Source organism: Desulfuribacillus stibiiarsenatis, from assembly GCF_001742305.1.
Lineage (GTDB): Bacteria > Bacillota > Bacilli > Desulfuribacillales > Desulfuribacillaceae > Desulfuribacillus_A > Desulfuribacillus_A stibiiarsenatis.
Map to the genome: position 1 here is coordinate 57,672 of NZ_MJAT01000004.1, position 44,677 is coordinate 102,348.

Sequence of the window (44,677 nt, forward strand, 5' to 3'; positions counted from 1 at the left end):
TGCTTTGCATAATCTAGCACTGGTTTCATTTGTTTCTCGAAATTTGCCAAGGCTGGTGGTCGAACTAGGAACATTTTCGTCACACCTTGAAAGGCATTGGGAAACGTTTCCGGTCTTTCGAAATCAAATGCTACATATTCATATTGCTCTTCAAATTGTTTTTGCGCCTTCTCTACATTCCTCACACCAGCTACAAAAGGATAACTGGATTTGTGCAAATGAATCGCCACTTCGTTTCCGACATTTCCTGTCATTCCAGTAACTAAAATTTTGTCTGCCATAAAAGCACCCCGAATCTCTTAAGATTAAATACAATCATTTCGTTTCATTTCTAGTAAACAGGACTACTGTGTTAGTCCCCTTCCTTAGATAAATTGACAATCATTCTACCAAGATAGGCTTTAAGTGCAACTAACTCATCAGAATCAAATCCTGCTACGGCACGCTCCATTATGTCGTTCCCATGATGATTTAACTCGTGGATTAAGCTTTCGGATTTTTCCGTAAGCTCAATGATCTGTGAGCGGCGATCGTCAGGGTTCGGCTTGCGGACAACCCAGCCGTTTTTTTCGAGTCGGTCAATAATTCCAGAGATTGTAGGTCGGTCATAATAAAGTCTCAATGCAACAGCAGCAGGAGAAAGGGGATGCCCTTGTATACCTGATGCAGAATTTTGACTAGCATGAAGCAGTTCCATTTGAATACTCAAATCCTTGATGACAGACCACTGTGCTGCCGTAAGATCATAGTTCTTTAATGCTTCATTAAAATGCCACTTCATGATTTTGGCAGATTTACTTAGTAAGTAGCCTAGATTTTGTGAAAAGTCCTCCATGCAACGGTCCCCTTTCATATTAGGAATAAAATATTATTGTGAATCCAAGAAAAGTAATAAAGAAATGGTCGAAGAAAATTGTTGTTTAATTTTTCAATTGACATATGAGCTAAGTAAATATAATTAGCCTACATATAGTTAGTATACTAACTATATAAATATTGTCAATAGCTTTGATCTCCATATCCGCATAAATTTCCACCAATTCAGCAGTTCTAATTATTTTTGTATTTTGCACGAAAACATGGATAGATTTGAATAATAAAACTCGTCATAGTATGCTAGGAGGTATCAAATTGCAATAAAGAGAGGACCACATATGAGTAAGAATATTGTTTTAGCGGAGAAGCCTTCGGTAGGTAGAGATTTAGCGAGGGTACTGAATTGTAATAAAAAAGGGAACGGCTATCTCGAGGGAGATCAATATATTGTAACCTGGGCATTGGGACATTTAGTTACCTTAGCAGATCCGGAAGTATATGACGATAAATATAAATCGTGGCAACTGGAGCATTTGCCTTTAATGCCGCAACCATTAAAGCTTGTGGTTATCAAACAAAGTGGGAAACAGTTCAAAATCGTGAAAGAGCTTCTAACGAGGAAAGATGTAAAAGAAGTTATTATTGCTACCGATGCCGGACGCGAAGGTGAGCTTGTCGCTCGCTGGATTCTTGAAAAAGCGAATGTAAAAAAGCCACTTAAAAGGCTATGGATATCCTCAGTCACGGACAAAGCGATTAAAGAAGGCTTCCAAAAGCTAAGAAATGGTAAGGAGTTTGACAATTTATACGCTTCGGCTGTAGCTCGTTCTGAGGCGGATTGGATTGTTGGCATCAATGCAACGAGAGCGTTAACGTGTAAATATAATGCGCAGTTATCTTGTGGTAGGGTACAGACTCCGACGCTTGCAATCATTGCACAACGGGAAGAGGAAATACAGAAGTTCCAACCAAAATCCTATTATGGAATTGCAGTAACTGCAAGCAATGGTCTAAGTCTTACTTGGCAAGATCAGAAGACGAAGGAAACAAGAACCTTCGATAAAGAGGTATGCGATCGAATCATAGGACAGATGAAGGGACAGCCAGCAAAAGTACTTGGTATTCAAAAAGCACACAAGAAAGCTTATGCGCCTCAGTTATATGATTTAACCGAGTTGCAAAGGGATGCCAATCGAATCTTTGGCTTTTCTGCCAAAGAAACAGTATCTATCATGCAGGGTCTATATGAAAGCCATAAATGTTTAACCTACCCACGGACTGACTCACGCTACCTATCAACGGATATCGTAGATACTTTGAAGGATCGAGTGAAGGCATGTGCTATTGGTGAATATACGAAATTAACTGCCAAAATTTTACGCAACCCAATCAAAGGAAATAGCCATTTTGTGGATAACCAAAAGGTAACGGACCATCATGCCATTATACCAACGGAGCAATCTCCGATTCTTGGGAAGTTAAGTGATAAGGAACGAAAGATTTACGACCTAGTGGTGAAACGGTTCCTCGCTGTGCTTTTCCCGGCTTTCGAATATGAACAACGCACCATTACAGCCAAAATCGGGAGCGAAACCTTAATAGCCAAAGGAAAGACAGTCATCTCCCTTGGTTGGAAAGAAGTATATGATAACCATTTCCAAGAAGATGATGACTCCCGAAATGATGATGGGCATGATATGGACCAAACACTACCACCAGTCAACGAAGGTGAAGTATTATCTGTTGCTAAAATTGATCAGACAAAAGGGGCAACAAAGCCACCATCATATTTTAATGAAGGAACTTTATTGTCGGCAATGGAGAATCCAACACGGTATATGAATAGTAGCAACAAGGATTTGATTCAAACGATAGGCCATACTGGTGGGCTAGGTACTGTTGCGACAAGGGCAGATATTATTGAAAAGCTTCTCAATAGTTTTCTCATAGAGAAAAAAGGGAAGGAAGTACACGTTACGTCAAAGGGGAAACAGCTTTTAAACCTAGTGCCAAAAGATTTAAAATCTCCAGAATTGACAGCATCGTGGGAACAGAAGCTGAGTGCCATTGCAAAAGGAAACCTCGATAAGAATCATTTTATTAACGAAATGAAGAACTACGCGGCAACAGTGGTTAGAGAAATTAAAAGCGACGCAAAGGTCTTTAAACATGATAACGTTTCCAGAACAAAATGTCCTGATTGTGGGAAATATTTATTAGAAGTTAACGGCAAAAAGGGTAAAATGCTGGTCTGCGAAGATCGCGAATGTGGACACCGGAAGGGAATCGCACAAATTACCAACGCACGATGCCCAGAATGCAAGAAAAAGTTAGAGCTGCGTGGCGAAGGGGAAGGGCAAATTTTCGTCTGCAAATGTGGTCATCGAGAGAAAATGAGCGCTTTTGCAGAACGCAGAAAGCAAGGGAATACTAAGGTATCTAAACAAGAAACATCAAAGTATATTAGAGAATTAAACAAAGAAGCGGAGCCAGTGAACACGGCGCTCGCTGAGGCGCTAGCTAAACTTAACTTAAAATAAATAACTAACAAGTGTTTAGTGTAAAGTGAAATTTATTACTCTACTGAATTAGAAAAAGATTATAAGAGGCATACTAGTAGCTAAGGGGGTATAACACATGGAAAGTTGTCTAAGAAAAAAGGTAAAAATCAATGTAATGCTTATGCTGATTACTCTTATTATGCTAGGAATCATTGCCGGGTGCGGAACAGCAAAGGCGCCAGCGATACCGAATCAGCCGGAACCAGGTGGAACTGATATGGAGATTGTATTTGAGCGAGGGATTTTCCGACCGGAGGATAATCAATTACCAGAAGAAATTAAGAAATGGATTAGCATATCCCGTGAAGTGCAAGCTGTTCAGGAACGAGTCTTTGAAGGGAATCGATACGTACTCATAACAGATGGGATGCGCCCAACGGGTGGATTTTCTGTGGAAGTACAGGAGGCAATTGTTCAGGGCGAAAATCTTGAGGTGAGGATTAAGACAATAGAGCCAAAGGAAGGTCAAATGGTAACGGAGGCAATCACGCATCCCTATGATCTTGTAATAGTAGAGAACACAACATTGCCGCTTGAGTATGTGAGTGTAGACAATCCGAATCAATACTTCATGAGAGTAATGGATTCTCAAGGTAATTACGGTATTATCAATCAAGAAATTGTGGCATTTTCTTATTGGGTAAAAATATATACGCCAGAACCTAATCAAAAGGTTGAAGGTAGTATTAATTTATCGGGTCTTGCGAATGTATATGAGGGTACTGTGAATTATGAATTGTTAGATGGGAATGGAAATGCAATTTTAGAGGGTTTTACGACTGCTGCCATGGGAGATTGGATGCATTTTCAAGAAACTATCGAGATTCCTCAAGAGCATATTGGAAAACCTTTGCAATTAGAAGTGTTTACTATCAGTCCAAAAGATGGAGCAAAGGATCAAGTAATTGAGGTACCGATAAATAAATAACTTATGATAAGGGAAGACGATAAGAAAATTTCCTAGCTTAGTCTAGGGAATTTTTTTTTGTGCGACTATAACCAGATTGTATTGAATTACAATTTTTCAAAAGATATAATTATGTTTATTGTATTATTGCCAAATAGCAATGAGGCTATAGACCAAGTCCTTTATGCTGCTAATGAAAATGGAAGAAATTAAGCAATCTGTTCAAGTTGTTAAGGATATATATTATTTATATAGGAATTATGTAGATTATTAGAAATGGAGTTGCATAAATGGGACGTGAAAGACTGATAACAATGATGGAGATTGCAATCCTGGCCGGGATCTCGGTTATTCTAGGATATCTGAAATTCGGGGCATTATGGGCGTTTGGTGGTTCAATTTCACTTGTGATGGTACCAATTTTCGTTATCGCATATCGTAGGGGCTGGAAAGCTGGGATTATGACAGGTTTTTTAGTAGGGGTTTTACACCTAATCACTGGTGCTACGGTTGTGCATCCCGTACAATTAGTCTTAGATTATCCATTTGCATATACTGTACTTGGATTTGCAAGTGCATTTTCATTGCAAAAAGCAGATAAAGCAGGCGTTTCCCCTTTTTGGATGATTGCAGGAATATTACTCGCCGCAACTCTCCGCTTTATCAGCCATTTTATATCAGGAATAATCTGGTTCGGGGAATATGCTCCCGAGGGAATGCCGGTAGCATTATATTCGTTTCTATATAATATCTCCTATCTATTACCAGAGGTTCTGATTACTATGGTAGTTGTAGTTCTAGTCGCGAGATATTACCCTAGATTCTTTCAAGTAAGAAAGTAAGTTTAAACAGCATATAAATCAGCAAAATGAGTGTATCACCATAGAAAATCGCCAGCATATTGTGAGGGAATATCTTACGACTAAGGTTGGCGATTTTTATATATCAAATTAGTTATTGAGGAGGATTAGCATGTTTAACCAAAGGAATGATGTGATGAGGAAAATACCGAACGTAGAACAGCTACTATCGGCATTCCAGGATGGTGTCATCATCACAGATCGTTTCGGTCAAATTTTAATGATGAATGAAGTCGCCCAATTAATCACTGGTTGGACATTGTTAGAAGCAAAGGGTAAAGCACTTGCAACGATATTTCCTGTACACTTAACGGAAGGTTGTACGGCTTTAATGACGAAGTCTGGTGACGAAGTTTATGTAGAAATGTTTAATTCTAGCATTTCAATAATAGCAGCAAACGAAGATAAAGAGAACACTCTCCAAATGACTATCTTTCGCATTGTAAGCGCATGTAGCATGGCAAACGAATTACTTGTCGTATCGGAGCAGAATCTCCGGATGGTTTTCAATAGTGTATATGATGGGATTATTATTCACGATTTACAAGGGAAAATCATTGATGTGAATGATAGAATGTTAGAAATGTATAAATTAGAGAGATATGAGGCAATCCATGCTTCTGTGGAAGAACTTTCCAGTCCGGAAAATGATATAAATAAGCTTCCGTCTATTTGGCTATCTGTATTAAATGGTGAGAGCCAATTTTTCGAATGGAAAGCGAGAAGACCCCATGACGATGTAATGTTTGATGTAGAAGTCTCCCTGAGGAAAATCCAATTACATCATCAAGAAGTAATTCTAGCGACAGTCCGCGACATTTCCGAACGGAAACAAACAGAAGAAATAATCCGATACCTAAGCTTTAATGATAAATTAACAGGACTATTTAATCGGGCGTTTTTCGAAGAAGAACTAAAGAGGTTGGATGAGGAGCAATTCCTTCCCTTGAGTATTATTATGGCCGACGTAAATGGGTTAAAGCTTGTCAATGATGCCTTTGGTCATATGGCAGGAGACAAATTAATTAAAAATGTTGCACGGGCGTTGTCGCAATCGACCCGTACTCAAGATGTTGTGGCACGTTGGGGTGGAGATGAATTTGCCATTATATTACCGAATACAGATGAAGCTGGGGTTACATCAGTCTGTAACCGAGTAAAAAGCATCTGCGCAAAAACTACACCAGACCCCATCGTTATTAGTGTTGCCCTTGGAAGTGCAACGAAGATAGATGCAAAGCAAGAAAATATCGAACTAATTAAACAAGCGGAAAATACGATGTATGTGAATAAGCTTAAAGAGGGAAGGAATAATAGGAGAAAAATTATCCTATCGATTTTAGATGATAATACAAAATCTGCCTATGAGACACAAGCGCATATACAGCGCGTGGAACAGTTAACGACGGAATTAGGAAATGCATTAGAACTCGATCTAGGGAAGATCGAAGAATTAACGCTATTAGCTAGAATCCATGATATTGGCAAAGTTGCCGTACCGAATGAAATCCTACAAAAGAATGAGGGACTTTCTGAAGACGAATGGGACATTGTGAGAAAACATAGTGAGATTGGATACCGCATCATATCCACATATCCGGAATATGCCCAGGTTGCTGATGAAATATTGGCACACCATGAACGTTGGGATGGAACTGGTTACCCTAGACAGCTCAAGGGTGAGGAGATTCCTTTAGGAGCTAGAATCCTTTCATTGGTGGAAGCGTATGAAGTCATGGTTGCGGGTAGACCTTATCAAGAGGCTATGACCCATGAACAAGCGATGAAAGAAATAATCGACTGCTCGGGAACACAATTTGATCCACACATCGTAAAAAAATTTATTAAGGTAGTAGAGAATATTAAACTCTAAAATAAGGAGATTCATAAGGATTGACTTGGTAACTGATATGGAGTTGGGATAATGAGTCAGAACATTATTGAAGTTAAGCAACTGGTGAAAAGCTATGATGATTTTGCGGCCGTAAAGGGGATTAGCTTCGAAGTGGAGCGGGGCGAGATTTTTGGATTTCTTGGCCCTAATGGAGCAGGGAAAAGTACGACTATTAACATGCTATGTACAACTGTTAAACCTAGTGATGGTACTGCCCTTGTGAATGGATATGATATTGTTAAGGATCAATCGAAGGTCCGCGAAAGCATAGGAATCATTTTTCAAGAAAATAGCTTAGATATTAAAATGACGGCAAAAGAGAACCTCATGCTCCATTGCCGTCTTTATGCTGTTCCCAAAAAGGAACGAGAGCATCGGATTGACCTGTTGTTGAAAATAGTGGAATTAAATGACCGCAAAGATAAAATGGTAGAATTCTTTTCCGGTGGGATGAAAAGGCGGTTAGAAATTGCACGCGGGTTACTCCATTATCCGAAGGTATTATTCCTTGATGAACCAATGGTAGGACTAGACCCACAGACTAGAGCACGAATCTGGGAATATATTAAAATGTTAAAGGAAGAGCACGGAACAACAATCTTTCTAACAACCCATTATATGGATGAGGCAGAAGTATGTAGTCGAATTGCAATCATTGATCATGGCGAAGTCATAGCAATTGATACACCAGCAAATCTTAAGCAATCTGTTGGTGGAGATGTGGTGGAACTAGGGACAGAGAATAACCAGCATGCGATAATCGAACTTAAACAAAAATATTCAATTCAGGCAGTAGACAAGGATGGGCTTGTATCATTCCAGATTGATCAAGGCACACAACAAATTAGTTCACTAATTAAAGAGTTGGAGACGCCAATTGTTACACTGAATTTACGCCGACCTACATTGAACGATGTTTTCTTGAAGTTAACAGGAAGACAAATTCGTGAGGAAGAATTGACCGAGAAAGATATCATGCGAGAACGGATGCGTAGAGGAAGGCATTAATTATTTTAGATCAACTTGAATAATTTATGGAGGAAATCTCATTGGAAGCAATCTATGGCATATGGTATCGTGATGTAATTAAGTTTTTAAGAGACAAACCACGCTTGTTCGGGGCTTTAGCAATGTCATTTTTATTTTTAATCGTATTCGGTTCTGGACTAGGTGGGGCGATGCGCTCGATGATGGCCGTTGGTGGGTCCACTGTAACCTTTGACTATGCACAATATATGTTCCCTGGGATTCTGGCAGTAACAATATTAAACACATCAATATTCTCAGCCCTATCAGTTGTACAAGATAAAGAGTATGGGTATTTTAAAGAAATCCTGGTATCGCCGATTCCGAGGGTATTTATAGTGCTTGGCAAGGGGCTGGGGGGAACAACAGTTGCTGTAATGCAAAGTCTAGTGATGTTTATCTTTGCTCCCTTAATCGGATTAAAGGTTACACTGTTGATGGTACTACAAATCATACCTGTCATGTTTTTGTTAGCGCTTACTTTATCAGGTGTAGGATTATTTCTAGCAAGTACGATTCAATCTTCAACAGGATTTCAGGTTATAGTTCAACTATTGATTTTCCCAATGTTATTTATGTCAGGGGCCTTCTTTCCATTAACTGGATTGCCTAGATGGCTAGAACTAGCAGTTATTTTTAACCCTTTGACTTATGCGGTCGATGTGTTCAAGAAGATTATACTGCAGCTGGATCAAATGCCTCGGGAACTAGTGGAAGCAATGGGACTCGAGCTACAGGTATTCGGATATACCGTATCGATTTGGCAGGAGATTGCGATGATTGTGATTGTTGGTATTGTGTTTATTTCACTAGCGACTAGAAATTTCGTTCGTAACACATGAAACCTTTTCCGTATATGTTCGTCCTAATATAATAGATAGAAACAAAAAAGAACATAAGGAGTGGAAAGTATGAGGGTGAAGAATAAAATTGGGAAGCTATTAATAGGGACAGCATTAGTGTCTAGTATGTTATTTGGGTGTGAAGTCGAGCCGGATAAAGCAATTGTGGTAACAACCCCAGGTAGTGAAACTAATCAAGAACACCAAAAGCCAGTGGTCGGGATCGTTGCAGGGGAATTAGAAAGTGATGCGACGATTTCTATAGGACAAGATGGAATTGTTCGCGTTGTGTATGCATTGAAAAATCAGACGGAACAAGAAATGGAGCTTGTGTTTCCAAGTGGATTAAAAGCAGATTACATAGTATATGATGAAACTGGGAAACAAGTAAAGCAATTCTCGGAAGATAAGATGTTTACCATGGCCATTGAAACAATGATCTTAAAGCAAGGGGAAGATTTAGTTTATACTTTTGAGATTGAGGGTCTAGGTAAAGGAAAATATACAATTAAACTGTTTTTAAATGTTGCAGATACTCCTGCTGAAATTGTAAAAGAATTTACGATTGAATAGCTTTTACAATTTCACATATTTCTAAGACAATTGCACGAGAATTCCTGGATATTCTATATGTGTACCAATCACACACATAGTAAGAATATGAAAGGAGCTTGTAAATGAACAAAAAGAAGATACTTACAGCTACACTAGCATTATCACTTGCGTTACCAGTAGCAGCATTTGCTGCAGAGCCTGCTAGCATTCATGAGAAACTAAAGGAATTTGGAAAGAATCGTATTGGAGCGGTAGCGAAGATTGCAAGTGGAGAAATCGTGCCAGGTGAAATGAAGGGAAGAGGTTTCGGAAAAGTCCCGTTTGACGCAAGCCAGCTTACGGAAGAACAAAAAGCTGAGATGAAAGCAAAGATGGAAGAAAGAAGAGCAGATATGGAAGCAAAGCGTGCTGAAATTGAAGCGAAGATTGCAAGTGGAGAAATCGTACCAGGTGAAATGAAGGGAAGAGGTTTCGGAAAAGTCCCGTTTGACGCAAGCCAGCTAACAGAAGAACAAAAGGCTGAGATGAAAGTAAAGATGGAAGAAAGAAGAGCAAACATGGAAGCGAAGCGTGCAGAAATTGAAGCGAAGATTGCGAGCGGAGAGCTTGACCCTAAGGATTTGCCAATGGGTAAAGGCAAAGGTGGAAAAGGTCCATATCGTGATCAATTTGCACCTAAGAGAAACACGACAGAATCAAGCACAGAGGCAGTTCAAACCTCTGTTGCAGATACAATGTAAGCTTATAAATTGGTATAATATAGATGATAGATTAGGACGTGGTGGCTGCCCGTCCTTTTCTATTACGAGGATTTGGTTAGGATTTTAGAGAATATTGGAGTAGAGGTGAGCATATGAGCTATAGATTATATTTGGTAGAAGATGAACATAACTTGAATCAAGTGTTAACCACCTATCTACAAAAAGAGGGATGGGACGTCACTTCGTTCTATAACGGGGAAACTGCTCGTAAAGCAATTGGGAGCCAACCCCATTTGTGGATTCTAGACATTATGCTCCCGGACATAGATGGTTACCAGTTGATTCGAGAGATTAAAGCCAATTCGCCAAAAGTTCCAGTTATATTCATTTCTGCTAGAGACGCCGATATTGATCGCGTCATTGGCTTAGAGCTTGGCAGTGATGATTATTTGGCAAAGCCCTTTTTGCCCCGTGAGTTAGTAATTCGCAGCAGAAAGCTTTTAGAGAGGATTTATGCTGTCACTGAAGACGGTGTTAAGAATACAACATTAATATTGGGAGAATATGTTATAGATGAGAATCGAAGAATGGTCACATTGGGAAATGTGGTCATTGATTTAACCTCAAAGGAGTTTAATCTACTGTTATACCTAATGAAAAATCAAGGGCTAGCCCTATCCCGTAATCAAGTAATTTTCCATGTGTGGGGAGAGGATTATTTCGGTACTGATCGAGTTGTTGATGATCTTGTAAGAAGACTACGAAAGAAAATGCCGGAACTAAAGGTTGAGACCTTATATGGATACGGGTATCGTATGGTGAATCTATGAGTAAAAGATCACTTAAAAACCTCCCACTTTTTATGCAAATATGGCTTGTATTTGCCGCGATTACCTTAGGAATTACTGTGTTACTGGCTGTGCTTTTTCCGTGGACGCTAAGAGATTTCTTTACAAAAGAAATATATGCGACAATTGAAAGTGCACAACAGGGGCTGCTAAATAACAACCAACCAAGAGAATTTGATGAGAATAACTTTGGCGACCGCAGGCAACTACATCCTCCATCCGACCGGGGTATGCAAATGCAAAATATGCGAACAGTAAATCATGTCATTTTGTTTGATCAAGAAAGGTTTATTGGGCCAAGTAGATTACCGAGGGACTTCGTCAATACATTACGCGAACAAGCAACGGCACAGCAACAAGATAGCCAGAGATATTCTGCCTTTGTAGAGGAGAAAAAGGTGTTTTACGTCATCCAGAAAGCTCAAGTTTTAGAGCATCCTATAACGATTGTTTCTTTTCTGTGGGATACGTACCGAGATGATTTAGTAGCGACATTGTTCAATCGTTTATTGCTGATTATGGCGGTCGTTTTTTTGTTAAGCTGGATTCCGGCTTTTTTACTAGCTAGATATTTGTCAAAACCGCTCACAACACTTGGCAACCATGTAACGAGGCTAGCGAATCGAGAGTGGCATACGCCGATTCAATTAGATCGAAAAGATGAATTCGGGAACTTAGGGGAATCCATTGAACAATTACGCAATCAAATTATCAAGCAGGATGATGCGCAACAAACGCTCCTGCAGCACGCTTCCCACGAGCTAAAGACACCAGTGATGGTAATTCGTAGCTACGCCCAATCCATACAAGATGGAATATATCCAAAGGGGAACCTGTCCAGTACAGTGCAAGTGATTGAAGAAGAGGCAGAACGATTGGAAAAACAAATCCGCGATTTACTGTATATTACGAAACTTGACTACTTAGCCACAAGGGAGACCGACTATAAGAGCTTTAATCTTAAAGAATTAATACAAGAGGTCGCAGACCGTCTGCGTTGGCAGAGAACGGAGGTAGAGTGGGAACTTACATTGGATGATGCACATATTGTAGGGGACTTAGAGCAATGGCGCGTTGCCATTGAGAACCTACTGGACAATCAGGCGCGTTATGCGGAAAAGCAAATCAAGGTTACATTAAATAAATCAGCAAACGAACGATGTGTTGATGTGCGGATTTGGAACGATGGATTGCCTATCGAAGATGCAGTGATGAAAAGGTTATTTCATCAGTTTAGCAAAGGCTATAAAGGCGAATTCGGGTTAGGTCTTGCCATTACACAAAGGATTATCAACTTACACAACGCTTCGATACATGCAGAGAATGAGAAAGATGGCGTAGCGTTTTATATTTCGATTACTAGGGCTCAATAAGGGTCCTATTTTTCATCACCAGAATTTATAAATATTCTGATTATAAGTAACGGCAACTTGGCACATACCTGCGTATTTAAGGACTTGGTATATGCCAAGTTTTCTTTATACTATCAGAATTTATAAATTTAATGTTGATAGTATAAGTGCAACTAAGGCATTCTCTCGCCAAAAGGCTTGGCGAATGCCAAGTTTTCTTTATGTTGCGGGGGATGCTATATTGCATATATTGCTTCATCAAGACTTCATAATGTCATAATTTGTAGAAATTTATCGGAAAATTGTGGAATAAATATTTTGAAAATTGCAGGAATTTGTACTTAGGTGTCGAATTATAATTAAAACCAATAAATGGGTAATAACCCAACAAAATCCGAAAAAGGCAAACTACGTTGTTAAACATTATCCATTATTAAACAGGTATTTTTTTATTAGAATCATTAAAATATTATAGAAATAATTACACATCATTTAAGGAGGCTTTCAAAAAATGAATAAAAGGGTGAAAAAATTACTAGTATCTTTATTAATTTTGACAATGCTAGTGGGAACTTTCCTGCCAGTAGTTGAAGCTACTCCATTAAAACAACTTGATACACTAAACAGCAATGACATAAATGAAGAGACAGAAATTATAGCAAAAGAACAAGAAATGACAATATCCGAGCGATATGTCAATATATTACCGGAATCAGCTATCAACCGCTTGGAAATGGCAGAGAGGGTCTTACAAGAAAATGAAAGTCGAATAAAAGAGATAACAAAATCCCGTGAAGATGCGGAAAAGACTAGACAAGAAGTTCTTAAACAAGATCGAAAAAAAGCAGATAAATATCTTGAAGAAACATATGCCTTATTGGATAAAATGGAACTCTTGAATGAATCACGAAAGACTCGACATAAGCGTCAATTGGAAAGTTTTATGACGATGGGTGAAAATTTATTTATCGCGTCTTTTAGTGGGACAGGTACTGCAGAAGACCCTTATCTCATAACTACTCCAGAGGAATTTAATGCTATACGCGGGGGGATTGAAGGGTATCCTGACTGGGATCTAACCAAACATTATAAACTAATGAATGATATTGATCTATCAGCATATAGTAGCGGGGAAGGTTGGATTCCTGTTGGGAATTTTACCGATCCGATTACTGGAGATTTTGATGGATATGATTCGTTTACCGGGAGTTTGGATGGAAATGGATTTACTATAACTAATTTGAAAATTAATCGACCAGAGAATGGTGTGTTTATAGGTCTTTTTGGTTCAATCGGTCCGGAGGCTACGATAAAGAATGTTCATTTAGATGATGTACAGATAGAAGGTGATACATTTAGCGGTTCAATAGCAGGGTGGAACGAAGGGTCTGTTGTTAATTGCTCAGCTTCAGGTTTGATAAAAGGAAAGGTTTTTGTTGCAGGGTTAGTTGGTGTTAATATAAATGGTGAAATAATAGATTCAAGTGTATCGGCAGTTCTTCTTGGGGATTATGCTGTAGGTGGGTTAATAGGAGAAAGCATTAATGGAATTATTAGAAATTCCCATGCTATATCTGTAAAAATAGAAGGATTAGATAGAGCACCGTCACATGTAGGTGGATTAGTTGGTGTTAATAATAATGGTGAAATAATAGATTCAAGTGTATCGGCAGTTCTTCTTGGGGATTATGCTGTAGGTGGGTTAATAGGAGAAAGCAGTGATGGAATTATTAGGAATTCCCATGCTATATCTGTAAATATAGATGGATTAGATAGAGCACCGTCACATGTAGGTGGATTAGTTGGTAGAAATATAAGGGGAGTTATTAATGAATCGACAGCATCAGGTTTAATAAAAGGATATTATCTTGTGGGTGGGTTAGTTGGAGAAAATAATTATGGGACTATAAGTAATTCCCATGCTTTATCAGTAGAAGTAGTAGGAATTGATGTTGATAAAAATGTTTTTGACAATTCATTTAACGTAGGAGGTCTAATAGGGGGTAATGATTTTGGAACTATCAACGAATCTACAGCTTCAGGAACAGTAAAAGGAAACTATCTTGTTGGAGGATTAGTTGGGCGAAGTTATAATGGAACAATTACGAATTCCCACGCTTATATGATGCTAGTTGAAGGGATAGATGAATCATCATATTTGATAGGTGGTTTAGTTGGCGCTAACGTTGGGGAAATAAATGATTGCACAGTAGAGGCTGATATTATCAAAGGGAATTACCTTATAGGTGGTTTAGTTGGCTCTCAAGGCAATAAAGAGATAAATAATTCCCATGCTAAGGTATTACAAATAGAGGGTATTGGTGAATCATCATATTTGATAGGTGGTTTAGTTGGCGCTAACGATGGGGAAATAAATGATTGCACAGTAGAGTCTGAGATTATCAAAGGGAATTACCTTATAGGTGGTCTAACCGGATATAACATGGGAACTATCGGGAATTCTTTTGCAAATGCAACGAAAATAGAAGGTGTAGATGAAGAGTCCTTTGCTATTAGTGGTTTAGTTGGCTATAATTTCGGAGCTATTAGTTTATCATACGCTTTCACTGAGCAAATCATTATCAATGATGGCTCCTTTGAGACAATCGGACGAATTGCCGGTATTAATTATGGAATATTGACAACCAACTACGCAAATTCGCAAATGTCCTTAAGCACACAAGACGGAGATTATGTTCCGGGTCCTGACTTGTATGGGAAAGACGGGGCAGATATTGATATAGAAGAGTATAATAAAATGTTCCTCAGCTTTTCTTTTAATGAACAGCTAGTACCTGCTTGGCTGGATTTCATAGATAAAACAATTTATGTTCCGGTTGAAGCAGGAACGGATATTACCAATCTGATTGCGAATTTCACGCTATCTGATAATGCCATAGCAACCGTAGCTGGAGTTATACAGGAAAGCGGAATAACACCCAATGACTATACCCAACCGTTAGTATACACTATCACTGCAGAAGATGACACAAGTAGTATATGGACAGTCCGAGTAGAAACAGAGACAGAATATGTCCACAAATTTCTATCAACTTTAGGTCAAGCAATTCAATGCACTTTTTTCGGCGATCCAGTTAACATATCCACAGGTAACTTCATTGATAATGTAAGCGACATTGTTATTCCAACCAGAGGAATTCCGTTGGAGTTTAAGCGCTCCTATAACTCCCGAGATGATTATACGGGTTTCATTGGTAAAGGGTGGCAGCATAATTACGAGGCCGACTTGACAATCAATCAAGACAATTCAGTATCATTACGATACCCTGATGGTAGAATCGCCTTGTATGAGTATGCTAATGGTAGTTATATACGTCCGACAGGAGTTTTTGAGACACTACAAAGAAATCCAGATAATACGTTCACCCTTACATTTAAAGATCAGTCGAAATATCGTTTCGATGCCACAGGAAGGCTATCGCAAATTGCCGATAAGAATAATAATGTAAATGCTTTGTCATATAACGGCTCATTGTTAGCAAATTATCCGACCCTGCCGGGCGATCGCTAGAGTTTTCATATGATAATAACAACCGTCTGATTGAAATAACTGATCCTATAGGGAGAACCATCGGCTTCACATATGATCAAAATGGGAATCTGATAACAGCTACAGGAGTTAATGGTGGAATCACGACATATACCTATGACATTCATGGGTTAACATCTGTTGTCAATCCCGAAGGAAACCTAGTTATCGAAAATTTCTACGACACAGAAGCCCGTGTTATTGAGCAATTAGACGCACGGGGAAATAAAACGTTGTACTCCTATTATCCGGAAAGCAGGCAAACAGTTGTTACAGATGAGCGCGGCAATCAAGTAAGATTCTTTTATGATGAGTATTACCGTATCACTAGAACTGACTATCCGAATTACTATCATAGCTATACAGCATACGACCTTAATCATAATGTCATTAGCCAAACGGACAAGAATAAAAACACAACCTATTATACCTATGACAGCATGGGGAATATGCTTACCAAGACAGACCCTGGTCCACTTGGATATACAACAACAGTTGTTTATAATGTGTTAAACAATCCTGTGCATGTCACTGATCAGGCAGGGAACCCTACAACATACGCATATGATCAAAATGGGAACATGCTCAGCATGTCCAGACAAATTGGTTCTGGCACAGCTAATATGGCCTTTGTCTATAATCAGTTCGGACAAGTTGTAGAAACCACTGATCCAAACAGCAAGACAACATACTTTAACTATGATCAGTATGGATATCTGAGTTCAGTTACCAATTCATTAGGATATATAAATACCAGTACCTACGATACAGTGGGTAGAAAATTGACGGAAACCGATTCGCGTGGTAACGTGCCTGATGCTGACCCAGCAGCATACACATGGTCTTATACCTATGATTCCGTTGGTAACGTATTAACAGTTACTGATCCCATTGGTAATGTCATAAGCAACACATATGATTTGAATAACAATCTGATTAGTACAATCGATGCCAGAGGAAATACCACAATCTATACCTATGATGAAAATAACAATCGTATATCGGTAACTGATTCCCTCAACAATACAACAAGTTATACCTATGATGCTGCAGGGAATCGAGATTCCGTGACAAACGCTAACGGACATACATCGACATTTGAGTACGACAACCTAAATCGACTGGTTACAAACACTGACCCTATGGGCGAGTCAGAAATATATACCCTAGATGGGAACGGAAACATAATCGCACGTACTGATCGGAACGGGAATGTAACCAATTTTCAATTTGATGCTTTGAACCGCATAGTGCAAATTATTGACGCCAACGAAGGAAGCACAGCATTTATATATGATCCACTTGGCAACAAAATCAGTGAAACAGATACTAAGGGTAACATCACGAACTATACGTATAATCAGGCATCACAAATTACCAGCGTTACTGATCCACTTGGCAATACAACAGCCTATAGCTATGATCTTGCTGGGAATCTGCTCACTACAACAAATGCCATGGGAGCGATTATTACCTACGACTATGATGATGTCAATCAGCCGATTACAATTATAGATCCTTTAGGAAGTATCAGCGCCATTGAATATGACAGTGTAGGCAATACAGTCAATCGAATTGATGGTAACGGTGTGAGTACTCTCTATGAATATAATGCTCTCAACCAAATAATTTCCGTAACCAATGCACTAGGGCATATCACCAACTATACCTATGATGAAAATAGCAATTTAACGGCAACCACAGATGCCAATGGCAATAGCACAATATACAGCTATGATGCGTTAAACAGATTGATCAGCGAAACCGATCCCCTTGGACATATGATTGTAAGAGAATATGACCATATGGGCAATCAAAAGAAAGTAATCAAACCAGATGGAACAATAATAAATTATAACTACGATCAGAACAATCGATTAGCTTCAATAGCATACCCAGATAACAATCAAACAACATACACCTATGACAAAGTAGGGAATCGGACATCAATGGTAGATGCTAATGGCACCACAAGCTACACCTATGATGGATTAAACCATCTGTTATCCGCGACCAATACAGACACCATAGCCTACGAATACGACTTGAACAGTAACATCCAAAAGATCATCTATCCTGACGGCACCGAAGTAAGTTATACCTACAACGGATTAAACCAACCAATAACCGTTACAGAAAACATGGACACTACCCAAATCACCTATGATCAGACAGGCAATCGAATCAGTGAAATCCTACCAAACGGAACTAACATAACCTACAGCTATGATCTAGGTGGACGACTTACAGCCGTTGAGCACATATATAATAACGAAACCATAGCAGGAAGCATATACACCCTTGATAACATAGGAAATCGTCTTACAGTAACCGATCAGAATGTAGATACAACCAATTACACCTATGATGAACTATATCAATTAATCAAGGTAGAATATCCAGATGGGCAAATAGAAGAATACACCTACGACCCAGTCGGCAACAGAACCCACAAAAACAATACAACATACCAGTATAATCAAGCAAATCGTCTAATCCAAGTGGATGAAATCACATATCAGAATGATGCAAACGGAAACCTAATATCCATCGGAGAATCCGTCTACTATCAGTATGACTATGAAAATCGTCTCGTAACCTATACCGACACAAACAGCACTACCCAGTACAGCTATGATGGAGACGGCAACCGAACCAAACAAACCGTAACCGATGCCATATACACCAAAGAATATACATACATATACGATATCACAAAAGGAAACCCATCCCTGCTTGTAGAAACAGATAATACTGGAAGCCATAACAACTACACCTATGCAGGACGCGTACTCAGTCGTTACGGACCAGAAGGACAGATTTATTACCATCAAGACGGACTAGGAAGCATCGTACTGATTACAGACGAAACAAGCCAACCGTTAAACCAATACGAATATGACGCCTTTGGAAGCACAAGAACCGTCACTGAAAGCGTATACAATCCAGTCATGTTCACAGGAGAATTCTATGATGCAAACGGATTACTCTTCCTGCGAGCCAGATACTACGACCCAACAGTCGGAAGATTTCTCAGCAAAGACACCTACCTAGGAAGCCTGGAAGACCCATTAACCCAGAACCTGTACGCCTATGTAGGCAACAACCCAGTATTGTATATAGACCCATCAGGACATTTGAAAATCTGCTCAGGAGCACAAGCGACTAGTATGGGGATGGACTTCTTTCCAGTGATAGGGAATGTAAAAGCAGGAGTAGAAGCACTATCAGGTAAAGACTACATCACAGGAGAAGAACTGGCAGGCTGGGAAAGACTGTTAGCAGGGGCAGGAATCTTCCTTGGCGGCGGAGCAAAACAACTCAAGCATATAGACAAGCTTGGTGATTTGGCTGGGTTAGCTAAGGGGACGGGTAATGCTCCATACTCCCATGTACCTGATTCAAAAAGTGTAGGATCAGGGAAGAATTTTACACAAGCACAAAAACAAAAAATTATTGAGGAAAACATGAAGAAAAATGGTGGTACAATTAAATCAGACATGTCAGGTAAAGAATTAGTACCTGCACAAAAAAGTCAGAAGGGTGTTAAGCCATCACCAAATGAAGTGCAAATTGACCACATTAGCCCAAAAAGTAAAGGTGGCAGTAACAGCAATTCAAATGCACAAGTCCTCTCTAGAGAGGAAAATAGGAAGAAATCGAATAAGTGAGGTGGGATACCATGTTCGGTAAGAAAAAGGTTTTTGAAGATTTACCAAATACGATGGTATTAACAACAAAAGAAGTTATTGCGAATAAGAGAGGAATCTTATTTGTGTCACACGATGCTGACGACGGAATGTGGCAGTTTCATTGTGGTACTGACGTGGATATGGAAGATGCTATGATGGTTGCGCTTGAAGAAATAATTGATTTTGACCCTGCAATTACTGCTATTGCCGATTTACCTTTAGGGTGGGTCGCATGGCGAGAAGATATTACTAGCCCTTGGAAGAGAGAAGAAGCGAATTGAAAGAGCAAGCCTTGATTGGCTTCGTGCCTTTCAAGGTTTTCTTTTTGGTGGGGGCTACCCAGTGCCGAATGACCCCATCATTCAACCAATAACACATATAACACATGTAATACCCGTATAAAGATTTCATCATTTCCGTTGTACGCACAACGAAGATTGAATTTTATACCCTAAATAACGCTATTTCGATACACCTAGCAGGTCGATTATGGTCAGATACCTCCATGATGACCTGTTTTTTGTTATCTTCGTTTTCTTGCGGTTTTTTCAAATTATACGCAACTTTGCGAATAGATACCCCGATGGATATAGTGTCGAGAGCATCGCAACCAATTCGCAGGATAGTCCGACAACTATATTGTCAGGACTGAAATGAACATTTCACAACGGGAAGGTCATGTGTTAAAGGCTAGCCACCTGCCCTCTAATTAAGCCCGAAATTCGTAAATTGGGGAGGGGGCGGCACATGAAAGGGGTCACTGTATCCATTGGCCGCATTGTCATTGACTTTACAGACGTATATTGGGATTTCTTTAATGAGTTCCATAAACGAATCTGTCACTTCTACGGGGTCACTTCAGAGCTGCACGGCTTATTTTACTTCCTTGCTGTAACAATGGTGGCTGTTTCAACAAAAGGAAAGTCTTACAACCCTATATTCCGCACCCATTTCCTTCGCAAAATCAGCGAAGGCAAGACGAAATCGCAGGCTTTGGTCTGCATCATGCGGCGGCTGGTGAATATCGTGTACGGTATGATGAAGAACAAGACGGAATACAGGCCGTATTAGCTATCCAAAGGAAAACTCATATGATAAAATCGTAGAAAAATATGTAAAGAGTGTGGGGCATAAGCAATATAAAACTTTTTGAATCAAAGAAAGTGCGGTCATTATGGAATGATGATGAGCAGAAATGGTATTTTTCGATAATAGATGTTGTAGAAATTCTCACAGACACAGATAATCCAAGAAGATATTGGAGTGACCTGAAAAGAAAGCTGAAAAAAGAAGGTTTTATTCAGTTGTACGATTTTATCGTACAACTGAAAATGGAAGCTTCTGATGGCAAGAAATATCTCACAGATTGTGCAAATGCAGAAGTTTTACTGAGAATAATTCAAACGATTCCTTCTCAAAAAGCGGAGCCGTTCAAACGCTGGCTGGCTCAAGTCGGTTATGAAAGGCTTGAAGAAATTGAAAATCCAGAGCTTGCCACTCAGCGGATTAGAGAAACCTATAAAATGAAAGGGTACAGCGATGATTGGATTGAAAAACGTATGCGTGGCATCGCAGTCCGCGATGAGTTAACGGATGAAACGAAACATATTAGTGAGTTGCTTTGTTGACAAGGAATATTGTAATATACTATCTAAAGTCACTTGAAAGATTTAGAGACGAGAAGAAGGGATATTACATGAGAATTAATAAATATATGGTCTCCACTGGGTACTGCTCTCGAAGAGAAGCCGACCGTTTGGTAGAGGCAAGACGTATTACTATCAATGGGGAACCTTGCGAGCTAGGCAGTCAGGTCCAAGACGGCGATGTCGTGTGCGTAGACGGCAAACCAATTCAATCGACGGAAGAATTAGTGTATATAGCGCTCAATAAACCAGTAGGGATTACTTGTACTGCTGAATCTCGAATCAAAGGAAATATCATCGACTTTGTCAATCATCCGCAACGAATCTTCCCAATTGGCCGATTAGATAAGGATTCCCAGGGGTTAATATTACTTACTAACGATGGAGATATCGTGAACCGTATTCTACGTTCCGAGAATAACCATGAGAAGGAATACATTGTAACTGTGGACAAGCCAGTAACAGACGAATTTCTTAAAGGGATGGCAGGTGGTGTTGAAATCTTAGGGACAGTTACGAAAAAATGTAAGGTAACGCGTGTCGGAAATTATGTATTCCGTATTATTTTGACACAAGGGTTAAATCGTCAAATTCGACGAATGTGTAAAGCTTTCGGTTATCGCGTGTTTAAATTGGAGCGGATAAGAATTATGAATATTAAACTTGGGGATTTGCCTATTGGGCAGTGGCGTGATTTGACGTTACAGGAATTTAACAAGCTACAGTCGCTGCTGAAATAAAAAAACAATATAAAAAAATAAAATGAGAAACAAAAAAATAAATGAGAAACAAAAATAAAATACTAAAATATAAAGGCCTATATAGTGGATTACTTGTTTCGTAATCACTGTATAGGCCATTGCGTTAGTGGCTATTTTTCGAAATGATCGATAATAAATTGTGGCACTTCAGAATCTTTAAACATTTCAATGGAAGGGTAAGATTCTCCGTTATGGAATAGTGCAATCACGTAAGTACCCTCATAATGCCAAGTCGTATAACGCAGGCATTCCTCAAGCTGCTCCTTGTTCTCGATTCGTAAGGTGCCAGGATGATTATTCAGGAATTCAGCGGTATCGCCTTTGATCATCTGATAGACATCTTCCCCTGGACTCTTCTTTAGTACAATTGCATGGGAGTAGTCCTTTGCAGTTGGTCGAGCTTGCTCGAGATAGCCCTTTTCTTCTAACCACTGCTCGACTTCAAGCTGGGATTTTCTCCATGTAATATCCATGCGTTTGATGTTATCCCAAGTAAATTCGACATATGCCCAGCCTTCTTTTGGATCAAGACTTTGCGTGGAGGTTTCGTTTCTCATTTCCTGTTGGAAAATGCTAAATAGCTCGGCGATCTCTTGCGGGTCGTTAATTACTAAACGCTTAGCCATGCGGTTTGAGTTAAAAATAATGCTACTTACTCCCTCGCTATCATTGATTCTTAAGAGCGGGTAGTTATTCAACTTATATTCTTCCGTTGCTACGACGGGTTGTAGATATTGGACGTATGCATCAAAAGGAACCGTGTATTCGCGAACTAGTCTTTTCCCGTTTGTTAGCTCATACCCAATGGCAATTACACGTAGTTGTTTTCTACGGTCAAAGGTAACGTTTTGGTCAGCAATGACGCTTTGATGAATATTATGAATTAGTTCTATGGAATGAGGGTCCTCATAGAAAAACAGCTGTCTAGCAAAACGCTCGTTTAAGTCATCGTATATTGGTGTGGCTTTATCATGCTTATAAGGATCATTGCTTAATTGGTAGATGTTATCGGAAAAATAAACTTTGGTAATATCTTTCGTATCCGGTACTCGTCGTTCAAAACCAGTGATATCTTGTTGAAGCAGAACACCTACGACAACCATAACGAGGACAAACGCCACATATCCTTTCCACTTATTAAACACACGCCAGGTTTTTTCTAACAGCATTTCGGCCAAGAAGTAACCAAATACCGAACCTGCCACATATCCAAAAATAATCCATTCGAAAATATTCCCTTGCGTTTCACCGAAATACAATCCACCGAGGAGCATCGCACAAAAGGCAACACCATACTTAAAAACTGGGCGCAATGGACCAAATGCGATTGCTTGTGATGCGGCTTCGATATTACGTTTTTGATAGACAAACAATGAAACGAAATAAAAGGCTACGATGATTAAGCTGTATACAATGATTTCTTTTGTAGTTAACGGACTGTGCACAAGCTGGGTGGCACGAACTAAAGCGACTAAACGCTCTAAATTCTGTGACATATGGTAATTCACACTAAAGCCCAGTAAATAATATTTCACATTCATCATCGAAAGCAGTGTGATCCCTGCAGGGAAGAATAACAACACATACGTTAATGCTGCATGCAGGACGGACATACCTGTAAACATTGCAACAAAGATTCCCGCGAAAAAAATAAATAAATTCAATAGTATAGTAATGCCTACCCAATGCAAAATGTTTGCTAACGAAAGCAGTTCATATGCTTGGAAGAACCCGCGCGACATAAATAGGACAATAGCCGTAATGATGACAGGGATGACTAGAATTAAGATTCCATATAGCACATGCTGATTAAATAGAGATGCTCTCTTGATTGGCAAACTATGCATATAATCCGCTGGAAGCTTTGCTTGTATATAGCGGAATAGAAAGATAGCTAATATAACAGGGACAGTCCAAAATAGCATAATTTGGAATGGTTCAGAGATAGTAAATAGACTTTTCGATGTTATATAGTGATGTTGAAGCCAGTGCTTTGGGTCTCTACTATAAGCCATTAATAAATGTAGAGGGAGTGAAAATAACAAAGCGATGAGATAAGCAATGCCAACCCAGCCAACATTTCTGAACGTCTGCTTAAAGATTCCTCGGTTAAACGATAATGTTTTCGATAGCATAGCCTACATCCCTCATTTCATAAATAAAGATTTCCTCAAGCGTTAATGGTAAAAGGTCAAAGATAATCGGTTTATAATTCTCAATATGGGATACTAATAAGTCTTTCTTACCGCGAACGATATATAGGAATACACTTCCACGTTCTTCTTTATACAAAATGTCTAATGCTTCAAAGAATGCAGGAGGAGGTGTGTTCTTGAATGCCAATTGGACCTTATGCACATCAGATTTAAGATCATCCAGATCCTTCTCAATCATCAATGTCCCATCATGAAGAATTCCTACATGATCGCATAAATCTTCAACTTCGCGCAGGTTGTGAGACGATATGAGAATCGTCATGCCGCGTTCTGCTACATCTTGCACGAGCAGGTTCTTCACCTTTTGACGCATAACCGCGTCTAAACCATCTAGAGGTTCATCTAAAATAAGTACGTCAGGCATAGCAGAAAGAGTAAGCCAAAATGCAACCTGACGCTGCATACCTTTTGACATGCGCTCTATTTTTTTATTCAGATCAATTGGGAAGGCTTCCTTAAGTTTTTGAAAGCGTTCATCATTCCACGAAGTATAAATACTGCGATAGAAATCAGCCATTTGTTTAATCGTTGCATTTGGGAAGAAGTACAGTAGGTCTGCTAGAAAAATCGTGCGTTGCTTCTTTTCCACGTTTTCAAAAATTGGTTCTCCGCCAATCAGTACTTCTCCCGAGTCTTGTTTGTATATGCCTGCAATGATTTTAAGTAGTGTAGTTTTGCCAGCACCATTTGAACCGAGTAGTCCATAGATAGACCCTTTATCAATATGAAGGGAAACGTCTTTCACAGCTTCCATAGAATCAAACTTCTTTTTTATGCTGACAACCTCAATCATTCGAATCCCCTCCTTTGACACTTTGTTCCGCTATGGAAATACATGACAAGATTTCCTCTTTATCAATCCCTAAATACATCGCTTCGGAAATCAGCTTAATTAGATCGCTCTTCATTTTCTTCACCTTCTCTAGATTCATCGTGTTAGACTGCGGCGCAACGAAGCTACCTTTGCCAGGAACTGAATAAATAAAGCCTTGGTATTCAAGTTCGCGGTAAGCCTTTTGAATCGTATTCGGGTTAATCGTTAACTCCTGTGCTAAGACTCTAACGGATGGTAGCTGTGAATCGGGCTTCATAACTTCGCGAATAATAAGTTCTTTTAACTTATCGATTAGTTGCTCATAAATCGGTATGCGACTTCGTACATCTAACTGAAACATAAAATATCCCCCTTTCCAATTGAACTAATAAAAGTAATAGAGCAAATAGATCTATTAACGCTCAATGTGGTTTAGTTATTACTGCAACATTAACAGAACTAACTGTGTTATAACTCGTAATACAGTGATTATAATATGTGGAATTTGAAATTGCAACTGTCTTTTGCAAAAAAAATCTAGTATAATTAAAAAACTATCAAATTCTTATTATTCAGTAAATTTCCACTTCATTCTAAGTGGTGATTGCTCCATATGAAGATTCAAGCATTTATTCCATAATCCCAAAGAGGTGACGTACATGTTCATTTGCGATAAATTAAAAGAAAAAAAGCCACTTATATCCTTTGAGATATTCCCGCCAAAAAAAGAATTTCCGATTGATACGATTTACCAAACCATCGATGATTTAGTAAACATTAACCCTGATTTTATAAGTGTGACTTATGGAGCTGGGGGAAGTACGAAGGATAATACCGTAGATATTGCGTCCTATATTACAGAGAAGTACAACCTGTCAGCATTAGCTCATTTAACGTGCCTAACCTCTACCAAAGAAGATATTGAGAACACACTAGGGGCGCTAAAGGAAAAGGGAGTTAAGAATATCTTAGCGCTCCGGGGCGATTACCCTCAGAATGCGTCTCCAGAAGACTTCCAAAATCCGAAATACTATAAAAGCTCTATTGATTTAATTGAACATATTAAGCAGTATGGGGACTTTTGCGTAGGTGGTGCATGTTATCCAGAGAAGCACCCGGAAGCGAAAAGCGAAGAGGATGATCTATTATTCTTAAAACGTAAAGTGGAAGCGGGTGCCGACTTCTTAATCACGCAATTGTTCTTCGATAATGAAATCTTCTATCGTTTCATGGAGCAAACCCAGAAGTATAACATTAACGTACCGGTTCTAGCGGGTATTCTACCAGTCCTGAACAAGAACCAGGTAGAGAAAATTGTCTCTCTAACAGGATGCAAGATGCCAGAGAAGTTTTTGCGCATTCTAAGCAAATACGAGCATAGTCCTGAATCGTTAGCAGAAGCTGGACTAGCATATGCGAAGGAACAAATGATAGATTTATTGTCTTGGGGAATTGATGGGATCCATCTGTATACAATGAACAAGCCGGCACCTACGAAGGAAATTATCAGTGGGCTTACAACGATAAGAGGTTTCTTAAATACGAAAGCTTAATGTAAATAAATGATTAGATAGAGGTTCAAGGCTAAAAAGTGAAGTTGAAAAATATGATTGACATAGCCGAAAGTCATTATATAATTGTAATTACGAACAAACAACATGAAGTTGTTATTAAAAACCACGAAGGTTTATATAGACCCTGCCATTGGCAAGGTTTGTATCCTCGTGGTTTATTTGTGTCTAAAAGTAAAAACATTAAACAAGTGAATTTAAAGCTAGAAGTTAGAAGTTAGAAGTTGGCAGTTAGAAGTTAGAAGTCTGTCTAGTAATCTAGGAATAACACAAAAAGAGAGGGAATTAGAGTCTATGAAAAACAAAAAATGGGTCATTCTTTTATTAGTAGGTATCATGGTAGTATCAGTATTCATGACTGGATGTGGCAAGAAGAATGCTACAGGAACACAGCCTAAACAAGAAGTGAAGAAGGATGAGTTGATTCTTGCCATTGGTTCAGAGCCTGAGGATGGTTTTGACCCTACGAATGGATGGGGTAGATATGGTTCGCCATTATTTCAGAGTACACTATTAAAATACGATAAAGATTTAAAAATTACTAACGATTTAGCAACTGGATACGAAGTAAGTAGCGATGGTCTAGTTTGGACTGTGAACATCCGTAAAGATGTGAAATTCTCTGATGGTAAGCCACTAAGTGCGGATGATGTGGTATATACCTTTGAAACCACGCGAGACAGTGGTTCTGTAATTGACTTGAACAACTTAAAGAGTGTGAAAGCTGTTAACGAGTCTACTATTGTTTTCGAACTGAAAGAGTCACAATCAACGTTTATAAATCAATTATTAACAACAGGGATAGTACCGAAGCATGCCCACAATGACAACTATGCACAGCAACCAATCGGTTCGGGACCATTCAAGTTTGTTCAGTGGGATAAGGGGCAGCAGATAATAGTAGAAGTAAACCCTGAATATTACGGCGAGAAGCCAAAGTTTAAGAAGTTAACGTTTTTATTCTTAAGTGAAGATGCAGCATTCGCGTCTGCAAAGGCTGGTCAAGTAGATGTAAGTTATATTCAAGCAGGGTTTAGCAAGCAAGCAGTAACTGGAATGAAGCTTGAAACACTAGAAAGCGTCGATAACCGTGGTATTATGTTCCCATTTGTTGCTTCTGGACAGAAAACGGCGGAAGGGTTGCCAGTGGGGAATGACGTAACGGCTGATGCTGCGATTCGCAAAGCAATCAATATCGCAATAGACCGTAAAGCTTTAGTGAGTGGCGTACTGGAAGGGCAAGGGACACCTGCCTATACATCTGTGGATAAACTTCCGTGGTGGAATAAGGATGCAGTAATCAAAGATGCAGACATGGATGGAGCAAAGAAAATTCTAGCAGATGGTGGATGGGCGGATAGTAATAGTGATGGTATAGTAGAGAAGAATGGATTGAAAGCAGAATTCGTGCTAGTATATCCAGCTAGCGACCAAACACGTCAATCCTTAGCATTAGCAGTATCAGATATGATTAAGCCATTAGGCATTAATATTAAAGCAGAGGGTAAGAGCTGGGATGATATCGGGAAGATGATGCACTCCAATGCAGTATTATTTGGATGGGGTAGCCATAATCCTATTGAAATGTATAATCTATATAGTAGTACAACAAAGGGAGTTTCTTGGTACAATACTGGTTATTACGGGAACCCTGTAGTCGAAGATTACATGAACAAAGCGTTAAGAGCGACAACTGAGCAAGAAGCCAATGAGTACTGGAAGAAGGCGCAATGGGATGGGGAGACAGGGTTAAGTGCTAAGGGTGACGCTCCTTGGGCATGGTTAGTGAACATCAATCACCTATATCTTGTGAATGAAAAATTAAACATCGGTGCCCATAAAATTCAACCGCACGGTCATGGCTGGCCGATTACCGATAACATAGTAGAATGGAATTGGATTGATTAATCGATATGAATAAACAATGGCTTCAATTCATTGGCTATAAAAGCATAAGATTTGTAACGTTAATTGGTGCGATTTGTGTATTTTCGTTTCTCTTAGTAGCCGCTTCCCCGATAGACCCAATACAGGCCTATGTGGGGGCAGACATGATGACGGTAGGACCGGAACAACGCGCCAAAATTGCTGAATATTGGGGGCTGGACCAGCCTCCTCTTCAGCAATTTCTTCGTTGGGGATCTGCCGTGCTCCAAGGGGATTTTGGAACATCGATGATATATCGCCAACCAGTACTTGATGTGATTGGAGAGCGGTTTTTAGCTTCATTGGCACTTATGGGCACAGCTTGGGTGCTATCGGGTCTATTTGGCTTCGTATTAGGAGTAGTTGCTGGGATGAAGCAAGGCACTTGGGTTGATAAGGTGATCCGTTGGTATTGCTATACCCTTGCATCAACGCCAACTTTTTGGCTGGGCCTTCTATTTCTTATTGTATTTTCTGTATGGCTTGATTGGTTTCCAATAGGGCTAAGTGTACCTGCGGGTGTTTTGGTGGAAGATGTCACGTTTGTAGACCGAATTCGCCATTTAGTACTTCCAGCTCTTACACTAAGCGTACTTGGGGTGGCCAATGTAGCACTACATACACGTCAGAAACTCGTGGAAGTACTGACATCAGACTACGTGCTTTTTGCTAAGGCGCGAGGAGAAAAGGGATGGGTCTTATTCCGACGTCACGGGTTACGGAACATAGCGTTCCCAGCGATTTCTCTACAGTTTGCATCTTTTAGCGAACTATTTGGAGGTGCAGTACTAGCGGAGCAGGTATTCTCCTATCCTGGGCTTGGGAAGACGATTTCCGATGCCGGGCTTCGAGGGGATATCCCTCTCTTGTTAGGGATTGTCGTATTTAGTGCTGTGTTTGTTTTTGTTGGGAATTTAATAGCAGACATCATATATAGAATAGTCGATCCGCGGATCCGGGAAGGAGAGTCTATATGAGACTAAATCGTCGTCAAAAAACGATTCTTACTGTGATCTTAATGGGTACATTACTTTTATCCGTAATTATTAGTGGCTGGTTATTAAGTGAGGAAAGAATTGCTACTAACTTAGAAATCCGCAATTCTGCCCCGTCCCTAGAGCATTTATTCGGCACGGACTGGCTAGGAAGAGATATGCTTACGAGAACCGTCAAAGGGCTAACCTTAAGTATTGGTATCGGTTTATTAGCAGCGACAGCTAGTGCCATCATAGCCATCACCTTAGGAGTAATATCTGCTACGATGGGTAAGGTGGTTGATAGCTTTATTTCTTGGCTTATCGATTTGTTCCTAAGCGTACCACATCTGGTAACATTAATATTGATAGCTTTTGTACTAGGCGGGGGAATTAAAGGCGTAGTAATCGGGGTCGCACTTACCCACTGGCCTAGCTTGACGAGGGTCATTCGTGCAGAGGTCATGCAGCTTCGCGCTGCTGATTATATCCAAGTATCGCGTGTGCTAGGGAAATCTCGATGGTGGATTACGACAAAACATATTGTGCCTCATTTGATTCCACAGTTCTTTGTCGGTTTATTGTTGCTGTTTCCCCATGCGATTCTGCATGAAGCAGCGGTTACGTTTTTAGGATTTGGGTTGTCAGCTCAGCAACCGGCAATCGGAATTATTTTGTCGGAATCAATGCGATATTTATCGACGGGTATGTGGTGGCTTGCATTTTTTCCAGGTTTTGCATTACTTGTTATTGTGCGTGCCTTTGATAGTTTAGGGGAAAACATACGATTGTTGATTGATCCACATAGTGCCCATGAATAAAGAAAACTTAGTTCAGATGGAGTTTTACTCAAGAGTACCCAGTTTTCTGTAAGGTAAAACCTTACGAAAACGGATGTTACTCTACCAGAACTCTAGTTGCACTTATTTCGCCTGTGCCCCTTGTGGGTAAAGCTTGGCGGCACTTCTCTCCCGCTTTCACCTCAGGTACGTAATGGTTCTAACTATTTAAAAATAGAAGAACCATTCTGTAGAAGTGGGAGTATTAGTAAACGCCGCTGAGATAAAATGGGATATGTAACGATTCATATAAGGATATAGTGATGAATGCCAAATGTTCGGGAGGTGTAATATGCCGATATTAGAGGTAAAGGATTTATCCGTTTCATTTATACAGTATACAAGCGGCCTTCGACAACAGAATCTTCAAGTCATTAACAACCTAAATGTATCGGTAGAAAAAGGCGAGATACTTGCTATTATTGGCTCTAGTGGCTCTGGTAAGAGTTTGCTCGCACATGCAATTCTAGGTATTTTGCCTAACAACGCACAGGTTGGGGGACAAATCTTATATAAAGGCAAACGACTTACGCAGGAACGTCAACAAGACCTGAGGGGGAAAGAAATTGCATTCATTCCTCAGTCAGTGAATTTTCTAGATCCTTTGATGAAGGTTGGCAAGCAAGTACAAACGGCAGTAAATCATGGCGATGCTATTGCTGCGCAGCGAAAAGCATTCGAAAGACAAAATCTAGCACCCCATGTAGAGGCTATGTATCCATTTCAATTATCTGGTGGCATGGCTAGAAGAGTATTAGTTTCTACAGCCATAGTAAGTGGGGCAGAGGTGATTATTGCCGATGAACCAACTCCAGGGTTAGACGATAAGGTCATTCAAGAAGCTATGGGAAGCTTCCGAGAGCTTGCAAATCAGGGAAAAGCTGTGATTCTAATCTCGCACGATATTGAGATGGCTTTACAAATTGCGGATAAAATTGCTGTGTTCTATGCAGGAACTACGTTAGAGGTTGCACCTGTAGCAGATTTTACGAATGATGGAGAAGGATTGAGACATCCGTATAGTAAAGCGCTATGGAAAGCGTTGCCGCAAAACGGGTTCCAACCGATAGGAGGGTCTCAGCCAATGCCGAATCAATTACCTGAGGGATGCTTATTCCAACCAAGATGCAAATGCTTTTCTCATGAGTGTATCAGCAATCGTCCAGATACACGGGAACTACGGGGCGGCCTTGTGAGGTGTAATCATGCTTGTTGATGCGAAGCATATTGGATATCGATATCGTAAGGATCGCTGGGTATTAAAGGACGTTAGCATGCATGTTGAGGAAGGCGAAATCGTTGGACTCGTTGGACCTAGCGGATATGGAAAGACAACCTTAGGTCGGATTCTTGCGGGGTACTTGCAGCCACATGAAGGGCAGCTAACATTTCAGGGGAAGCCATACCAACAGTTTCAAGGGTACCATCCGATTCAAATTGTATTGCAGCATCCGGAGAAAGCCGTGAACCCACGGTGGAAGATGAAAGAAATTCTAACGGAGGGATGGTCTCCTAATCAGGAATTGCTAACATCTCTAGGGATTGAAGAAGAATGGTTATCTCGCTGGCCCAATGAGTTGTCCGGTGGAGAATTGCAAAGGTTCTGTGTAGCGAGGGCTTTAGGACCACAAACCAAGCTTTTAATTGCGGATGAGATGACAACAATGCTAGACGCTGTGACACAAGCTCAAATTTGGCATACGGTGTTAGATATTGTAAAACAACGCAAGATGGGCTTGATTGTTATCAGTCATGACAAACATCTAATCAATAGAATGAGTACTAGAGTTGTAGATTTACAAAAAATCAATCAGGCTTAATAGAGACTACATAGATAATGCCAGAGCTCCTTTCAGGGGCTTTTTTTGCTGTCAGAAAAGTATAAGTTAGCTGTAGATTGGAACACTTAGGCGTTTCACCCATATTATATAAAAGACTTGTGTTCAGATGGAGTTTTGAAATTATTATTATGGGAGGTCTATAAATGTTTGAGAAATATGTGTCTCTTGTTCAAATGTTTTTACCAAACGGGGGTCAATTAATTTATGCCAATCAACAGCCGGCTATACAATTAGCAGATGTTGATGGTGATGGATATGCAGAGGTAGTAGCAGGCTACCGATTACAAAACGAAATGTATATCATTGTATTGAAATGTACTTTTCCACAGTGGCGTGTGATTGCAAATGTAAAAGGAAAAGGCTATGCCATAAGCTATTTAGGTTCAGCGCCAATCTCAAACTGTAATGCTTGCAATATTATTATCGGCTGGCAAATGGGGACGAATTGGTCTGAGCTTGCAATCTATGAATGGAAGAATCATAGACTTCAGAACACACTTACAACACCGGTTATATTCAGTTGCCTAGATATTGTGAGAAAACAGGTTTCCTGCGGAGACGTAGACCGTATAGCATTATGGATGCATGATACTGGTGAGGCATATCTAGTCGATGTCTATCAATGGTCAGACGGTAAGCTTGTACTTGCGACGAACGGTGTACAGCATTACTACAAAGGTCTAGTAGACTATTATCAGAATCTAGTAAAAGAAATGCCAGATTCCCAAGTGTACTGGTATTATCTAGCGGAGAGCCAATATAGGGCAGGAATGGGAGGGCAGGCATTAGCATCTATTGAGCGAGTCTTGCAATTTGATAGCCCATATCCTTCAGAAGAAACTGCCAAAGATTTAAAGAGAAGAATCTTAAGCAAAGAACCTATAGATTGCGCACAAGAAGAAGCTATGGAAGAAATGTGTGAAGTGAACGACAGGGCGATACAGGGCTATGCTGTATCCGTAAAAACCACAGCCGGCCAGAAGTGGGGATATATCAATACTGAAGGGAACTACATCATAGAGCCTCGGTATGAATATGCCATGGACTTTCAATGCAATGGATTAGCCGTTGTACAAGTGGATAATTTGAACGGATTGATCGATGAAACAGGCAACTTCGTCGTGGAACCGAAATATAGCATGATTTCGGAGTTTGCAGAACAGCGCGCCGTTGTATCTGACCACCAAGGCTATAAAGTGATTGATGAGACGGGCAAGGTTTACACTTCTGAATCGTATGATTATATTGATAACTTCTCTGAGGATCGAGCAGTATTTACTGCGAAGAATGGCGATGGAGATTTCCGCAATGGGTACTTAAATCGGGAAGGTCAAGTTGTCATTCAACCGCAGTTTATGACAGCATACTCCTTTAAAAACGGAAAAACAGTCGTGCAAAAGAGCGAGAACGAGTTTGCATTAATTGGTCGTAATGGGGAGCTATATCAGACCTATCCATTTGCTTTCGTGGGTCCTATCGGAGACGGAATGATGGGATATAAAGCAACTATGGACGGGAAATATGGATATATCGATGAAAAGGGTACGATAATTATTGAGCCTAGATTTTCAGGTGCGTTACCTTTTGAGAATGGCCGTGCGATAGTAAATGCGTCCGATAATTACACGAACCGTTATGGACTGATTGATAAGACGGGTAAGTTTATAGTTCAGCCAGAATATAACGATATTATAGAGCTAGGAGAGGGCCGGTTGGCTTTAGGTAAGGCAATTGATGCAGAAGCGCCATACCAAGGCTCAGTGTATGCGATTGCGACAGTGGACGGTAAGCTACTGACAGAGTTTCAGTATTACAACGTATTAGATTATAAAATGGGTGTTGCCTCGGTCAATGACGGGCATAAGACGTTCTTCATTAAAACCGACGGAACCATAGCGGAGGATTTGCCAATCATTGATGGTTGTGGCTCCCTCGTCTTAATGGAATGCGGAAATCTAATCAAAGTAATCATGGATATGAGGGTGTACTTCATTAACCGTGCAGGGGAATTGGTATGGAAAGAGAACAATATAATTCCTTTAACACCACCATATCGAGTGATAGAGAAAAAGTATAAACCGAATAAGGATTATTTAGTATACTATCCACAAGTAGAAGGCGTACAAAAGCCGGCAGTGCAGAGCAAAATCAATAAAAGGCTGCAGGAGTTATCGCAAATTAAACCGATTAAACCAGATGTTAAGCTCGACTATAATTACACAGGGGACTTTGCAGTAGAATTTTTCAGAAAAGATTTACTAGTCTTAGAGCTAAACGGTTATGAATATCCGTTCGGTGCTGCCCATGGAATGCCAAATAAGACCTATGCGAACATAGATTTGAAAACTGGTGCCTTTTACCGATTAGGTGATTTATTCAAAGCAAATAGTGACTATGTAAAGGTCTTAAGTGATATTGTCGAGGAACAGATTAAGAACGATCCAGAGTATTCGTATGTGTTCCCAGGCACTTACAAAGGAATTTTCACGAATCATCCGTTCTATATAGATCTGAAAGCTCTTTACGTATATTTCGCACCATACGAAATTGCGCCATATGCAGCGGGATTCCCTACATTTAGAATACCATTCACGGAAATCGACACAATCATTAATAAAAAAGGTGACTTCTGGAGATCATTCCATTTTCCTAAAAAGCCAAATACCAATGAATCATAAAACAATATAAATTGCTTACAATAGAGAATGTTGATATAATTTATTAAAATGGATTCAGGAGGAACGTTATGAGTGAGAAATTTCGGTTAATTACACGCAGCGATTTTGACGGGCTTGTGTGCGCGGTACTACTTAAAGAGATGGATTTAATTGACGATATTAAGTTTGTGCATCCGAAGGATATGCAGGATGGCATCATTGAGGTTTCTAACCGCGACATTTCAACGAATCTTCCGTATGTGGAAGGTGTTTATTTAGCATTTGACCACCATTTAAGCGAGACGATACGTGTGGGTGGACAACGCAATAATCATATTATCGACGCGGACGCACCTTCGGCTGCTCGTGTAGTGTATAATTATTACGGTGGCAAAGTCCGTTTCCCGAACATTTCTGAAGAAATGATTTTGGCGGTTGATAAAGCAGATTCTGCGCAGTTCTCCATGGAGGACGTCATCCACCCACAAGGCTGGGAGCTTTTAAGCTTTCTAATGGATGCACGTACGGGGTTAGGTCGTTTCCGTGATTTCCGAATTTCGAACTATGAGCTCATGATGCAGTTAATTGATTATTGCAAAGATAAGCCAATCGAAGACATCTTACAGCTACCAGATGTCAAAGAGCGTGTAGATTTGTTTTTCCAATACGAAGAAATGTTTAAAGAGCAGCTTCGCAACAATTCAAAAGTTCATGGCAATGTCCTTGTCATTCACTTAAAGGACGAAGAGATTATCTACCCTGGTAACCGTTTCGTGCCGTATGCATTGTTCCCTGAGTGCAATATATCAATCCATGTACTATGGGGCTTAAAGAAGCAAAACACTGTATTCACTGTAGGTAAGTCGATTTTCGACAGATCTTCTCAAGTGAACATTGGAGAAATCATGCTACAGTACGGCGGTGGCGGACATAATAATGCGGGAACTTGCCAGATAGCCAATGAATCAGCGGATCAAATCTTAGCGGAAATTATTGAGAAAATTCAAGATAAATAAGAACGGTGATAACAGTCTCGCGATCGTGGGACTGTTTTTGCCATGTTGAGGAGGTGTACGATGTTAGAGTTAACGGAAGAAAGAGTCGTCCCTAAACTTATGAAGCCAACCAACGGAATGCTACTAGAGCATTTGGCAAGATATTATTTTGCTACTCCTTATATATATGGTAGAGTCCTTGATATCGCATGTGGAGCAGGCTACGGATGCCACATGATTGCGAAAGAACGGAAACGAGAAGTGACGGAGGTGATCGGAGTTGACATTGACCCTATCACAATCCGATATGCGAACCGAGAATATAATCATCCCAAGATCGAGTTTCGAGTAGGGGATTGTACCGATCCGAACCTTCCGGAACAACTGGGAATGTTTGAGACGATTATCAGTTTCGAAACAGTGGAGCATATTGAGGATGACCAACAATTTATTGAAAACGTATACCAGATGCTTTCCCCAGGAGGGAAGTTTATTATTTCAAGTCCTTTCGGACAAGGCAGAGGGAAACCAACGACGGAGCCTTTTCATGTGCATCAGCTTACACAGCAGGAATTTGAAGAGTTATTTACAGCTTTCTCATCCGTAGAGTTCTACTATCAGAGGGGTGTAACCTTTGAGAAAACGCAAAGAGAAGGTGTAAAGTATTATATTGGTATGGCAGTTTGCACAAAATAATAAAGAATAGCAGAGAACATTAGTAATTCATTAGTAACCCTACAGGGAAGAAATGAGCTAGCTATAATAAAATATATAAATGTAAGAAATGAGGATGAATCCACTGACAGATTTTAAAGCCTTAGGAATTCAAAGCGCAATATGTCATGCATTAAAGGCGCATGGCCTTGTAAAGCCTACACCTATTCAACAACGTGCAATTCCTGTAATTTTAGACGGGAAAGACGTAATCGCTCAAGCGCAAACAGGTACGGGCAAAACATTAGCTTTTGTACTACCAATATTAGAAAAGATTGATATTGAAAGCAGTCATGTACAAGCATTAATCGTCACACCAACTCGGGAGTTAGCGATTCAAATTACAACAGAGATTAAAAAGATGATTGAGAATTTAGAAGGTCTAAACGTTCTATCGGTGTATGGTGGACAAGATGTAGAGGCGCAATTGAAGAAGTTAAAGGGCGCTCAACACGTGGTAGTCGCAACACCTGGTAGATTGTTAGATCATGTGCGAAGAGGATCGATTCAACTACATACAGTTAAAATGCTGGTACTCGATGAAGCAGATCAAATGTTACATATGGGATTCCTACCAGAAGTCGAGGATATTATGCATGAGCTATCAGACGATCGGCAAACGATGCTTTTCTCTGCTACCATGCCGCAACAGATCCGCTCACTAGCGAAAAAATATATGATTAAACCAGAGGATATCCGTGTAAAAACAACACAAATCACGGTCAAAGATATTAAGCAATTAGTGATTGAAACTACCGACCGTGCGAAACAAGCAACCCTCCGACAGCTCATCGAACAATATAGACCGTACATGGCAATTATATTTTGTCGTACGAAACGTAGAGCTAGCACCCTAAACGAAGCATTGATTGGATTTGGTTACGCATCGGACGAGCTACATGGGGATTTATCGCAAGCAAAACGTGAGTCAGTCATGAAAAGCTTCCGTGACGCGAAACTGCAATTACTCGTGGCCACAGATGTGGCGGCTCGTGGCCTTGACGTAGAAGGAGTGACACACGTATTCAACTATGATATCCCTCATGATACAGAAAGCTATATTCATCGTATCGGGCGAACGGGAAGAGCTGGTGGCAAGGGGTTAGCCATCACGCTTGTCGCACCTAAAGATAAGATGTACTTGGACATTATCGAGAAGGGCATTGATATGCAAGTAGAGCGGCATAAGGTTCAGTTGCCAAAAGAACAAAGTATGCAGCAGCAACGAAGCCAACGACCTGATGGTGATAATCAGAGTGCCAACCGAAGTGCTAATCGAAGTGCTAATCAGGGAACCAATCGAATAAAACCACAACGAGCTAGTGGGAGAAATAAAACAGAAAGCCCTACGATGACGTATGATGAAAGACGAGCAAAGAATATCCAAAGGAATAAAGAGCGCAGAAAAGGTTCTCGTTGAATTTCCTTATTAGAGAAAATTAGTGAAACATTCTATCAATCTCCAACGTCTTAACTCTCAGAAATAATCAAAAAAGGATGATTGATTGTATGAGAAATATATTGAAAAATAAAACAATGGTATTGGTAATACTCGTTTTACCAGTGCTGTTACTCACTGCTTGTGGTGGAGTATTGAATACAAATACGAAAACGGATCCGTTTCAAGATGTCGATAATATGGGAGCAGTCTATGCCTTAGCACTTGATGCGTATATGGAGATTGATAAACATGTCAATGAAGGAATGCAGTATATAGCTTTAGATGTTGTATTGCCAGAAATCACTGAAGAGGAAGAGCAATACATTAAGAATCACCTAAAGAAATACAACGCTGAAATCAAAGAAATGACATTTGAGGAATTAGTCAACCAAGGATTGTTTAGCCAGGAGACGTATTCATTGGAAGGCGTTTATCTAACATTAGAAGAAGCAGAAGAAATCGGTGAGAATGAATGGTTGATACATGGCACGAAATTCCGCGGCGGCATGGAGATTAACCCGATGGAAGCCAAAATTAAATTTGAAAATGGCCAATGGAAGGTCATTTCATCAGAAATTAAGTTTATTTAGGCTAATATTAGTAGCAGCATTTAACATTATAGAGGTCGAATTTGCCCCTATTACTCGAAGAGTAATAGGGTATTATTTTTTGTATTGTAAGAAAATCAACGATAGGCAATACATGGGTACTCTTTCAATATAAAAGTAAGCTATAAAACTCTAACTTACACCCCTAAAACAGATGATATAAAGGGGTGTTAATAATTTGTATAAATAATTTGGAGGCGCATATTTTGAAAAAGTTTTTTGTGTTTTTATTAATCGGCTGCTCTAGCTTACTGCTTATAACTAGCTCAATAATGTATGAAAACAACAAAACTAATAATTCAAGAAAAATAATTGTCTCTCAAGATCAGCCAGTTTCTAATAATATTGATGATATAATTAGCTCTGTAGAATATGTTGTAATTGGTGAGTATACTAACTTTCAAGAAAGTTGGAATATGGCAAGAAGTAAGGATAGGAAAAAAGGTGCAGATGACGTAGTAGTAACAGGTAGACTATATGATTTTAAAGTTGATGAATATATAAAAGGTATTGATAAAAGTAGAATATTGGTAAATTTATTATATAGTTATTCAGATAAAATAATAGGGTTAGAAAATGAGATAGTGGATGACTATTATTATCAACCGATAATTGGGGAGAAAGTAGTATTATTTCTTAACAAAGATAAAGTATTTAATAATTTTTACCCCGCAATTCATCCTTATGAATATATCGTAGGAGATGACCATTTAAGAATCAAAACAAAAAACAAGGTAATAAGCGATACTTTTATCAATAAAGAGTTAAGTATATCTGTTCTTAAAGAAAAGACAAAAATTAAATAGATTGCTAGATTATTGGCAATAAAAGAAGTTTGGTATCCAGACATGCTGGTTACCAAACTCTTTTCATATATCCATAAATTTAAACTACCTTAGTCGTCCATTCTTCGCAATTCCATACATGGGTTACCACATCACGGTAAAATTCTGGTTCGTGGCAGATGAGGAGAATACTACCCTTGTATTCCTTCAATGCGCGCTTTAATTCTTCCTTCGCATCCACGTCTAAATGGTTGGTAGGCTCGTCTAGTAATAATAGGTTCGTCTCTTTATTGATAAGCTTGCACAAGCGCACTTTCGCTTGTTCTCCACCACTTAGTACGACAACTTTGCTTTCGATGTGCTTTGTAGTAAGTCCACATTTTGCTAAGGCAGCACGGATTTCACGTTGCTCCATTGCCGGGAACTCTTGCCACACTTCTTCGATGCATGTCTTATAATTCGCTTCACGGATTTCCTGCTCAAAATATCCAAGGTGTAGATAATCACCGAGCTGAACGTCTCCGGAATATGCTGGAATCAGACCGAGAATGCTTTTTAACAGAGTTGTCTTACCTAGACCATTGGCTCCTACTAATGCAATCTTTTGGCCGCGCTCCATATATAAGTTCAATGGTGATGAAAGTGGAGCATCGTATCCGATCACTAAATCCTTCGTTTCAAAGATCATCTTGCCGGTTGCTCGTGCAGGTAAGAACTTAAATTCTGGCTTTGGCTTTTCCTTCGCTAGCTCAATAACATCCATCTTATCAAGTTTCTTCTGTCTCGACATTGCCATGTTTCTAGTGGAAACGCGCGCCTTGTTACGAGCAACAAAATCTTTTAATTCGTCGATTTCTTGTTGTTGTTTTTTGTAAGCTGACTCTAGCTGCGATTTCTTCGATTCATAAATATTCATGAAGTTATCGTAGTCGCCGACATAACGATCTAAGCATTGATTCTCCATGTGGTAGATTAAGTTAATAACACTGTTTAAGAACGGAATGTCATGAGAAATCAAGATAAAAGCGTTCTCGTATTCTTGTAAATAGCGTCGTAACCAATCAATGTGAGATTCATCTAGATAGTTAGTAGGCTCGTCTAATAAAAGGATGTCTGGTTTTTCTAGCAGTAATTTTGCCAACAATACTTTTGTACGTTGACCACCACTTAGGTCTTGAACTTCACGATCGAGTCCGATGCTGCTTAAACCAAGGGCTCTCCCAATTTCCTCAACTTTAGAGTCAATAATATAGAAGTCGTTACTTGTAAGGATATCCTGAATATTACCCATATCCTCTAGCATCTTTTCTAGTTCCTCTGGTGTTGCGTCGCCCATCTTTTCGCAGATTAGGTTCATTTCTGTTTCTAAATCAAACAGGTATTGAAATGCCCCTCTAAGAGCATCGCGGATGGTCATACCTTGCTCAAGTTTTGTGTGTTGATCGAGGTATCCAACACGTACGCGTTTCGCCCATTCGATTGTTCCAGCATCAGGCTCAAACGTACCAGTAATAATATTCATAAATGTGGATTTTCCTTCGCCGTTTGCTCCAATTAAGCCAACGTGCTCACCTTTTAAAAGACGGAAGGAAACGTCATTAAAAATTGCTCGGTCTCCAAAACCGTGGCTGAGATTTTTTACCGTTAAGATACTCATAATCGAACCCTTTCTATTTTCAGTTTCATATTTTATAAAGCGTCAATGCTTGAACGATTTTTTTAGACATGCCCATACATTATATACGATATTGGCGGACTAATAAATGGTTTTATATTGGGTAGAATTGCAGATTAATAGATGCTTAATAATTGTATCCCAAAATCCTTTAAAGATTTACGTTTCTGCTTATAGTCAGGAATGATTGTTTGAACAAAGCTCCAAAAATCCTTAGAATGGTTCATATGCTTAAGGTGTGCTAGTTCATGGACTAGTACATAATCAAGTAGTGGTAAGGGCGCCGTCATTAAGCGCCAGTTTAAATAGATCACGCCATTACTTGTGCAAGAGCCCCAACGCTTTTTCTGTTCTTTAAAAGTAACGCTCTTTGGTTGTACATGCATTAAGGGGCAGTATAATTCTAGGCGGTCCTTCAATATTGTCTGACCTTGTAAGATATACCACTGCTTCAATAAGCATTTGATTGTTTCAGTCCGCTCGTACTTTGTCAGATCAGGAGGGATGGCAACATAGAAATGCTTGTCCTGAAATACGAGGGAAGGCTTTTTCTTTGATTGCGACAAAGGACGGACTGTCTGGGGGAGAATTGTTAACGGATAGTCTTCACCTAAGTAAGGAAATAGCTCGCCAGTGATATATTGTTTCGAATCGATTAATTGCGTTGCTTGCTGAATTGCAGATAGTTTTTTGGCGATCCAAGAGCTTTTCTTTTGCAAGACGCTATTCAGCGACTCCATGGTAATGCTCCTTGGCGCTGTGACGGTAACACCTTTCGTAGGATCAATGGAGATAGTGATATTTTTAATTATAGGCTTTTTGATTAAAATATACGGAATGGTCGTGTCTCTGTATTGGATGGTTGTAGTCATTAAGTTACTCCTTTGTAAACAGCCCGAAGCGTAAGATAAGCATCTGCATGACAAAAATATAAGGCATCAATAGTATAAGATATCATAAGTCGATAAACTATATTGAATCATAAGGTATATAGTAAGCTTACAATGAACAATAGAAAAAAACCATAATCGATTGGTGCGATTACGGTATTTTTACTATACATAAGTAAAGGTTTGCCCTATAGTTAGTGAAGAATTTCCAAATCTTACGGAATGCAGATCACTAAGCCTACAGGAATACGGTTCGGGTCGACGATATGAGGATTTAGATTAGCCATGATAGACTCGACGGTAACGTTATATCGAGTTGCGATTTTATATAAAGTATCGCCAGGCTGCACAATATAGTAACGGTCGGAAGGGCAGTGAACTGGAATTGGTTTTGGCATACATATCTTTTGACCAATTTGTAAAGCATCTGGATTTACATTTGGATTTGCTCGAACGATTGCATCGACAGATAAGCCATAACGGTTTGCTAGACGATAGAACGTATCACCTGCTTGAATTGTATAGCTTTGGTTTTCTGGACATGGATCAAGTGGCAGGCAAATAGTTTGCCCGATTTGTAAGTTATCTGGATCTATCTTAGGGTTGAAATGTAGGATGTTATCCATAGGAATATGGAAACGCTTAGATAATAGGAAAATCGTGTCCCCAGAGCGGATAACGTATGGCACTCCCATTTTACAATAGTCAGTCTTTTTATCTTTATGACTATGGTCGTCATATGTGTAATACATGCAAAATGCCTCCATTCAATATACTTCCGATAGGTTGCAATAGGTGTTTGCATATCTCGGAATACTACATGATATTAAATGGAATGCATTAATGTGAATTATTTTCAGGATAAATTTGATCTCAGCGGCGTTTACTAAGACTCCCACTCTATAGTGACGCCAAGCTTCACCACAAGGGGTACAGGCGAAATAAGTTATCTTAATAATTTTTTTACAGGGCTATAAATGTAACGCAGAATTCATCTTGAAAAATAGTCCTTGTAAGAGTCCTAGGCATCTAATAGAATAGGATAGATGAAATTTAAGGAGGTTAATCAATGGATAGCTCAGTCATTCTTTCAGCAATTTTATCGCCGTTCATCCTGTTTTTTATTCTGGGTTATCTAGTCATCGGGTTACGCTCTGATATCCGGTTCCCACCTGCTATGAGTCAGGGAATGATGATTTTCTTATTGCTTGCAATTGGCTTAGGAGGAGGAGTGAAGGTCGCCGATGCGATTGCGAATAATGCATCTCAGTTAACACTGCTGGTATCAAGTACGATATATGCAACCCTTGCAGGTGCGTTGATTGCGGTAGTCGCGTTCTTTGTCACGTATAAATTGATTCGTTTAGACGCAACCAATGCCGGTGCCATTGCCGTTCATAACGGCGCTGTTAGTACGGCGACGATGATTCTAGGACTTGCATTCTTGGCAGAAATGCCGTACACAGAGATTCCGTTTGCGGTGGTTCTGTATCCTTTCATGGATGTACCTGCGCTAGTTACGGGTATTACTTTAGGTACTGTTTTCGCTACGCGTGACGGTGTAACGACGAAAGGAAAAAGCGATAACACAATTGGCAAGATTGTACTAGAAAGCCTTGCTGGCAAGGGTGTTTTTCTAATTATTGCTGGTGTCATTATTGGAGTGATTTCAGGAGTATTCTCGCCGAAGTCTACAACGGAAGTTATGAATTTATTTGATGGTTTATTCAAAGGTGTGCTATGCCTATACTTAATGGAAATGGGTATGATTGCAGCCTCTCGACTAGGAGAGCTGTGGGAAATTCGCAAGCAAGTGGGGAAGGTTGTTGTGTATGCGGTTATTTTCCCATTTGTCATTGGTCCTGCGCTATTGTTGATTGGTTGGGCGATTGGTTTTGATCCATATTTAGCGGTCTTTGTTGCTATTATAGGTGCTTCTTCTTCATATGTGTCGGCTCCGGCTGCGTGTCGTGCTGCTCTACCAAAGGCTAACCCTTCGTTGTATGTTGGACAATCCCTTGGGATTATATTTCCGTTGAATGTAATTGTGAATATACCGTTTGTGTTATTGCCACTGAGTCGTTTATTATATCAATAGAAGACACCAATAAGTTAGGGGCGGGTTTTTGTGACAATATCATTTTTTCCTATGAAGAAAGTCGAAATTGTAGTTGAGAGAACGCAGTTGAAGAAGGTAACGAAGCTCATTGATAGCTGTGGTGCTGTAGGCTATACGATTTTCCCTAATGTCGATGGAAAAGGGACGAGAGGAATACGTGAAGAGTCAATCAACATGTTAGATGTGATGCAAAATGCTATGATTATAACGGTTGTTTCGGAAGAGAATGCAATGGAAATTGTCGAGGGATTACAAGATATCTTCGAAACATATTCAGGGATTGTATACGTAACGGACACTCAGGTAGTCCGAAAGAATCATTTTGAAAAGAAATAGAAAAAAGGACTCTGCCAATGAACATGCCCCTGTCAAGTAGACAGTAGAAAAAACAAAAGTATTATGGCGTCAATCATTAGTTATGGTTGACGTTTTTTCATGCTCTTCAATCCATTTATTCCACGGTCCTGTTGACATGGGGCCCTTGTACCCTCTGGACTCCCGTTTCTTGGGCGGAAGTGATACTAGATCATTATTGGCTTCCGCCGTCAGTATTTTACCAGAGGGTACTATCCCATATAAACAGGCTTTCGCGGCATAAATT

37 protein-coding genes and 1 pseudogene (1 of these 38 running past the window's edge) are annotated in these 44,677 nt (G+C 39.7%); 30 read left to right on the plus strand and 8 right to left on the minus strand.

The genetic code is table 11. From position 1 onward, the window contains the following. Together BHU72_RS03300 and BHU72_RS03305 are read right to left on the minus strand one after the other, a co-directional pair. Positions 1-281 carry the start of an SDR family oxidoreductase gene (locus BHU72_RS03300; RefSeq protein WP_069701212.1) on the minus strand. 577 nt of this gene lie to the left of the window's left edge, so the window shows 281 of its 858 coding nt (coding positions 1-281); its start codon is at positions 279-281; the stop codon falls past the left edge of the window. A gap of 71 nt (positions 282-352) precedes the next feature. Then, complete coding sequence (locus BHU72_RS03305; RefSeq protein ID WP_069701213.1) at positions 353-835, minus strand: MarR family winged helix-turn-helix transcriptional regulator; 483 nt, start codon at positions 833-835, stop codon at positions 353-355. A 319-nt stretch (positions 836-1,154) separates the two neighbouring features. Here BHU72_RS03305 and BHU72_RS03310 point away from each other — a divergent pair, with 319 nt between their 5' ends. From BHU72_RS03310 to rluF, 16 genes and pseudogenes are all read left to right on the plus strand, one after another. Beyond that, entirely contained in the window at positions 1,155-3,356 is a 2,202-nt protein-coding gene (locus BHU72_RS03310) for a DNA topoisomerase III (RefSeq protein WP_069701214.1), read from the plus strand. A gap of 97 nt (positions 3,357-3,453) precedes the next feature. Beyond that, positions 3,454-4,305, plus strand: a complete 852-nt coding sequence (locus BHU72_RS03315; RefSeq protein WP_069701215.1) for a Gmad2 immunoglobulin-like domain-containing protein — start codon at positions 3,454-3,456, stop codon at positions 4,303-4,305. A 269-nt stretch (positions 4,306-4,574) separates the two neighbouring features. Continuing rightward, positions 4,575-5,126, plus strand: coding sequence for an energy-coupled thiamine transporter ThiT (gene thiT / locus BHU72_RS03320; protein WP_069701216.1), 552 nt, complete (start codon positions 4,575-4,577; stop codon positions 5,124-5,126). A 130-nt stretch (positions 5,127-5,256) separates the two neighbouring features. Then, positions 5,257-7,017, plus strand: coding sequence for a sensor domain-containing diguanylate cyclase/phosphohydrolase (locus BHU72_RS03325; protein WP_069701217.1), 1,761 nt, complete (start codon positions 5,257-5,259; stop codon positions 7,015-7,017). Positions 7,018-7,068: 51 nt separating this feature from the next. Next, positions 7,069-8,046: an ATP-binding cassette domain-containing protein gene (locus BHU72_RS03330; protein WP_069701218.1), complete on the plus strand. Its 978-nt coding sequence runs from the start codon at positions 7,069-7,071 to the stop codon at positions 8,044-8,046. 41 nt (positions 8,047-8,087) lie between these two features. Then, entirely contained in the window at positions 8,088-8,906 is an 819-nt protein-coding gene (locus BHU72_RS03335) for an ABC transporter permease (RefSeq protein WP_069701219.1), read from the plus strand. Positions 8,907-8,975: 69 nt separating this feature from the next. After that, positions 8,976-9,479, plus strand: coding sequence for a BsuPI-related putative proteinase inhibitor (locus tag BHU72_RS03340; protein WP_069701220.1), 504 nt, complete (start codon positions 8,976-8,978; stop codon positions 9,477-9,479). Between the two features lie 104 nt (positions 9,480-9,583). Continuing rightward, positions 9,584-10,201 (plus strand): hypothetical protein, encoded by a 618-nt coding sequence (locus BHU72_RS03345; protein ID WP_069701221.1) that lies wholly within the window; start codon positions 9,584-9,586, stop codon positions 10,199-10,201. 113 nt (positions 10,202-10,314) lie between these two features. Beyond that, positions 10,315-10,992 carry a response regulator transcription factor gene (locus tag BHU72_RS03350; protein ID WP_069701222.1) on the plus strand — a complete coding sequence of 226 codons (678 nt, stop codon included), beginning with the start codon at positions 10,315-10,317 and terminating at the stop codon, positions 10,990-10,992. Continuing rightward, entirely contained in the window at positions 10,989-12,383 is a 1,395-nt protein-coding gene (locus BHU72_RS03355) for a sensor histidine kinase (RefSeq protein WP_069701223.1), read from the plus strand. The genes BHU72_RS03350 and BHU72_RS03355 overlap by 4 nt, the downstream gene beginning before the upstream one ends. Before the next feature lie 490 nt (positions 12,384-12,873). After that, positions 12,874-15,894 (plus strand): GLUG motif-containing protein, encoded by a 3,021-nt coding sequence (locus BHU72_RS03360; RefSeq protein ID WP_069701224.1) that lies wholly within the window; start codon positions 12,874-12,876, stop codon positions 15,892-15,894. A gap of 47 nt (positions 15,895-15,941) precedes the next feature. Beyond that, positions 15,942-19,583 (plus strand): RHS repeat-associated core domain-containing protein, encoded by a 3,642-nt coding sequence (locus tag BHU72_RS03365; protein WP_495657301.1) that lies wholly within the window; start codon positions 15,942-15,944, stop codon positions 19,581-19,583. Between the two features lie 11 nt (positions 19,584-19,594). Then, positions 19,595-19,885, plus strand: coding sequence for a hypothetical protein (locus BHU72_RS03370; protein WP_069701226.1), 291 nt, complete (start codon positions 19,595-19,597; stop codon positions 19,883-19,885). 583 nt (positions 19,886-20,468) lie between these two features. Next, positions 20,469-20,675, plus strand: a pseudogene (locus tag BHU72_RS16100) (IS110 family RNA-guided transposase); the annotation flags it as partial. Between the two features lie 50 nt (positions 20,676-20,725). Continuing rightward, the gene (locus tag BHU72_RS03380; protein WP_141709242.1) at positions 20,726-21,232 is read left to right on the plus strand and encodes a BRO-N domain-containing protein; all 507 of its coding nucleotides are present in this window, start codon (positions 20,726-20,728) and stop codon (positions 21,230-21,232) included. A gap of 68 nt (positions 21,233-21,300) precedes the next feature. Further along, the gene (gene rluF / locus BHU72_RS03385) at positions 21,301-21,990 is read left to right on the plus strand and encodes a 23S rRNA pseudouridine(2604) synthase RluF (RefSeq protein WP_069701229.1); all 690 of its coding nucleotides are present in this window, start codon (positions 21,301-21,303) and stop codon (positions 21,988-21,990) included. Between the two features lie 131 nt (positions 21,991-22,121). Here rluF and BHU72_RS03390 read toward each other — a convergent pair whose 3' ends face one another. From BHU72_RS03390 to BHU72_RS03400, 3 genes are read right to left on the minus strand one after another with little or no spacing between them, the layout of a single operon-like run. Further along, positions 22,122-24,146 carry a DUF6449 domain-containing protein gene (locus BHU72_RS03390; protein ID WP_069701230.1) on the minus strand — a complete coding sequence of 675 codons (2,025 nt, stop codon included), beginning with the start codon at positions 24,144-24,146 and terminating at the stop codon, positions 22,122-22,124. Continuing rightward, positions 24,121-25,020, minus strand: coding sequence for an ABC transporter ATP-binding protein (locus BHU72_RS03395; protein WP_069701231.1), 900 nt, complete (start codon positions 25,018-25,020; stop codon positions 24,121-24,123). The genes BHU72_RS03390 and BHU72_RS03395 overlap by 26 nt, the downstream gene beginning before the upstream one ends. Continuing rightward, a complete protein-coding gene (locus tag BHU72_RS03400) occupies positions 25,013-25,402 on the minus strand; it encodes a GntR family transcriptional regulator (RefSeq protein ID WP_069701232.1) in 390 nt (129 codons plus the stop codon). Before BHU72_RS03400 ends, BHU72_RS03395 begins: the two co-directional genes overlap by 8 nt. Positions 25,403-25,700: 298 nt before the next feature. Here BHU72_RS03400 and metF point away from each other — a divergent pair, with 298 nt between their 5' ends. The 12 genes from metF (at position 25,701) to BHU72_RS03465 (ending at position 39,413) form a co-directional block, all read left to right on the plus strand. Then, entirely contained in the window at positions 25,701-26,594 is an 894-nt protein-coding gene (gene metF / locus BHU72_RS03405) for a methylenetetrahydrofolate reductase [NAD(P)H] (protein ID WP_069701233.1), read from the plus strand. A 372-nt stretch (positions 26,595-26,966) separates the two neighbouring features. Beyond that, positions 26,967-28,520: an ABC transporter substrate-binding protein gene (locus BHU72_RS03415; protein WP_254006239.1), complete on the plus strand. Its 1,554-nt coding sequence runs from the start codon at positions 26,967-26,969 to the stop codon at positions 28,518-28,520. Between the two features lie 5 nt (positions 28,521-28,525). After that, positions 28,526-29,515, plus strand: a complete 990-nt coding sequence (locus tag BHU72_RS03420; RefSeq protein ID WP_069701236.1) for an ABC transporter permease — start codon at positions 28,526-28,528, stop codon at positions 29,513-29,515. Next, positions 29,512-30,333 (plus strand): ABC transporter permease, encoded by an 822-nt coding sequence (locus tag BHU72_RS03425; RefSeq protein ID WP_069701237.1) that lies wholly within the window; start codon positions 29,512-29,514, stop codon positions 30,331-30,333. The genes BHU72_RS03420 and BHU72_RS03425 overlap by 4 nt, the downstream gene beginning before the upstream one ends. 310 nt (positions 30,334-30,643) lie before the next feature. Next, positions 30,644-31,567 carry an ABC transporter ATP-binding protein gene (locus BHU72_RS03430; protein ID WP_069701238.1) on the plus strand — a complete coding sequence of 308 codons (924 nt, stop codon included), beginning with the start codon at positions 30,644-30,646 and terminating at the stop codon, positions 31,565-31,567. Further along, a complete protein-coding gene (locus BHU72_RS03435; protein ID WP_069701239.1) occupies positions 31,557-32,171 on the plus strand; it encodes an ABC transporter ATP-binding protein in 615 nt (204 codons plus the stop codon). Before BHU72_RS03430 ends, BHU72_RS03435 begins: the two co-directional genes overlap by 11 nt. Before the next feature lie 164 nt (positions 32,172-32,335). Next, on the plus strand, positions 32,336-34,870 hold the full coding sequence (locus tag BHU72_RS03440; RefSeq protein ID WP_069701240.1) for a WG repeat-containing protein: 2,535 nt from the start codon (positions 32,336-32,338) through the stop codon (positions 34,868-34,870). Positions 34,871-34,938: 68 nt separating this feature from the next. Beyond that, the gene (locus BHU72_RS03445; RefSeq protein WP_069701241.1) at positions 34,939-35,865 is read left to right on the plus strand and encodes a DHH family phosphoesterase; all 927 of its coding nucleotides are present in this window, start codon (positions 34,939-34,941) and stop codon (positions 35,863-35,865) included. A gap of 60 nt (positions 35,866-35,925) precedes the next feature. Next, positions 35,926-36,540, plus strand: coding sequence for a class I SAM-dependent methyltransferase (locus BHU72_RS03450; protein ID WP_069701242.1), 615 nt, complete (start codon positions 35,926-35,928; stop codon positions 36,538-36,540). Positions 36,541-36,634: 94 nt separating this feature from the next. Continuing rightward, a complete protein-coding gene (locus BHU72_RS03455; RefSeq protein WP_069701243.1) occupies positions 36,635-37,978 on the plus strand; it encodes a DEAD/DEAH box helicase in 1,344 nt (447 codons plus the stop codon). Positions 37,979-38,067: 89 nt separating this feature from the next. Next, entirely contained in the window at positions 38,068-38,589 is a 522-nt protein-coding gene (locus BHU72_RS03460; RefSeq protein ID WP_069701244.1) for a hypothetical protein, read from the plus strand. A gap of 224 nt (positions 38,590-38,813) precedes the next feature. Continuing rightward, the gene (locus BHU72_RS03465) at positions 38,814-39,413 is read left to right on the plus strand and encodes a hypothetical protein (protein WP_069701245.1); all 600 of its coding nucleotides are present in this window, start codon (positions 38,814-38,816) and stop codon (positions 39,411-39,413) included. 79 nt (positions 39,414-39,492) lie between these two features. Here BHU72_RS03465 and BHU72_RS03470 read toward each other — a convergent pair whose 3' ends face one another. From BHU72_RS03470 to BHU72_RS03480, 3 genes are all read right to left on the minus strand, one after another. Then, on the minus strand, positions 39,493-41,049 hold the full coding sequence (locus BHU72_RS03470) for an ABC-F family ATP-binding cassette domain-containing protein (protein WP_069701246.1): 1,557 nt from the start codon (positions 41,047-41,049) through the stop codon (positions 39,493-39,495). 134 nt (positions 41,050-41,183) lie between these two features. After that, positions 41,184-41,939, minus strand: coding sequence for a M48 family metallopeptidase (locus BHU72_RS03475; protein ID WP_069701247.1), 756 nt, complete (start codon positions 41,937-41,939; stop codon positions 41,184-41,186). A 233-nt stretch (positions 41,940-42,172) separates the two neighbouring features. Continuing rightward, on the minus strand, positions 42,173-42,709 hold the full coding sequence (locus tag BHU72_RS03480) for a LysM peptidoglycan-binding domain-containing protein (protein WP_083248235.1): 537 nt from the start codon (positions 42,707-42,709) through the stop codon (positions 42,173-42,175). 317 nt (positions 42,710-43,026) lie between these two features. Between BHU72_RS03480 and BHU72_RS03485 the strand changes: the two genes are divergently transcribed. Together BHU72_RS03485 and BHU72_RS03490 are read left to right on the plus strand one after the other, a co-directional pair. After that, the gene (locus BHU72_RS03485) at positions 43,027-44,055 is read left to right on the plus strand and encodes a sodium-dependent bicarbonate transport family permease (protein ID WP_069701248.1); all 1,029 of its coding nucleotides are present in this window, start codon (positions 43,027-43,029) and stop codon (positions 44,053-44,055) included. Between the two features lie 30 nt (positions 44,056-44,085). Further along, positions 44,086-44,412, plus strand: coding sequence for a P-II family nitrogen regulator (locus BHU72_RS03490; protein WP_083248236.1), 327 nt, complete (start codon positions 44,086-44,088; stop codon positions 44,410-44,412). Positions 44,413-44,677: the final 265 nt, after the last annotated feature.

Bases quoted from the DNA above. Each gene is read 5' to 3' on its own strand.
- BHU72_RS03450 (WP_069701242.1), top strand. From the start codon at position 35,926: ATGTTAGAGTTAACGGAAGAAAGAGTCGTCCCTAAACTTATGAAGCCA.
- BHU72_RS03350 (WP_069701222.1), top strand. From the start codon at position 10,315: ATGAGCTATAGATTATATTTGGTAGAAGATGAACATAACTTGAATCAA.
- BHU72_RS03435 (WP_069701239.1), top strand. From the start codon at position 31,557: ATGCTTGTTGATGCGAAGCATATTGGATATCGATATCGTAAGGATCGC.
- BHU72_RS03390 (WP_069701230.1), bottom strand. From the start codon at position 24,146: ATGCTATCGAAAACATTATCGTTTAACCGAGGAATCTTTAAGCAGACG.
- BHU72_RS03460 (WP_069701244.1), top strand. From the start codon at position 38,068: ATGAGAAATATATTGAAAAATAAAACAATGGTATTGGTAATACTCGTT.
- BHU72_RS03455 (WP_069701243.1), top strand. From the start codon at position 36,635: ATGAATCCACTGACAGATTTTAAAGCCTTAGGAATTCAAAGCGCAATA.
- BHU72_RS03415 (WP_254006239.1), top strand. From the start codon at position 26,967: ATGACTGGATGTGGCAAGAAGAATGCTACAGGAACACAGCCTAAACAA.
- thiT (WP_069701216.1), top strand. From the start codon at position 4,575: ATGGGACGTGAAAGACTGATAACAATGATGGAGATTGCAATCCTGGCC.
- BHU72_RS03485 (WP_069701248.1), top strand. From the start codon at position 43,027: ATGGATAGCTCAGTCATTCTTTCAGCAATTTTATCGCCGTTCATCCTG.
- BHU72_RS03325 (WP_069701217.1), top strand. From the start codon at position 5,257: ATGTTTAACCAAAGGAATGATGTGATGAGGAAAATACCGAACGTAGAA.
- BHU72_RS03315 (WP_069701215.1), top strand. From the start codon at position 3,454: ATGGAAAGTTGTCTAAGAAAAAAGGTAAAAATCAATGTAATGCTTATG.
- rluF (WP_069701229.1), top strand. From the start codon at position 21,301: ATGAGAATTAATAAATATATGGTCTCCACTGGGTACTGCTCTCGAAGA.
- BHU72_RS03470 (WP_069701246.1), bottom strand. From the start codon at position 41,049: ATGAGTATCTTAACGGTAAAAAATCTCAGCCACGGTTTTGGAGACCGA.
- BHU72_RS03425 (WP_069701237.1), top strand. From the start codon at position 29,512: ATGAGACTAAATCGTCGTCAAAAAACGATTCTTACTGTGATCTTAATG.
- metF (WP_069701233.1), top strand. From the start codon at position 25,701: ATGTTCATTTGCGATAAATTAAAAGAAAAAAAGCCACTTATATCCTTT.
- BHU72_RS03355 (WP_069701223.1), top strand. From the start codon at position 10,989: ATGAGTAAAAGATCACTTAAAAACCTCCCACTTTTTATGCAAATATGG.
- BHU72_RS03475 (WP_069701247.1), bottom strand. From the start codon at position 41,939: ATGACTACAACCATCCAATACAGAGACACGACCATTCCGTATATTTTA.
- BHU72_RS03310 (WP_069701214.1), top strand. From the start codon at position 1,155: ATGAGTAAGAATATTGTTTTAGCGGAGAAGCCTTCGGTAGGTAGAGAT.
- BHU72_RS03370 (WP_069701226.1), top strand. From the start codon at position 19,595: ATGTTCGGTAAGAAAAAGGTTTTTGAAGATTTACCAAATACGATGGTA.
- BHU72_RS03480 (WP_083248235.1), bottom strand. From the start codon at position 42,709: ATGTATTACACATATGACGACCATAGTCATAAAGATAAAAAGACTGAC.
- BHU72_RS03305 (WP_069701213.1), bottom strand. From the start codon at position 835: ATGGAGGACTTTTCACAAAATCTAGGCTACTTACTAAGTAAATCTGCC.
- BHU72_RS03420 (WP_069701236.1), top strand. From the start codon at position 28,526: ATGAATAAACAATGGCTTCAATTCATTGGCTATAAAAGCATAAGATTT.
- BHU72_RS03395 (WP_069701231.1), bottom strand. From the start codon at position 25,020: ATGATTGAGGTTGTCAGCATAAAAAAGAAGTTTGATTCTATGGAAGCT.
- BHU72_RS03430 (WP_069701238.1), top strand. From the start codon at position 30,644: ATGCCGATATTAGAGGTAAAGGATTTATCCGTTTCATTTATACAGTAT.
- BHU72_RS03360 (WP_069701224.1), top strand. From the start codon at position 12,874: ATGAATAAAAGGGTGAAAAAATTACTAGTATCTTTATTAATTTTGACA.
- BHU72_RS03400 (WP_069701232.1), bottom strand. From the start codon at position 25,402: ATGTTTCAGTTAGATGTACGAAGTCGCATACCGATTTATGAGCAACTA.
- BHU72_RS03440 (WP_069701240.1), top strand. From the start codon at position 32,336: ATGTTTGAGAAATATGTGTCTCTTGTTCAAATGTTTTTACCAAACGGG.
- BHU72_RS03345 (WP_069701221.1), top strand. From the start codon at position 9,584: ATGAACAAAAAGAAGATACTTACAGCTACACTAGCATTATCACTTGCG.
- BHU72_RS03445 (WP_069701241.1), top strand. From the start codon at position 34,939: ATGAGTGAGAAATTTCGGTTAATTACACGCAGCGATTTTGACGGGCTT.
- BHU72_RS03330 (WP_069701218.1), top strand. From the start codon at position 7,069: ATGAGTCAGAACATTATTGAAGTTAAGCAACTGGTGAAAAGCTATGAT.
- BHU72_RS03340 (WP_069701220.1), top strand. From the start codon at position 8,976: ATGAGGGTGAAGAATAAAATTGGGAAGCTATTAATAGGGACAGCATTA.